The sequence below is a fragment of the Neobacillus citreus genome (genome assembly GCF_018343545.2).
GTDB lineage: Bacteria > Bacillota > Bacilli > Bacillales > Cytobacillaceae > Neobacillus > Neobacillus citreus.
In genome coordinates this window covers 1-50,806 of record NZ_JAGYPE020000045.1, presented here as the reverse complement: position 1 = coordinate 50,806, position 50,806 = coordinate 1, and the positions used below count along the sequence as shown (strand labels likewise).

The window sequence follows — 50,806 nt, the reverse complement described above, 5'->3', positions numbered from 1 at the left end:
ATAGAACCGCCGTATACCGAACGGTACGTACGGTGGTGTGAGAGGTCGGGGGTTAGTCACCCCCTCCTACTCGATTATTTGTCTAATAATCCCTCTTTTTCTAAAAATTCCTTCGCAACTTTTGCTGGGGATTGTTTTAGACTATCAACCTTATAATTTAGTTCCCTCATTTTATCCTCTGTGATCTTGCCGGCAAGGCTGTTAAGAACATTTTTCAGTTCAGGATGTTCTTTTAAAGTTTCCTCCTTGATGATTGGAACTGCATAGTAAGGCGGGAAAAAGTTCTTATCATCCTTTAACACATTTAGCTTAAAGGCTTCAATCAAGCCATCGGTAGAGAAAGCGTCAATAACGTCGCTTTTGTGATTGTCGAGCGCTGTATAACGCAGGCCGCCGTCAACGGCTTTAACGTCCTTAAATTGCATATTATACGTTTTGGAGAGACCGATTAATCCGTCTTCTCGATTTGGGAACTCAATTGTCGGTCCCATAATTAACTCGTTACTGACTTTGGCCAAGTCGGAGATGGTTTTCAGTCCGTATTGATCAGCGGTATCCTTACGAATAGCCAGTGCATAGGTGTTATTAAAACCAAGCGGCTTTAATAATCTAATCCCGTACTTTTTGTTAAATTCCTTTTGAACATAATCGTACACCTGTTCCGGATTATTCTGTGGGGGCTGTTTTAAAATATTGACAAGGCCAGTCCCTGTATATTCTATATATGCATCAATATCGCCGCTGTTAAGGGCGCTGAAGGTAACCTGAGAACCGCCAAGATTCAGCTTTCTTTCAACCTCTAAATCAGTTTTATTTTCAATTAAGTCGGCAAGCATATTACCAAGAATCAACTGCTCACTGAAATTCTTCGAACCAATGACAATTTTATCGCCAGCCTGGGCCTTTGAATAAACGGTAAAGACGCCGGCAATGACGAGAAGGACACTGGCAAAAGAAAGAATGATTTTTTTTGTTGTTTTTCCTGTTTTCGACGCAGACGATTGTTTTGTCTTATAAGATAGGGAGGTCTCAAGCTTTCCGACAATAAAGTCGATTAATAATGCAAGGATACATGCCGGAATCGCACCTGCCAAAATCATGGCATTGTCGACCGTTTGCACACCAGAGAAGACAAGATAACCAAGTCCGCCGGCTCCGACGAATGCGGCAATCGTCATTAACCCAACAGCCGTAACGGCTGAAATTCTGATACCCGCCATAATCATCGGGAAGGCCAGCGGCAGCTGCACCTTTCTCATTGTTTGACTCTTGGTCAGACCGATGCCTTTGGCGGCTTCCAGAATGTCTCGATCAATATTGGTTAATCCTGTATAGGTATTTTTCACAATTGGAAGCAGGGAGTACAATACCACCATTACAATGGCAGGGGTACTGCCGATGCCGATAAATGGAATTAGAAATCCGAGCAAGGCCAGACTTGGCACCGCCTGAATGACATTTGTAGTGCCTATGATTGGTTTAGAAAGCTTTGGCTCTCTGGAAATCAATATTCCAAGTGGAATTCCAATAACGGTAGCAATCAGAACAGACATGACACTTAAATATATATGCTGTCCTAAAAGTTCAAGGAGTTGGTTATAGTTGTTACTTGCATAGTTCCATAATTCACCCATTAAAAGGCCACCTCCATATCGATTAATTGGCTGCTTAGTGCAGATAAAATACTGCTTCTTGTAATAAGACCTGTTAACTGTCCCGTACTGTTTATAACAGGCACATAACCAATCTTATGTTCATTCATGGTTGCAAGAACGGAAATCAAATTGGCATCCTGTGATACTGACAGGACATTCTTCTCCATTACCCATTCAATTTCTGAGTTGCGGTTTAACAATTGAATTCCTTTCAAGGTCACCAATCCGATAAGACGATTATTCTTGTCAGTTACCAATAAACTGTCTACTTTGTTTTCCTTCATGATTTCAATTGCCTGCAGGACGTTCCGTTTGGCGGTAATTTTAACCGGATTTGGAATCATGATATCCTCTGCCATTAACAATTCAGGATTATTCCATACCCTGCGCTTGCCGATAAAATCGGAAACAAAATCATTAGCAGGATTTTTTAAGATGTTTTCTGGCGTGTCATACTGAAGAATATCTCCATCTTTTAAAATACAAATCTTGTCAGCTATTTTAATAGCCTCATCCATATCATGAGTGACAAAGATGATCGTTTTGTTTAATTCCTTTTGCATTTGGAACAGTTCATCCTGAAGTGATGATCGTGTAACGGGATCGAGTGCACTGAATGGTTCATCCATTAAGATAATGTCGGAGTTTGTGGAGAAGGCTCTTGCTACGCCAATTCGCTGCTGCTGACCGCCGCTTAATTCCTTTGGATAACGGTGCAGATACTCTTTAGGATCTAACCCTACTATTTCAAGTAACTCGTTCGTTTTCTTCTCAATAGCAGCAGGATCTTCACCCTTCAGTTTAGGAATCAACTCCAAGTTTTCCTTAATCGTCATATGTGGGAATAAACCCGTGTTTTGAATGACATAGCCAATATTTCGGCGAAGCTCAATCGGATTCACGGTAGAAATATCAGATCCATTTACCACAATCTTCCCAGAAGTTGGCTGTATCAGCTTATTAATCATTTTTAGCAAGGTTGTCTTCCCGCAGCCACTTGGACCGATAAAAACAACAAGCTGTCCTGCTTCAACTTTTAATGAAAAAGAATTTATAACTGTTTTGGATCGATATTTTTTAATAATATTCTTAAACTCTATCAATCTCATTCCCTCCTTTTTGGGATGTAACAACTTAATGTTAACACATAAGTTGTTGGTTGTCGAATCCTTTCAAAAATTGTCCAAAAGATATGCGGCTTCAAAATGGCGTGGTTATTGTTATTCTTTTTTAATTAATAGTGGTAAAATATAGAAAATAATGAAAACTTTTAAAACAGAGGAGAATGCCAATTGAGCTTTGTTCGTGAAAAATTCAGTGCGAAGTTTTTTCTTTTCCTCGTGACTAGCGTTCTGTTAATTCATATTCCGTTTATGGGGAATTATTTTCGGATGATAAATACATTAATTCATGAGTCCGGACATGCATTCGTGGCTTTACTGAGCGGTAATGTAGAAAGAATTTCGTTATTTATGAATTCTGAAGGTGCCACGTATAGTAATCAGTCCACTTGGATTGGCAGTTTTTTTACCAGTTTGGCGGGTTATACATTTGCATCATTTTCAGCCTTCCTTTTCTTTTTATTACTTGGAAGGAAAAAGCAGATACTATTGATCGATATCATATTGGGATTCATTTTTATTAATCTCCTTTTCTGGGTACGTAACCCATATGGAATCTTTTGGCTCAGTTCATTTGCTGCGGGGTTCCTGTTCCTGCTCATTAAAGGGAGCCAAGGATTTAGAGATCATTTATTGATGCTAATCGCCTCCATATTACTGGTGGATTCGGTTCAAAGTGCATATGAAATATTTTATATAAGTTTACTAAGCCCGCAATCTGCGGGAGATGCGGCGAATTTGGCGAATTTGACGATAATTATTCCCGCCCCATTTTGGGGAGCACTCTTTTTCTTTCAGGCACTCTGGTTTTGTTATTACGGTCAAAAAAGAGGATATTACAAAACGTAAGCTTATACTGGGGAATGGAGCTGGCTCTAATCGGGTCAGCTTTTCTAATGAATAAGAAGATAAAATAAAAACCAAAATATACCTTATGGAAAAAATATGGGATGGTGTATGGAATGGTCAAACTTTTTACTGATGTTGATTTAGATGGCCTTGGCAGCGGGGTGTTGGCAAAGCTCGCTTTTGGGGAACAGGCAAAAGTATCCTATTGCTCTTATCGTAATTTAAATCAGCGGGTCGAAGCTTTTATAACTAACCAAGAAAATAATAATGAAGAAACGTTCATTACCGATTTAGCTGTAAATGAAGAAACTGAGAAAAAATTAGCCGAAAGATTTCAGGCTGGAAAACATATTCAGGTGATTGATCATCATGTGACAGCGTTGCATTTTAATAACTACAAATGGGGTAGTGTCAAAACAGAATATGAATCTGGAAAAAAAACCTGTGCCACATCGCTGTTTTACGACTATCTAATTGAGAAGGGAAGACTGGATAAAAGCAAAGCGCTCGATGAATTTGTAGACTTAATCAGGCAGTACGATACCTGGGAATGGGATGAAAATAACAATATCAAGGCCAAACGCTTAAATGATTTGTTCCATATTATGAACCGGGAACAGTTTGAAGAGGAAATGATAAAAAGGTTAACGGAGAACAGGGAATCATTTGATTTTACCGAAACAGAAAACATAATTTTGGATATCGAGGAACAAAAAATTAACCGATATATCCATTCTAAAAGCAGGCAAATGGTCCAAACCTTTGTGGAAGATTATTGTGTCGGTATCGTCCCTGCTGAACAAAACATGTCAGAGCTGGGGAATGCATTAAACACGCAAAATCCACATTTGGATATGATCGTCCTTCTTAATTTGGGTGGGAAAAAGATGGGCTTTAGGACCATTCATGATGAAGTGAATGTCGCGGAGTTTGCTAAAAGGTATGGAGGAGGGGGACATCCGAAAGCTTCAGGGGCAGATTTGACCAGAGCGGCCTTTGAAACATTTGTTATTAATGTATTTGATATCTTACCGCTTAAACCCGATGCTGACCGCAATGAATTTAATCTGAAGGAGTCGGAAACAGGGAGCAGCTACCAGAATCATAAAGGGGAGATTTCTTATATATTCCCTTCTGGTGACGGGGAGTTTTATGTCTTTCATAACGGTGAAAAGGTCCCGCCGATGTTCTCGACCTTTATGGAAGCTGAGCGATTTGTTAAAAGAAGCTTTTCCTCATGGCTGCGGTATGACCGGGAGTACCTTGTAGAACTTTCCAAATACTTAAAGATATCAGAGAATGAATTAAAGGAAAACTATGCAGAAATTATCAGCAATCGGTTGGTGGATATCGTTGGAGGAAAATGAGAGCTGGACGTCCAGCTCTTTTTTCGCGTGGAGTAAATTATAGGAAAATCAGCGCAGGAGTATTTTATCATTATCTTGAAATTGTAATTTTATTGAAAATGAAAAGTAAATTTATAAACATGTTCCTGTAATGAAAAAATGGTAAGTTTATAAAAAGGTATTTTTTATACACCAAATGGATATTTAATTTTTTAAGCAAAAGTTAATTTTACAATATTAATATACCTTTTGATTGAATCCATATGATGAGGTGATATTATGGCTAAATCAAAAAGGAGTAAGTATTTTGATAATGCAAAGTTTATCTTAATGTTCTTGGTCGTTTTTGGGCATTTAATCAGCCCGTTAAAGGATCAAGATGGGTTTCTCTTCACGTTGTATACAGTTATTTACTTGTTTCATATGCCAGCGTTCATTTTAATCTCTGGTTATTTTTCTAAGGGATTCCAAAAGCCGGGCTACTTTAAAAAACTGACCATAAAGCTATTAATCCCTTATCTCTTTTTTCAGACCATCTATTCTGTGTACTACTATATGAATGGCAAAGAAGCTGCCTTTCATGTTGATTTTTTCCATCCCCACTGGTCGCTTTGGTTTTTATTAAGCTTATTATTTTGGAACATCTTGCTGATTCCTTTTTCCAGAATGAAATGGCTGGGCTTGGTCCTTGCTATTGTTCTCGGTGTGGCCATTGGTTATTTTAATGAAGCCGGCAGCTATTTAAGCTTGTCGAGAACATTTGTCTTTTTTCCATATTTCTTGCTCGGCTTTCTATTAAACGAGGGGCATTTAAAAAGGATTCTGAGAGGGAAGTATTCACTGCCGACGGCAATGGTCTTCCTCCTGGCTGCTGTCATTTTCTTTGGCCATTCCTTTCCTCAAGATGCTGTTTCCTGGCTTTTGGGTGACAGTTCCTATGCAGCAATGGGGGTAGAACACATTTCAGCCGGAGTATATCGGACTTTGCAATATCTCTTAACCTTTCTAATGGTGTTTAGCTTTTTAACATTTATTCCATCGGCACAGTTCAAATTTACTGAAATTGGAGAAAGAACGCTTTATATTTATTTGTTCCACGGTTTTCTCATTAAACCGGTCCAATCCGTTTTTCCGGACCAAGGGTTTAGTTCCATCTCGGGAGTCTATTTATTTCTTATTGGTTTTTCATTTATTGTCTGCTTGCTATTGGGCAGCTTTTTGGTTAAAAAATATACAAAACCGCTTGTTGAACCCAAGCTGCCGCTTACAAATGCTGGCGGCAAATAGGCTTCAAAGCTAAAAAGGCTATTCTCCATGAATGGCCTTTTTATATTGCGACTTTCAAGTTGAAATATGGTAATATAGTGCTAAGATCTTCCAAAAATATTTTGGAGGGTTCATTTTTTATGTGGGAGGAAGATAACATGAAAAACGCAACAAAATTTTGCAGGAAGTTTAATCCGAGTATGGGGGCTATCTACTATGAACCATAGTGGTCAGGCCAACAAGCAGTACTTCCAAAGACAGCTAGAGTATATTGAGGAAAATATCAAGGATTTAACTAATCTTTACATTTCCTCGACGCCTATTCAGGAAAGACTGAAACATTTTTTCAGCCTTTATGTTTTGGAGTTGGAGGAGATATTAAAACAAAACCAAAAAAATAGCTTTATAGCATCAATTCCAAAGGTTTATATTGGGACAAAGGTTACCGTTATGTATCTCGATGATCAGGAAACAGAGGAATATGTTATTTGCTTTCCGGAGGAGTCTGACCCTGACAAAGGCTTTATATCCTTTTTATCCCCAGTCGGCAGACAGCTTCTTTTAAAAAATATCGGGGAAGAATTATCCTTGAAAATTCCGACAGGAGAACTTGGTGTCAGCATTAAGGAAATCTCGTACTTTGGGGGTCTGCTGGAATTCGATACACAGCAAACAAAAGAGGCTTAAACATGCATGCTTTTGAAAACGTTTTATAAGAGAACGACCGAACGTTTGAGGACCGCGTTCGGTCAGTTTAATTGATAATCAAAAGCCAAATAGGGAACTAACAAAATTCTTCTTTTTTCTTTTTACCTTACTGTTTTCTAAAACTAACGGTTTTTCGGCAGGTGCCGGTCCTTTTAATTTGGTTACCTCGTTTTGAAGCTGTGCAACCTGTTTCTCCAAGCTACTCACAAGATTTTGCAGTTCTTCAATCTCCCTGCGATGCTGGAGGAGTTGATAGGAGGCAACAGAATCCGCCTTCGAATGTAAACCAAGCTCTAATTCCTTTACCTTGGCATACAGCTTTTCCAATGCCTCACCGTTTTCGACCGCTTTCACTGTCCCTTTGCGTGGACTTTTCTTTTCCTTTTCTTGGCTGATATCTTGCAATAAGGTTCCGTTCTGGAGCTGTTCGTGGATATTTTTAAACAGTTCAATATCCTCATCTTTAAAATGATAGTGGCCACGCTCATTTCGTTCCATTGGCAGTTCAAGCTGTTTTACCCAGCGCTGAATTGTGCTAATTGAAACACCCAATAATTTTGCAGCCTCTGCTGTATTCATGACAATCCCTCCATTTTTAAAAATGACCGAAAACCTTGATATCCAACGAAAAGAATCAGCGTTAATGAAGATTCCCGTATCTTAAATTTAACTCCAAAATTTCCACCACTTTTTTTCCTTTGCCGCGGCAACCTCTCGATAGTTTGCCAGCATTTGTTGAAACGCGGCTTCCCTTTGCTGGACTTCATGACGGTATTGCTCACGGTCATCCATAAGGAATTCACGTTCCTTTGCGATTTCGTCAGCCAAATTGGAAATTTCATTATTGGTTTGGTCGATGTAATTTGATAGCTTATCTGAGGTTTCGACAACCTGTTTTGTGAGGGAATAAACTTCATCAGCAGTTTCGATGGTGACATTCTTGATGTTGGATGATAAATATCTCAACTTATCTGAGGTTTCCTCCGAAGCTTTCGAAATGGTCTCGGAGAGTTCCTGAATTTGCTCTTTTGTGTTTTCTGAAGATTTATAAATGGAATCCTGCACGGATTTAACGGTTCTAAGCGTACCGTTTGAAATCTCCTTTTTTACCTCAGTTAATATTTCTTTTCGTACAACACTTCTAATTTCCTCTTTAACCTCATTTAAGAAGTTTTTCTTATAGGCATCCATCACCTCGAAAAATAAATCAGCATTCGATAAGCTGTTTTCGTTATCAGGGATAGAAGGCTGTTTGGTTAAATGGGTAACCATTTCGAATGTGACTGGCTCCGGGGGAGATATAAACTCAATATCAGCATCAGCGGCTGTTTCCTCGGGCTCCGTATCATGATTGGCGATGGATTGTTTTAGCAGCGCATCCCGAACTGCTTCTTTCCCGATCTTTTTAGCAAATAGTTCCTTTACTTCGGTTAATTGGTTAATCTCAACATCTGTATAAATTCTTGCCCCTTGTTTTGATCTGGAAATATGGAGTATTCCTGTTAATTCCTTCTCCCATTGCCGGATGATGCCAGGTGCAGTATTTATTTTTTTGGAAACTTCTTTAAGTGTATAAGACTTCATGAGAATCATTCCTTTCTATTTATCTCGGAAAGAATTTTATGAGTTCGATACTAAGATATTCACCATCAGATATGGTTTTTTCCTGCCGCTTGACAAAAGCTATCAAAACAAGACGAAAATCTTGAAATAGTAACATATTATTGCAAATTGAGCGGTTTGATGAGAAAAGGATGAAGGAAGAAATGTGTGGAATAATAGTGAATAAACATTTTTTGAAGAGGGATTGTATGAAAAAATTTCTGTTAGCAGTTTCCTATTTATTACTATTAGTTTTTCCTGACCGGGCAATGGCAGCAAAAAAAGTGCCAATCCTAATTTATCACTCCATTGAGGAATATAGCGGTCATGGGCAAAAGGAGCTTTATGTAAGACCAGAGAATTTTGAAAAACAAATGACATATTTGAGAGATCACGGTTTTACATTGCTGACCTTTGAAAGATGGGCTGATCAGGAGAAGGTTGACAAGCCAATCTTTATCACCTTTGATGACGGCTATAAAAATAATCTTAATGTTTATTACATTTTCCAAAAATTGGAAACAGAAAGATTTAACCCAACAGGTACATTCTTTATTATTTCTGATTTTATTGAGCGTCCCAATCGATTATCTCCATCGGATTTAAAGATGCTAGCCAGTTCAGGGCTCATTTCTATTCAATCACATACAGCAACACATCCTGAATTATCTAAAATAGCTGATTACGAGTATGAATTAAACCACTCAAAGAAAAAAATCGAAAAAATTACGGGTAAATCGGTTATTGCTCTCTCATATCCATTTGGAGATTTCGATGAAAAAGTAGTGGAGGAAACAAAGAAGTATTACACCTATGGACTAACCACTACTCCAGGGCCTTATACAAAAACCGGAATAAAAAATGAACTATATCTACTGCCAAGGACGTATATTAAATATTCAACCACGCTAGAAGAGTTTGCGAAAATCGTGGAGGCTAAATAAACGGTTAGTGATTTCCTAGTAATCGTTTTTTTTTACGCTTGAAAAGGGTTTGTAATTTTTCCGAAACTTCCATGTAAACTAACATCGCTATAATAAATTAAATAAGGTAATAGAGAAGGTGTGTTTATGGAAGAGACAATGGTCAAGTCCTATCTGCAGAAATCATTGGAAGAGTGGAAGCAAGATATTTTAGTGGTGCTAGAAGAAATTGAAAAGGAATATGAGGAAGTATCTCAGGAATTAAAAGTCTATACCTATAAATACGGAATAACCAAGCAAGTGATTCAATCCACAGTAAACGAGGAGTTAATTGATAAAATCCGTGAAATGTATCATAAGCCGTTTGAAGAAAGCTATAATCAACTAAAAGAATACATACGTGACCTAGAGGAGAAAAAACGTGTCTTTCAAATGTTTACTCAAAAAATTGACGAAGTCAATCGGAAGGAATCCACAAAGGTCACTACTTATTAATAAACCATAAAAGCAGCCAAAATAGGCTGCTTTTATTTATATAGAACGAAACCAAGACCCATGAAAAAGCTTCTCGCATATACTGGTTATCAAGACTTTGTGTTGAGGTGGAATTGACATGATTACCGGTAAAATTGGCAGCAAAACCTTTCGCATTCCTGATAACCTCGAAACCTATTTTCAAAGCTTCCGTGACCACGTAATTGGAATTGATCATGAATTTGACTCTCCATATGGCAAAAAGAAGATTATTTATGGTGACTGGACAGCAAGTGGACGTCTTTACCGGAAAATTGAGGAGAAAATTACAGAAGTTTTTGGTCCTTATATGGCCAATACCCATACAGAATCAAACATAACTAGTTTAATGATGACAGGGATGTATAAACAAGCAAAGAAAATCATCAAGGAGCATGTCCGTGCTGATAAATATGATGTGGTTCTCTTAGACGGTTTTGGGATGACCTCTGTGATTAATAAATTTCAAAGAATGCTGGGGCTGCGAATACATGAACAGTGGAAAAAACGCTTAAACCTGCCTGAAAAAGAGAGGCCGATTATTTTTCTAACCCATATGGAGCATCATTCGAATCAAACGTCTTGGCTTGAAACAATTGCGGATGTTGTCATGATACAGCCTGACAGAAATGGAAATGTTGATATTTCCCATTTAGAACAGCTTCTAAAGCGATATGAAGACCGTCCGTTAAAAATTGGTTCGTTTTCAGCCTGCTCCAATGTAACGGGTATTCAAACGCCGTTTCATCAATTAGCCAAAATCATGCACGAACATGGCGGCCTATGTTTTGTTGATTTTGCCGCATCTGCCCCTTATGTCTCTATTAACATGCATCCAACTGATCCAATGGAAAAATTAGATGCTGTTTTTTTCTCGCCACATAAGTTTTTAGGAGGGCCGGGAACAAGCGGTGTGATAATATTTGATTCAAGGTTATATATGAACAGGATTCCCGACCAACCTGGCGGAGGGACAGTTACATGGACTAACCCATGGGGAGGACATCACTATTATGATGACATTGAAACAAAGGAGGATGGAGGTACGCCCGGAATTCATCAGGGTATTCGAACGGCTTTATGCATAAATCTAAAAAAACAGATGGGGATTGAAAATATTTTAAAGAGAGAGAAAGAAATGCTGCAGCTGCTGCTGCCGCGGTTAGAGGAAATCCCTGGGCTCCATATTTTAGAAGGTCATGTGAAAGACCGGTTAGGAATCGTTTCCTTTTACGTCGAAAATGTTCATTATAATTTAATTGTCCGCCTCCTAAATGACCGTTTTGGGGTTCAGGTTCGCGGCGGCTGTTCCTGTGCAGGAACATATGGGCATTACTTGTTTAATATTGACAAAAAATCCTCACAGCAAATAACGGACAAAATAGACCAAGGAAATTTATCAACAAAGCCTGGCTGGGTGCGATTTTCATTGCATCCGATTATGTCTAATGAAGAAATTCTAACGTTTGTTGCGGCGATGCAGGAGATTGTTACCAATATAGAAATGTGGAAACAAGATTATTTATATGATGCAGCCAGTAATGATTATTTTTATATGGATTTTATTCGCGAAGATTTGTCGCCGCTTTTTGATATGGAATGATGATTATAAACAGGTAAAAAAAGCTCTCCCAATACCAGGAGAGCTTTTTTTACGGCTAGATTATTCAGCTTTTGCTGCTTGAATTTGCAGATTGATTTTTACTTTATCGCCAACAAGCACCCCGCCAGTTTCAAGTGCCGCATTCCAAACCAAACCATAATCAGAGCGGTTTAAAGTGCCTGCTGCACTGAAACCAACTTTTTCATTTCCCCAAGGATCTTTGCCTTGACCTTCAAAGGAAACAGCGAAAGTTTCTTGTTTTGTCACGCCACGAAGCGTTAAATCGCCTGTTACGTTGTACTCGCCATCATCAGTCTTTTCAATATTTGTTGCTTTGAAAGTCATAGCAGGATAATTGGCAGCATCGAAGAAATCCGCAGAAACTAAGTGGCCATCACGATCTTGATTGCGTGTATCCACACTTGAAGTTTCAACCGAGAACTCGATGTTTGCGGTTGTTAAATCTGCAGGATCTGCTTCGATATTGGCACTGAAGCTGTTGAATGTTCCTTTTACGTTTGCAATCATCATGTGACGAACAGAAAAATCTACACTGCTGTGTGCAGGGTCTAATGCCCATTTTGTTTTAGTCATGTTAAAATCTCTCCCTTTTTAGTTTGAAATAATTTATCTTGATTTTGAAATAACTTAATTCAAGATAAATTATATGATTAGGTCATGCTGATTGTCAATTGTTTTTTTATAAATTATTTATAGGATTTTTCAAATACTACAAAGGGATTTAAATGGAGTTTGATATTGAGGAAAAGAGCGTCATAAAATGAAAAAAACGCCAAAGCGGCGTTTTTAAAAAAATATACTTGAAAATAGACAAAAATACATGTTAAAATGGATTTTGGCAAGAAAATCTAATTGTAATTAGGATTAAAAATATCCTATTATAACATTACCACATTCGTTCGCTGTTGTCAACTAATGCAGCCAAAATTTATTTGGGGAGTGGTTGAATGAAGGATTTACAAGATAATGACTGGGAATTGGAGCAGGAAAGAGTTAATTCGGTAGTGCATGAAGTGGATAAAAAGATAGCCAAATTACAAAAAAATACCGGCAGGGTTAGCTCTGATGTTCTGGAAATCCGCAAGACTTTTTGGGAGGATGTTACAGTTAATCTGGATGAACCGGATGACGTCATCGAAACAGCGGCTAGTATTAAACAGCAGGCAGAACTTCTCTCAGAACGGGAACGGACACACAGTCAGCTGGACAGAACCCTCAAAACCTTGGATAAATTAAAATTTTCTCCTTACTTTGGTCGTATCGATTTTTGGGAGGATGGTGAAAAGTCGACCGATCAAGTATATTTGGGAATTGCTTCATTAATGGATGAGCAGGATGAAAACTTCTTAATTTATGACTGGCGTGCCCCTATTTCAAGTCTTTATTATGATTATTCACCCGGCCCGGCACATTATCAAACCCCAGAAGGGACCATCTACGGTGAAATGGAGTTAAAAAGACAATTTATCATCCGGTTTTCGGAAATTAAAGGAATGTTCGATACAGGTGTCACCATTGGTGATGAAATGCTGCAGGAGGTTCTGGGGAACAATGCCAGTACACAAATGAAAAGCATTGTCGCAACGATTCAGCGCGAGCAAAATGCGATTATCCGCAATGAACGAAGCAAATTGCTGATTGTCCAAGGTGTGGCAGGGAGCGGCAAGACCTCAGCGGCGATGCAGCGGGTGGCTTATCTTTTGTATCGATATCGTGGTACGTTGAAATCGGAAAATATTTTGTTGTTTTCTCCAAATCCTTTATTCAACAGCTATGTCGCAACAGTATTGCCTGAGCTGGGAGAAGAGAATATGCAGCAATCTACCTTCCAGGAATACTTAAATCAAAGATTGGGACGGGAATTTGACGTTGAGGATCCTTTTAACCAGATTGAATACCTGCTGAGTGCAAAGGATAATGAACATTATCAATCAAGGTTGAATGGTATTCGCTTTAAGGCTAGTCTCGAGTTTAAGCGATTAATAGATGAATATGCAACGAGGTTATCAAATCAAGGTTTAATTTTTAAGGATATAAGCTTTAGAGGAAATGTTTTAATCTCGAAAAAAGAAATTCACGATTATTTTTATACCTTAAATACCAATTTTTCAATTCCAAACAGGATGCAGCTTCTCATGGGATGGCTTAAAAAGGAATTAAAGAAATGGGTCAAACGGGAACAGTCTCGAAGCTGGGTTGAGGAAGAGATTCAATATTTGGAGAAAGAGGATTATTTAGAGGTTTATAAAAAACTCCAGGAAAAGAAACGGTTTATGGAGAATTCCTTTGATGATTTCGAACAGGAACAGAAGCTGTTAGCAGAAATGGTTGTGAAAGAAAAATTCAAGCCAATATTTGCGGCCGTTAAAAATCTAAAATTTATCAATCTGCCGTTAATTTATCTTGGGTTATTTAACAAGGAAAATAATCCTGAGGAACTGCCGTTAATGTGGGATACAATCTGCTCTCAAACAAAGGCACAATTAAGCAGTATGGTAATTCCTTATGAAGATGCCACGCCATATGTGTACTTGCAGGATTTAATTGAGGGGAGAAAGTCAAATTCCTCCATTCGTCATATATTTATTGACGAGGCCCAGGATTACACTCCTTTTCAGTTCGCTTTTATAAAAATGTTGTTTCCTTACAGTAAGGTGACCTTACTTGGAGACTTTAACCAAGCTATTTTCTCAGGGGCGACGGGAATGCAATCAGTTTTCGCTGATTTCCAGTCAGAAGAGGGAGAGGTTGAAACATTTGTTTTAACGAAAACATATCGTTCGACTAAGGAGATTGTTGAATTCACAAGGGAGTTTATTGAGAATGGCGACAAAATTGAGCCTTTTAACCGGAGCGGTATCAAGCCTTCGCTGAATGTAGTTGAAAGTAATTTGCTCAATAAACAGGTTTTGGAGAAAATTAAAGAACTTCAAACAAGGCATCGAACAATTGCGGTTATTTGCAGAACTGGCGAGGAAAGCAAACGGGTAAATGATGCTTTAAAAGAAGATGTTCCCCTTCATTTTATTGAAAAAGGAACAACTTCCTATGAAAGCGGGGTGTCGGTGATTCCCTCATATCTATCTAAAGGAATTGAATTTGATGCAGTCATCCTTTATGATAGTTCCCAATATCAAAAAGAAAACGACCGGAAGTTATTCTATACAGTCTGTACCAGGGCGATGCACGAATTGCATTTATTTGCAACAGATGGAATAAGTCCCCTTATGGTTGATGTTCCAAAAAACACATATGTAATAAATGGCTAAAAAACAAAAAGGCAGCGAATTTGCTGCCTTTTCAAACTTTATTTTTTCCATTGCTTTTGAACCTGTTCAAAAGCAAGGCGGAGTATTTCTTCATCAGATGTATTTTGGTCGGCAATGACATTTGTCCAATAGTTTCTTCCTTCGAAAGAAATATTTACCTCGATTTGTACCATATTAAATCACCTTTCTTTACAAAAATATTTGAGTAGAAAATCCAATTTTTCACAACGGTTTAAGCTTATTCGGAGAACTGATTTTTATGACATAATTTTAAAATATTAAATAACTGATTATTTGATAAAATATCCTAAGTATGAATAAAAAAGGAGAAAAACGATGTCGATACATTTTGAAGAGATTAGGAAAGAAACACTCTATATTGCGCTTGAGATTGTGAATTCGAATCCCGAATACAATGTTTTGGAAAATGACTTGGCGGCAAGGGAGCTTGCCGATTTGGAAAAGGAATTTTTAAACCCTAAAACGATCAGTGTTTTTATCAAACTTGATGATACTTATATTGGTGTTGTGGATTACGTGTTGGAAAATCCCAACGATCATTTTCCTTGGCTTGGACTGCTGATGATTCATGCTGACTATCAAGGATATGGTTTTGGTGCAGAAGCTTATGCACACATTGAAAATGAGATGGACAAGCGGGGTTTGGACAGAGTCCGAATTGGTGTTATAAAAGAAAATGCAAAAGCAAGACATTTTTGGGAATTATTAGGGTTTAAATATTATAACACGGTTGGCTGGGAAAACGGAAGAGTTATTTTTTGTTATGAAAAACTTATTGGATAAAAAGCCTCCGGTTTGGAAGCTTTTTATACTTCAACGCTCAGGAACTCCTCGGCGAACTGCTGGACAAGATTTTTGTCTAGATTATTTTTCTTTAATGTTGATTCTGCTAGAACTAAATGGGCTTGTATGGAAACATTTCTTTTTAAATCGCGGATTGATACATCCCCATTTAATAATTGAATAGCTTTCTCACGGATGTCTTGATTCTTAGATGAATTGTAAAGAAGATAGGCAATACAAGTGATTTTGTCCATAACCAACACTCCTAACCAATCAAGAATCGAACATTTGTTTACTAATTCGACCTCGATTTTTATTTTCCTGCTATTTTTTCAGAAAATTATTGAAAATCCTGCCATGGATTAGGCTAACTTAACAAAAACGAAGGCTTAATTATCGATTTTGTTGAATATTGCTTATTTGTGAGGTTTTTAATATAATATGGAAGGGATAAACACTAACGGTAACAACAGGGGAAATTACCTTTCGTCCCAACTTGGGATGGGAGGTTTTTTATTTAAATGGTCACTCCTGCCTCTGGTTGTTCAATAACTTATACATATAAATTAGGAGGAAATTCAAGTGAAACAGGTCTTAATTAAAGATTTGTACAGAAATACTGAAAGCTTCATTGACAAAAAAGTTGAATTATCTGGCTGGATCCGGACGATTCGCGATTCTAAAACCTTTGGATTTATTGAATTAAATGATGGAAGCTTTTTTAAGAGTGTTCAGATTGTTTTCGATGACAAGCTAGAGAACTATAAGGATATTGCCAAGCTGCCAATTAGTTCATCTGTTAAAGTAGAGGGAGACTTTATCCATACCCCTCAGGCGAAGCAGCCGTTTGAAATCAAAGCAACAGTTATTGCGATTGAAGGGACTTCAAACGTAGATTATCCGCTGCAGAAGAAAAGACACACATTTGAATATTTAAGAACGATTGCTCATTTAAGACCAAGAACCAATACTTTCTCAGCTGTTTTTCGTGTGAGATCAATAGCTGCGTATGCCATGCATAAATTTTTTAACGAAAAAGGCTTCGTTTATGTTCACTCGCCGATTATAACAGGGAGTGATACTGAAGGTGCGGGTGAAATGTTTAGAGTAACCTCGCTGGATTTAAATAAGCTGCCTAAAAATGAAGAGGGCAAAACAGACGATACAAAGGATTTCTTTGGAAAAGAAACTAATTTAACAGTAAGCGGCCAGCTTTCTGCCGAGTCCTTTGCTCTTGCATTCCGCAATGTCTATACATTTGGTCCAACATTTAGAGCGGAAAATTCCAACACGGCAAGACATGCGGCTGAATTCTGGATGATTGAACCTGAAGTGGCGTTTGCGGAGCTTCCGGATATTATGGACCTAGCTGAAGAAATGGTGAAATATGTAATCGGATATGTGTTAGAACAAGCTCCGGAGGAAATGGACTTCTTTAACAGTTTTGTGGAGAAGGGATTATTGGATCGCTTAAACAATGCATATACAGCCGACTTTGGCCGAGTCACTTACACAGAGGCTATAGAACTTTTGAAAAAATCAGGTGAGAATTTTGCTTATCCAGTTGAATGGGGCCTTGACCTGCAAACTGAACATGAGCGCTATTTATGCGAAAAGGTATACCAAAAGCCGGTGTTTGTCACAGACTATCCAAAAGAAATCAAAGCCTTTTATATGCGCTTAAATGAAGACGACAAAACGGTGGCAGCGACTGACCTTCTTGTACCGGGAATCGGGGAATTGATTGGCGGCAGCCAGCGTGAAGAACGTGAAGAGGTTCTTGCTGCGAAAATCAAAGAACTTGGCATGAACGAAGAAGACTATTGGTGGTACTTGGAATTAAGAAAATACGGCGGCACCAAGCATTCCGGCTATGGCCTTGGTTTCGAACGACTGATCATGTACCTAACCGGAATGACCAATATCAGAGACGTGATTCCATTCCCAAGAACCCCAGGAAATGCAGATTTTTAATTTAATTAACAAAATGAGAAGACCAACCGAGTGGTTGGTCTTCTCATTTTGTCTGTATCTATAGTTCTTCTAATTCTTCCTCGAAATAAAATAAACTCGGCTGTTCTTTGACGATATAGGAATATCGCTTCATATTTTTTATATATTGCCACTTTAAAATCGTAACTGTCTCTCCGGTTGTTTTAATGTTCACCATTTGTCCATTTTGGTATCGATTATTGGTGTTTTTCAAATTAAACACTCCTTCTGTTATCTAATTAAGTATACCACATATTAACAAAACTGTTTGGTTGTTCAGGAGGTGTTTTTTTGTTGTATTGAATCTAATGTATTTTTTAATATTAGTTTTAACAAATTTAATTTTTTAAATAAATTAAATTAAAAATATTAATTTATACTTTAAATTTTTATGAAAGTAATGTATGATATGGGTAATAAAGGAAAGGGGAATAAAATGGCTTACCCGTTAATTACCAATTGTCCTGTTTGCAACAAACAATTAAACATTACCAAACTGCAGTGTAAACATTGCCACACGACGGTGGAAAATGAATTCGAATTATCAAAGCTTGCCTCACTTGGACAGGAACAGCTTCATTTTATTGAAATTTTCCTGAAGTGCCGCGGAAGTATTAAAGAAGTCGAAAAAGAACTTGGAATTTCTTATCCAACAGTAAGAGGAAAATTAGACGACATCATTTCGGCCATGGGCTACTCGGCAAACCGAAAGGCGGAGGTTGATAAGAAGAGGGTCGTATCCATGCTGGAAAAAGGGGAAATCACTGCCGAAGAGGCTATTGCCTTATTAAAAGAGGGGGATATGTAAATGAAAGATGAAATCTCTAGAGTGTTAACTTTGGTCGAGGAAGGCAAGCTTGATAAGGAAAAAGCGACTGAACTGATTAACGTCCTTCAAGGGAAGGAACCAACTGTTGAATTAAAGAAAGAAGCCTCATCATATGGCAGCAAAATGCTTAAAATCCGTGTTAATTCCCATGAAGGTGATAATGTTAATGTCAATCTTCCCATTAATCTTGTGAAAGCAGTGTTGAAGGTGGGCACCAGCATTGCCGAAAGAATTCCGCAAGCGGAAAAGTATGTGAAAGATATCAATGTAGATTTGTTAATAGAAGCGATTGAAAACGAACTAGATGGCCAAATTGTGGATGTTACTTCCGCAAATGGCGATAAAGTGTTTGTGGTGATTGAATAAGCATGTTAAAAGTGGGCTTAAAGATAAAACAGAGAAACTTCAATGTACCCGTTCCTTATGTTGTCTTAAATCTTCTAAGTTCGGTAATAACGTCAAGACGATTTATTGGCTTTATCAATAAATCGATTGAAAAAGGAGGGGAAAAGTTCGTCCTTCCACAAATAGAAAAAAGCGATTTAAAGCCTTTATTGGATGGTCTGACCAAGCATAAAGGCCTGTTGTTAGTGGAAACGAAATTAAAAGATGGGACAGAAGTTACCATTAAATTATAAAAAAATGGCTCCCAGGGAGCCATTTTTATTTTAATTATTTAAATCACACTTCTCCAAAGGAATTACCTTTGTTTTCTTTGTGAATTTATAGCCTAACCAAAGGATAAGGAATAATGGCAGACCGATATAGGATACTAATACACCGTTCCAATCAATATGGTCGCCCATAAATGCTGAATAGTTTTGCCCAATTACGACAACGGCGCAAACAACAAAAGCAAAGATTGGGCCAAATGGGAACAACTTTGATTTATATGGCAATAAGTTTAAGTCTTTGCCTTGTGCCACATAAGCTCTGCGGAAGCGATAATGACAAATCGCAATTCCTAACCACGCGATAAAGCCGGACATACCTGAAGCATTTAAAAGCCATACATAAACTGTACCATCGCCAAAAAGGGATGCCAGAAAAGCAAGTGTTCCGACTAATGCTGTTACAATTAAAGCATTAACTGGCACACCATTTTTGTTCAATTTACCAAGAAATTTTGGTGCTTTTCCTTGACGTGCCAAATCCCAAAGCATCCGAGTCGATGCATACATTCCTGAATTACCTGCTGATAAAACAGCTGTTAAAATGACTGCATTCATGACAGAAGCAGCAAATGCGATTCCGGCTTTTTGGAAAACAAGCGTAAATGGACTTACTGCAACATCTCCATTAGCAAGGTTTTCATTTGTATAGGGAATAATAAGACCGATAACAAGAATAGCCAACACATAGAATAAAAGAATTCGCCAAAAAACTTGCTTTACTGCACGTGGGATTGATTTTTCTGGGTTATCTGTTTCACCTGCTGCAACACCTAAAAGTTCAGTTCCTTGGAAGGAAAATCCAGCTGCCATAAAGATTCCAAGCATGGCCATGAATCCGCCATGGAATGGTGCATCTCCAACTGTAAAGTTTTTAAAGCCAATTGCTTCATTTCCCATAATTCCAAAAATCATTAACGTACCAGCGATGATAAAAATCACAACAGTAACAACTTTAATTAATGAGAACCAATATTCCGCCTCGCCAAATCCCTTAACAGAAAGATAATTTAACAAGAACATGATAACTAAAAAGATGCTGCTCCACAATAGTGAAGGAGAATCTGGAAACCAAAATTTCATAATCATTGTTACTGCAGAAAGTTCTGCTGCAATCGTAATAGCCCAGTTGTACCAATAGTTCCAGCCTAGGGCAAAACCAAGGGATGGATCCACGAATTTCGTAGCATAGGTACTAAAGCTTCCTGCTACCGGCATGTAGGCACCCATTTCAGCTAAACTTTGCATTAAGAAATAAACCATAATGCCAATAACAAGATATGAAAGAATCGCTCCACCAGGTCCCGCACTATGGATAGCTCCGCCGCTGGCAAGAAATAATCCGGTCCCGATAGTTCCGCCAAGAGAAATCATTGTAAGATGGCGGGACTTTAAGCTCCGTCTTAATTCATTTTTATCATTTTTTGGACCCGTGGGCCTAGTGTATATTTCGTCTTTTCTTACCTGCGCTGTTTGCATGTTTATGACTCCTTTAAATTTTTTTATTGGAAGGAGTTTGGAATAAAAAATGCCCTCGAAGCAGATTCGACGGCATTTGTATATACCCCGCATCATACCTTCCGAAAGATAGCTCAACACGTAAAGCTGGTAAGGCTAAACGTGACAGTTCTGTTCCTGTTCGGAGACAGCCCCAGCATGTTTCTCCAGAGAGAAAAACACACTTCGGCAGCTTTTCCTTTCAAACGGAGTCAAAAACATCTCTGCGTCTCGTCCATTTTACTAATAAAAACCGCGACCTCTACCTCATCGGTTTTGATGAGGATTTAATATTAAGAATGATATATTACTAGAGTATATACGTTTTAATAAATTTGTCAATATTATATATTGGAAACGAGGGATTAGGGGTTTTTGTAAGATGAATATTAATGTAATATGCTTTTATAATTATTCAACTTAATTTTCGGGTGCTATTTCCAGATAATTAATTGTTTTTTAAATATATTAATTAGTTTACATCCTAGCTATGAATCGTTATCATTTTTTTAAATAAATAGTGGAAAGACAGGAGAAATATTCATGCAGATGGTTGGAATTATTATCGGCTCTTTTATAATTGTAGCTGCATTCAATCTTTTCCTCATCCCTCACGAGGTTTTAAGTAGCGGGATGAGCGGTATTTCGATGATAATAGGAATGATTACCCCCATAAACACAGGAGTGGCTAATCTTTTGTTGAACCTTCCCCTTTTAATCATTGGCTATAAAATGCTGGGAAAAAGATTTATCTTTAATTCAATCTTTTCAGTGTTCGTTATTTCTTTAGGACTTTATTTAGTGCCAGTATTTCCTGTCGCGAAAGATACCATCCTCTCATCAATATTTGGCGGAGCTTTGACCGGCCTAGGGGTTGGAATCGTATTTCGAAGCTCGGGTTCAACGGGTGGATTTGATATCATCGGAATGATTGTTTCCCGAAAGAAAGACTTCCCAATCGGAGTGCTCCTCTCCGGAATGAACGCGGTTGTCATTGTAATTAGCGGATTTTTATTCAATTGGGATGCGGCCCTCAATACGTTGGTTTCGATTTTTGTTACAGGAAAAGTAGTTGACGCTATTTATACGGACCATGTCAAATTAACTTTAATGATAATAACAGAAAAGGGCGAAGAAATGAGAAATCATTTGGTGGCCAACTTATACCGTGGACTCACTATTATGGATGGGGTTGGAGGATATACAAATGGCAGCCGAAAGATTTTAATCTCGGTCATTTCAAGATATGAGTTAAACGAGGTAAAATCTCTTATTTCTGAAGTCGATCCGACAGCTTTTGTGAATATTACAGAAACGATAGAAGTAATGGGGTTGTTTCATCGGCCTAGCCCGCATTAATGTTTTTAAAAAAATAGGCCGTCTCAATACTATGGGAGTTTAGTTCCCTTTATGAGACGGCCTCTATTTTGTATTTTTAATTGTTTATATATTTTTCAAAAACAAAGCCAAAATCTTTGACACAATATTGTTTTTTACTTTCCTCGAGCCACTGGAATGCTGCCTGATTCAACATTTTAAATTGAACAACCAAATTGCTGTCAGGAGTGGAGACGCGCCCTAATGTTGTGGAAGCGACATCGAGACTTTGCTTGGCAAACTGAAGGGAAATTTCATTTTCATGGGTAATCTCGGAAATTTTAATAAGTGCCTTGTATAAATCTTTCACTTCCTCGATATGCTTTTTATGAATGTCAATGGAGAAAGGCTGAGAGCCGATTTTGAATTTGATTTCTACGTCTAGGTCGACTGTACCGGCAGTTTCCAACATAACACCTGATATTTTATTTGTGGCATAGCTGTACCGATGAAGCATCCGCTTTTTGCTTGTAGCACTAGTACCATCAAGATGGATGAGAGCGTTGTTTGTAAAGCAATACTCATCAGATTTTGATTTAATTAAGAAATAAATCTTTTCATTATCCTCATGCATCACGTAATCATCGGCATCCACTTTATCATAATCGGAAGGCTTAATCACCGACCCTACATCACTTAATCCCAACAAATCTGAAGCCACTTTTCCAAACATTGTGTCAACCTCTCTCTACTTATAATATTTGCCATTCTTATGTACGAATAGGAGGCACAGAGGTTTCGTTATTTGAATGAAAATTTTAAATTTATTTCCAACATTTTTAGAATATGTATTTTATTTTAAGGGAAATTCAGTATTAACAAATTATTCAGACATCTGTTATACTTTAGAGTATTGAACTATTCAAAGCTGACAAGAGTTAAAGGGGAATACAATGCGTCCTATCATTTTAGGCATCTTTGCCGCTTTCTTTTTTGCATTTACATTTATTTTAAACAGGGCAATGGACCTTGCTGGCGGAAGCTGGGTTTGGAGTGCATCACTAAGATATTTCTTTATGATTCCATTTCTATTGCTTATTGTAATGGGGAGGAAAAATTTTAAGCCGCTCTTGAAAGAGCTGAAAACGTCACCAGGAAGATGGATTTTGTGGAGTAGTATTGGTTTCGGTTTGTTTTATGCACCGCTTTGTTTTTCTGCTTCCTATGCCCCGGGTTGGCTAATTGCTGCAACCTGGCAAATAACCATTATTTCAGGCTCTCTTTTAGCTCCGCTTTTTTATGAAAAGGTTATGACCATTAACGGCCCTATTATAGTGAGAGGGAAAATTCCGTTTAAAGGGCTGGCAATGTCATTAATCATTCTGTTGGGAATCGTTTTAATGCAGCTTGAGCAGGCCGATACCCTTTCAGTGACGGCCATCGTATTAGGAGTAATGCCTGTTGTAATTGCTTCGTTTGCTTACCCGCTTGGAAATCGTAAAATGATGGATATTTGCGGTGGAAGACTTGATGTTTTCCAGCGTGTTCTTGGAATGACTTTGGCAAGCATGCCTTTTTGGCTGATTCTGTCCATATATGGCCTAGTTACTGTGGGACCACCAAGTATAGAGCAAACATTTCAATCCGGGTTAGTGGCTATTTCCTCCGGGGTAATAGCAACCATCCTGTTTTTTCAGGCTACTGATTTGGTAAGAGGAAATATGCAAAAGCTAGCCGCTATAGAAGCAACACAGGCAATGGAGGTTTTATTTGCTCTAATTGGGGAAGTATGGCTCCTAAATACCCCTTTGCCAAATGCCGTTTCTTGGCTGGGAATGCTGCTTGTAATGGGTGGTATGGTTCTCCACAGCTATGCAACTCATAAAAAGGCACCGCTCAGTGCCAGCAAGGAAAGTGCTTAGCATTTAAAAAAGAGGCTATAGAGACAGCCTCTTTTTCGTTATCCATTTAAGTATGGCTCGAGTTTGTCTATTAATCCTTGCATTAAAGCTGCATTTTCCTTATACATGTCTTTAGATTTTTCGCAATCTGTTGATAATGAGAAAATTTCCAAATCCGCCTGAGCCTTTTTTAGACTGGCCATTAAAAGAGGCCTCTGAGTTGGGGCTGGTACTTTAAGTTTATCATCATAAAGATCAACCGTTATCTCTCCAAAGGAATCGATTTGCCCGAGAAAAACATTGTCAAGGGTAACTTCAAGCTTTTCTAATTCTGTGTACAACCAGGCTCTGTTTTTTCCCGAGGCACGCAAACCTTCTTCGATGATATTGCCATCCATAATAATCGTATTTGGTTCCTTCTCATTTGCCATTTTCATTTGTAAATCTTTAGGGGTTAATGGCCGATTTTCCCTTTTTAATAGAGCTGTTAGTTTTCCACGAGGCTCTAGGATTGCAAACTCCACATCTGCCACTTTAAAAATATTTTTTTCTCGAAGAAGAGTGGAAATCTCATCGATGGTAAACCTTTCCTTTTTCAAATTATCCTCAAGTATTTTTCCATCTTTAATAATTACTGTTCCTTTGCCTTCCGCAAAATCACGAAAATATTTACTCTTTAAGGATAAGTAGTCCACTAAAATTGCCACAATTCCAAATAAAATAATGGCCGCGGCCCCGTGCAAATAATTCTTTTCCAGCCCCGTAATGGCTTCGCCCGCGATACTTCCAATGGTGATTCCAGAAACATATTCAAAAAAGGTAAGCTGGGATATTTGCTTCTTTCCAACCAATTTTGTGGTTAGGAATAAGAGTCCAATAAAAAGAAAAGAGCGGAGGATAATTTCAACAAATCCGTTCACTTTAGTTCACCCCAAATCATGAGCCCCTATATTGCGGTTCTAGTCTTTCAAGTTCTAAAACACGATATTGAAGATCTTTTTTTATTTTTCCTATCGTAAACATTGATTCATGAAATGCTTCTTTCGCGCTTTGATCCAAAGAATTTAAAGCCAAGGATGATAGCTGCGATTCAATCCCTTTTAGAGAGGCAAGACATTGTTTAACATTTGATGCAACTGTCATAAATCGCTCCTCCTAGTTAAAACACAAAATGGGGTTGGCGAAATCGCCAACCGCTCTTTTACTGATTGTATTGCGGTTCTTCGGTCACAATTTCCTGAAGGCGCGGTTCTACACTGTCAATAATGGTCTGCGTTTGCTGGGCTGCCTGCTGATAAATTTGCTTAGCACTTTGGTTTTGAGTCTGCAAAGCAAAGGTTTCAAAACTAGCCTGAGCCGACTTTAAACCTGCCAAAGTCTGCTTTACTTGTGTACCTACAGTCATTCCATTTCCCTTCTTTCTTGAAGAAATAATTCTTACTCTGATAGTTTGCGTATGATAATTCGACTTATGTATAGCCAATATGTTGAAAATCTGGGAATGGTCATTTATAAATTTAAATTTTGGTGCATATAGATGGAATGAAAAAAGGACTATTTTTGGGGGTGGAGGAATTGTCGAAAATAGGAAAGGATGATTTTACAGCGGGGTTTGTCCCACATCATAACCATGGTTCTGTTGATTATACCGGGATGAGTGCCGGGCATGTACACCAGTGCCTGGATGTAACTTCGCCGCCGATTCCAACTCAGGACGGAGGGCATATTCATTATACGGAGGGATATGTATTATTTGAAGATGGGCATACCCATCATTACCGTGCCTACTCAGGTCCAGCGATACCGGTTGGAAACGGAATGCATGTTCATTATTACGATTTCCATACGAGTGAAGATAATGGCCATACACATCATGTCAAAGGTGTCGACCACCCAGCACCGGGAACAAAATAAATCTAAAAGGGCCTGTCCTACATAAAAGGGCGGCTCTTTTTTTGGTTTTGAATATTCAAAAGTTGTTATTTTTTGTAAATATAAGGTAAAATTGGTTAGAGGGGGGTTAAATGTGTTATTGAAAAGAAATAGTTCAACAGATGAAAACTCAGTTAAATTAGCAGCTTATACAATTATTTTGTACATAAGCAGTTTGTTTGTACCATTTGTTGTTGTGGCGTCCTATCAGAGCCTTGTATATTATTCACGTTCCCAATGGCTTTTTGCAACACCTTTTTCTGCTTATATCACCTTTATGGCAGGAATGCTTTACGCAGCATTGGTATTAACAGTTTACCTCATTTTTAGACAACGGTGGGAAGGACCGAAATTTAAATGGATGACAGTTTTCCTTCTTATAATTTCCATTCCTGCATTTATCTTAAGTTTAACTACTTATTACTACATAGATGAAAAAGGAATCCATAATAATTCTTTAACAAGTTTAACGGAAAAAGAGTATGGGTGGGAGGATATTGCAAAAGTAAAGATTGTCTATAGAAACCACCAAGGGACGACTCAATATTACCAATATCAATTCGAAAAAAAAGATGGCAGCGTGATTACTATTCCATATGATGTTAAATTTAGGGAAAACATAAGAAGAATAGAAGATAAAATTAATAAATATAACATCCTCGTTACGGATAATTTTAAGAATCCGATTGTCGATTAGAAAAATTAAGGGTCTGACTCACTCTCGTTAGGGGCAGCCCTTTTTTAATAATTTTTTCCAAATGTTCACAGAACTGCCACAAGAAATGCGTTTACGATCATTTTTGGGTGCTATAATAAAAGTGTAAAGAAAATACACAAACCTAACAACTTAGGAGGCTCAACCATACGTGTTCGTTCCGTTTGTGAACGAAGTAGTAAGGTAAAACTATTCCAGCAAAAACGGAATAAAGAGTCATCGGTCCAATACCGAAAATGATGTTTGTTTTAAAAGGGATTTGAATACCATTTAACATGTGAATTAATTCCTTCAACGGAACAAACACAAAATCGGCTAATTTTTCATAGTTTCCAGTTAGATATAAAAAAGCTAATTGGAAATGAAAATTAAAAAAGTAATTGGCTGATTTCATGGTTGGGTCTCCTAAGTTGTTAATTAAAAAAGGAGCTGCTTTAAAAATAAAGCAGCTCTTTTTTTTATTTGTGAATAAAGATGCATAGTATTATACATAGGCGCCATTATTCGGTATTCTATTTATAGGAATTAAAATGAAAGGGGCAGGATAATGACAGGAATTCAAGATCTTAACCTAAAGGAGCAGCAGGAAACACTTGCTGCAGAACTAGAAAAAATCCACCACCGAAAATTGACAAAAAAGAAAATTCTCCAAAGGATTTTATTAATCACCCTTGGTGCCACCCTAATGGGGGTCGGACTAGAGATCTTTCTCGTTCCGAATAATGTTATTGATGGCGGAATTACCGGAATTTCCATTATGCTATCATATCTAACAGGCTGGAATTTGGGAATATTCCTTTTTATTCTAAATATCCCTTTTTTCTTTATCGGCTATAAACAAATCGGAAAAACGTTTGCTCTCTCTACACTATATGGTATTATCATTCTTTCCATCGCTACTACATTACTCCATCCAGTTCCAGCCTTTACACAAGATATTCTCCTTGCGACCATATTTGGGGGAGTTGTCCTCGGAATAGGGGTCGGTATAGTTATTCGTTATGGAGGATCTTTAGATGGTACAGAGATATTAGCCATTCTTTTTAATAATAAACTCCCGTTTTCGGTCGGGGAGATTATTATGTTCTTTAACCTCTTTATTCTTGGAAGTGCAGGCTTTGTTTTTACATGGGATCGCGCTATGTATTCTTTAATAGCCTATTTTGTTGCCTACAAAACGATTGATATTACGATTACCGGCCTTGATGAATCCAAATCAGTTTGGATTATCAGTGACAATGCCAGACAAATAGGCGATGCCATTCTGCATCGACTTGGACGTGGTGTCACATATCTAAATGGAGAAGGGGCTTTTTCCGGAGATGACAAAAAAGTGATTTTTTGCGTCATCAATCGTCTTGAGGAAGCGAAATTGAAGGAAATCGTCACCGATTATGATGATAATGCCTTTTTAGCTGTTGCAGATATTGCCGAAGTAAGGGGCGGAAGATTCAAAAAAAGAGATATCCATTAATAAGAAAAATGATGGAAATTCTAGTTTATTGCCGAAAAAGGTAATTTGTCGTTTCTGGTCTCAATACCAAGAAAGCGACGCGAACAAATTGTAAATTCTGAAAATTAATTGTCGATTTATGATAAAAATGAATCTAAAGTAACTGCATGTTTTGTCGCACTATGCGCTTACCTAGGAAATAAAGAGTGCAAAAAAAGCAATATTTTCAAAAAAGATGGCAGATAACTCTGCCATCTTTACTTGCTTATAGTAATAGTTCATAAACTTCGTTCAGTTGGTAAGCTCTCTTCTCATCTTGTTCCTCACGGGCATATTTAATTTCATCAGGCAGGATTTTATTTAAAAAGTCCATTTCTTTACTGCTCAAATCCCGGACAAAATCCCCTTCAGAATGATAATGCCCTTTTACGAGCTTTTGATATACTTGTTTGCCATCTGTATGGTTATCAGTATAATTAGATAAAATTTCGCGAAGATATCCTAAGGTTTTATCCATGATTTCACCCATCCTTTCACGCCCTTATTTTTCATCGAAAGGCTAATAATATTCACTATAACGGGGTCTGGAAATTATTTTTGGTGAAATCAAGAAAAAAAAGCAAGTACATGTCGTACTTGCATTAAAAGAATAATGGAAAACCGATGCCGAACCCAACAAATGGGAAGAAGATTGGCGGTCTAAAAAACGGAGGTCCAAAGAAAGGGAAGCCATAGCCTTCACCTGAGTCTGAAGAGTTAGATAATTCCTCAATCTCAAGTCCATCTTTTCTTACCTTGCTAACTTTTCCAATTGACCATTCGCCCTTTTTATTTTTAAAACGAATCATTTGACCTTCCAACCGACGCGCTTGTTCATAACTCAATTGCACTCGATAATTCCTCCAATCACCTGTACTTGCTATAAAATATGAGGGAAGTCCTATTTCTGTAAGGGCAAACAACCAAATCTTGTCCCATTTTTAATAAAAAGAAAACAAGCCCTTCATTCAATTTTGAATTTAAGGGCTGTTTTCTTTATTACTTCGTACAAGTAATAATTCGGTGGCTCAAGATATCATGGTACTTAACGAGAATGTTTCCGTGCTGATTTAGAATACCAAAAAGCTCGGGCTCAAAATTTGCGGAGAAATTAAATTCCTGTCCTGTATTGCCATTAACGAAATCAAGGGGATGCACACTTAGCTTAGTATCGTGAAAGCCGGTTTCTTTTAAAAGCTTTCTCCAATCCTCCTCTAGGAGCAGGGAATCGACTGCGTAAAACTCTTTAATTTCTATTTCTTCCTGGGCAGTAAGCTTTTTGTTTATGGTCATCTCATTAGCCAGAAAACGGCCGCCTTTTTTTAATACCCTAAACAGCTCCTTTAAGGCCTTTGGTTTATTAACAAAGGCTAAAACAGACTCTGAAAGGACAAAATCAAAGGTTTCATCTTTAAATGGAATTTGTTCTATAGAACCTTGAACTAATTGAATGGGAAGCTGTCTGTTTTGGAAACGGTTCTGAGCTTTTTCAATCATAATAGGGTTAAGTTCCAATCCAAATACGTTAGCCTTGTATTGCTCATACAAATAGGCAGATGTCTGTCCAGTTCCGCATCCTGCATCTAATATATAAGAATTCTGTGTAATTTTTTCTTGCAAAAGCATATTTTTTGTTAATCCAAATCCTCCGGGATGGGCACCACCAATGCCAAACTTGGCAAGGAAATCAATGTACGTTAGGCCTCCCATAGACACACCACCCTATTTCTTTTTTGCATCTTATGAAAAAGGGCTATAATAGGTTCTCTTTTCACAGGTTATTTATAAAATATAAACATGAGCCAGGGTAAGGAATGGAGTGAAGGGATATGGGAATACGCAGCACATTATTATGGATTTGGAAATTATTTGATCCACTTTTTTATCTTTTCTCCCGATTACATTATATAGGGGATGTGAATAATAAACCTTCTGTATTCAGGGTTAGGTTAACTAAATATAAGGGAAAAAAATATATTCTCTCTGACGGGACAAAAATTGATAAAAATGATCTGCTGTTAAAAATTCATTTACATAATGTCCGTATAATTGCGGAAATAGGCAAGATTAAAAACGATTTAAAAAGAGCAAAACTTACGTATAGGCTTGTTTTACATTCCATGCCGGCACTAGCAAGTTATCTCAAGGAACATCCCGATGAGAAAAAAATAATAGGAATAATTGGCATTACATCTCTCGACCGCGGTGTTAAAGCTCTAGGATTTGAATGTTTTAGACCGAAAAGCCGCATTTACCGCTTTTTTAAGAAGCTTGGACAGTTGCCCATTTATGTTCTCTCCAATTCCTCTTTAAGAAATTTTCAAAAGTATCATCTAACGTATTTATTTTTGTCCAAGGAAACGCTTTATTCGAGATATAGTCAGGATTCTTCCGAGAAATAACAAATTATCTATGGATTCCTTCTCATACTCCTTTAAAAACTGTACAAATTAAGCAAATGGGAGGGTGTAAGACATTCTTCACATTTAGCGTTAAGGGGTGCATAGCATGAGAAATCTAAGCAGAATGCCGTTTTTAAATATGTTTAGGCCGAAAAGAAGGAGTAATGGAGCCATGTGGGCATCTCTTTTAGGACTCGGTGTAAGTGCAGTTGTTTATGGGGTAACTAGAGGAAAACGAAACAATCTCGGGCTTCCTTTCAAAGCTGCGGTAAAAAACATGGCACCAAATATGAATTTCACAGGAATGAATAATGCAGTTAAAAACATGGCACCAAATATGAATCTCGAAGGTATGAATAATGCCGTGAAAAATCTGGTGCCAAATATGAACCTCGATAGGATGGATAATGCAGCTTTAACTGAGTTCTCTGAAGAGTTATTAAAGAGTGCCTTAAATAATGAACGGCACTAATATGCAAACGAAGAGGCTGTCTAAAATGTCAGCCTCTTTTTAATAGCGGGGATTTGGAATTTTTCTTGGTATGTAATTGCTTGTTTCGGAAGTGAAAACCTTTATAATCAGCAAACCGCCAAGTGTTCTAGCTCGGATTAAAACAGGCTGGCTGTATTTGTTTTTAAAAACAAAATCAGGTCCATACCAACTGACCGTAGCATCTCTGCCTGGAGGGATATATGGAACTTTACGACTGTGGGAAAATCGCTCAACAATCTCAAGTCCAGCGTTATCGACGGCATTAAAAAGGGTCGAGGAAACTTGGCAAATTCCGCCACCAATATCTTCTGAATATTCGCCTCTTACAATTACCTTTGCCGTTAAGTAGCCCTTGGCTTTTGTCCGTTTTCCGACCACCTTGTTAAACGAAAACGTCTCACCTGGAAAGACAACATAATTATTAATAGCATCGGCTGCTAATTTAATATTTGTGGTTCGGTTTTTATTAAACGAATTAAATGAAGTCACGTAACGGCCAATTCTTACAGTACTAATCTCATTTAGAAGCTCACTGTCTACCTTTGGATAAACGGTGAGCATCGGAATTTCCATGCTGTTCGGAGTATTGTTATAAAAATAAGAATAAAACCGCTCCGTGAAGGCTTGGCGATGGATTTGAAAGCCTGCCTTTTCAGGTATGATATTTCCATTATGGTCAAAGCTTGCATTTTCAGGCTGGACGGAAACTTTTTTATCCAATTGATCTAAAAATTGGTTATATTTTTTAGTATTAATGATTGGTAAATCTGTATAGGGTGAGAAAAAGTCCACTCTGCTAATCTTTGTTATGGTGCTGCCGTCTTTAGTTATTGTCAAGTAATCAAGCTGAGAGACCGGTTGAACAGCCAGCCAAAAGCCGAGAACCCACGATAATACCATATTACAAAACCTCCTCATTATAATATGGGTTGAAATTTTATCTTTCATGTAGCTAAAAAAGGAATTCTTTACAGGCATATTAAAAAAAATGGGAAATAAGGGTTTACAAAATTAATAAAATGTAATATTATCATTATTGATAATGATAATAAAATTTAGGAGTAATTATTTATGAAGGATTCCAAAGTTGATGTTATATTACACCCGGTCAGAATGAGAATCATTCAACAATTAATTAACCAAGAGCTGACGGCGCAGCAATTAAAAGAATTGCTTCCAGACATTCCTCAAGCATCTCTTTATCGAAATATCAAAAAATTGGCGGATGCTGAGGTGATTCAAGTTGTTGCAGAAGTGCCGATCCGCGGGACGGTTGAGAAGGTTTATTCCATTCATCAAACAGGAATGGCAGTTAGTCCAGAAGAAATGAATAACATGTCTAAGGACGAACATATGGGCTTCTTTATCAAATTTTTGGCCAATTTGATGGGGGAATTTGAGCGCTATTTAAACCAGGAAAACATTGATTTAGTTGCTGATGGAGTAAGCTTTCGGCAAGGGACTTTTTATTTAAATGATGAAGAATTTAGGGAATTTATCAAGCAACTTACAGCTGTATATGCGAACATATCACAAAATAAGCCTGAGAAAGGAAGAAGAAGTAGGATAATATCGAATATTTTCATACCTGGGGAGAAAATGGAGTAATGGGGACTAGGTCACTAGTCTCTTTTTTATAGAAAAAATGAAAAAATTGTAGAAATATGCTATATTAGCATTAGATAACAAAAGAATAGGAGAATGCTAGCAAACTGCTAACATAAGAAACGGGAGTGTCTGTTTTGGAGCAAAATGACAGAATTCAATTGAATGTAAGAATTTCGAAGGACACCGCGGCGAAACTTGATGAGATTGTCGAGTATTACCAGCAAGGATTAAAGCTTGGTAGAATCTATAAGGGTGATGTTCTGACAGATATTATTGAAAAATCGTATGAAGTGATGAACAAACAGAAAAAAATGCAAAAAAGATTTTAATATGGAGGGGCTGTCAAATGGGACAGCCTCTTTCCATTTTCAGTGCGAAAATTGTAAAAATTTATTAGAATATTTAGAAAAGAATTTGAATTATTACTTTACCAATAGTATAATTATAGTTATTACATACCAACCGGTTAGTATAAGAATCGCGAACAATTTTTATGCGGGCATCTAAGATGATAATGTAAGCGTGTTCAAACTAACTATATCTAAATTTGAGAAAAGTGAGGTTTGATAGTTTATGAGATTTTTAGGTAAAACAGCCATTGTAACCGGCGGAGGAAGCGGGATTGGGCGCGCAGTGGCCATCCGATTTGCACAGGAAGGGGCAGCGGTAGCAGTAGCGGACGTTGATTCCCTTGGTGGTGAGGAAACGGTCAGCATCATAGAAAACGCAGGAGGAAAAGCAATCTTCGTAAAGACAGACGTTGCAGACTCCAACCAAATAAAAGAATTGATTAGTACAACAACGAATACGTTCGGCTCTTTAAATATCATGTTCAACAACGCTGGAATTGGCAATTCCGAGGTGAAAAGCACGGATTTATCAGAAGATGAATGGGACAAAGTCGTTGATATTAATTTAAAAGGAGTTTTCCTTGGCATTAAGTACGCGGTTCCTGAGCTAATTAAAGCAGGCGGAGGGGCAATTGTTAACACGGCAAGTCTATTGGGATTAAAAGGGCAAAAGTACATGTCAGCCTATAATGCATCTAAAGGCGGAGTGGTGATTTTGACGAAAAACGCCGCACTTGAATATGGAAAAAAGAATATCCGTGTAAATGCGATTGCACCTGGTGTCATTGATACTAAAATCATTGAAAACTGGAGACAAAGCGAGTGGAAATGGCCGATCATTTCAAAGGCAAATGCCCTTGGCCGAATTGGCAATCCTGAAGAGGTAGCAAATGCTGTTTTATTTTTAGCATCAGATGAAGCCTCTTTTATAACAGGTGCAACACTTTCAGTTGATGGCGGAGGTCTGACGTTCTAATTGGAAACGAGGAACTGCTGCAGCTAGACAAGAGCGAAAGAGAACTGTGATCTATAAATATCAATCGGAGGTATATCGATGAGTTATCAAAAAGCATGGCTAGCAAATTATCCTGAGTCTATTGCAAAGACGATTGAAATTCCTAATATACCGTTAGGTCAGATTTTAAAAGAAACTACTGAAAAGTTTCCGGAAAATAATGCTCTATCATTCTATGGAAAAAAAATAAGCTATAAAGAGCTATCCTCCCTAGCGTTTGCATTTACTTCGGCCATCCAGCAAAACCAAGTCCAAAAAGGCGATCGGGTTGCCATCATGCTGCCAAACTGTCCGCAATATGTGGTTGCCTATTATGGCATCCTAAACGCCGGCGGCATTATCACACAGGTCAACCCGATGTCTGTTGAAAGAGAACTCATTCATATTCTAAACGATTCCGGTGCGGAAACGATGGTTGTACTTGACGCCCTCTACCCTAGGGTGAAAAGCGTGCAGGCGCAAACTCCATTAAAAAATATTATTGTTGTCAGCCTGCAGCCTTCAGGACAGGATTTTGCTCCGGACCGCAGCTTTGAAAGCTTCCTTAAGGAGGGCAATGGAACTGTGGTTCCGGTAGAATTTGAACCTGAACACGATGTTGCTGTTCTTCAGTATACAGGCGGAACAACAGGCCGTTCCAAAGGCGCCATGCTGACACACCGCAATATTTTGGCTAACGTACTTCAATGCCAGGAATTTTTCAAACATGAAATGGAATTTGGCAAAGAGAAGTGCTTAACGGTCATCCCTCTTTTTCATGTGTTTGGGATGACTTCATGTATGAATCTTTCAATCTATACAGGCGCTGAGTCCATAATGCTTCCCCGTTTTGACCTAGAGGAGGTGTTGAATACAATCAAAACAGAACAGCCAACGACCTTCCCTGGTGTTCCAACCATGTACGTTGCTCTAACTAACCATCCGAAGGCAGAAGAGTATGGCTTAAATTGTATTCGGACATGTAATAGCGGAAGCGCGCCAATGCCGGTTGAATTACTTCGTGAGTTTGAAGGTAAAACAGGAGCGCAAATTTTGGAAGGTTACGGATTATCGGAAGCATCACCGACAACACACTGCAACCCGCCATTTGCTGCGAGAAAAACGGGCAGCGTCGGTATTGGAGTACCTTCAACAGAATATAAAATTGTCGACTTATCAACAGGAACGGAAGAAGTGCCGACAGGCGAGCTAGGAGAAGTAATTATTAAAGGGCCGCAGGTTATGAAAGGGTACTGGAACATGCCGGAGGAAACGGCCAATACCTTAAAGGATGGCTGGTTGTATACAGGCGATATTGCCAAAGTGGATGAAGATGGCTATTTATATATTGTTGACCGGAAAAAAGACATGATCATCGCAGGAGGATTCAATATTTATCCTCGTGATATCGAAGAGGTTTTGTATGAGCATCCTTCTGTCCAAGAGGCTGTTGTCATCGGGGTGCCGGACCCTTACAGAGGAGAAACAGTAAAGGCGTATGTCGTCTTAAAAGCTGGAAAAACGGCAACAGAGGATGAGATTATTCAATATTGCAGAGAAAATCTTGCAGCCTATAAGGCGCCTCGCAATGTGGAATTCCGTGAACAGCTGCCAAAAACCGGAGTTGGGAAAATCCTTCGCCGCAGCTTGAGAGAAGAAGCTTTAAAACAGTAGGGGGCACTTATGAAAATTTTTAAAAAGTTCACGCAATCAATATTATAGAAGAGATAAAGTTTATGGTATAATCTCGAATAGATATTTACATGATTGTGAGGATATTAAGGTGAAGGAAAAAATAACGGAACAAAGCATCCGCTTATTTGAAGAAAAAGGATTTAGTGAAACGTCCATTCAAGACATCGTCGATACACTAGGGGTGACAAAAGGGACCTTTTACTATTATTTTTCAAGTAAAGAAGAACTGCTTATGGATATCCATCTTGGATATATTAGCGAAATATTGAGCCGCCAAGAGCAAATCTTAGGGGATGATTCAAAAAGCTTTAAGCAAAAATTATTTGACATTATTTTAATGTTAATTTCCGATATTAAGATTCGCGGCCGTGCTGCAAAAATCTTTTTTAGAGAAATGAAAAATTTAAGTCCGGAACATGCTGCATTAATTGTGCCGAAACGGGATCAATTCCGTTTAAATACTGAGGAGCTGATTCAAGCTGGAATGAAAAATGGCGAATTTCGGCCAGATTTAAATGCATCCATTGTATCTTTTGCGATTCTTGGGATCGTCAACTGGAGTTATCAATGGTTTAACCCAAAGGGAGCTTATACGGACCAAGAGGTAAGCGAGATATTTGTCGATATGATTTTAAAGGGAATTCAATTACGCGGATAGAAATAAAAAGAGGGATATTAATGCCGATTATATCCCTCTTTTTAAGCCAAGAACATACCAACCGGTTAGTATTGGTGAATAACTCCAAAATTAATAGGTATAAATCAAAAGAATGGTGCATTTCATTTAGTTGGAAAGCTTGTTTTTCAAAACGAATGTAGAGACGGAGGTATAAAAGAAGAATATGCACGAAATACAGATAACTGTTCGTTTCGGCGAAACAGATGCATTAGGCCATATCAATAATACAAGTTATTTCATTTACCTTGAAGAAGCAAGGATTCGCTTTTTTGAAGCAATTGGCTACCAGGTTGATGCACGGGATTGGAATTTTATCCTTGCTTCTACGAAATGTGATTTTATTAGCCAAGGGTATTTCAATCAACAATTAATAATTAAAACAAGCGTCTCCAAAATTGGGTCAAAAAGCTTTCACTTGGACCATGAAATCATTTGTTCGCATACAAAGAAACTGATTGCCCAAGGGAATGCGGTGATGGTCTGCTTTGATTTTGAAAAACAACAAAGTGAGCTACTGCCGGAAGTTTTATTAGATAAACTGAAAAGTCATCTGGTGTATTCATAGGGTTATCCACAATAATAAAAGTCTGAATTTTTTGAATTGAAAGGAGGATGAAAACATGCCTTATCAAGTGAATAAGGATACGATTCCTGTTCGTATAGGAGAGGAGTTAAATCTAGCTATTTTAGAAACGTTTTTGCGTGAGAATATTAAGTCATCGCCGAGTGCCCCGCTGGAAATTTTACAGTTTTCTGCAGGAGCCTCGAATTTAACCTATCAAATAAGGATGGGAGACTGGGAGGCAGTGTTAAGACGTCCTCCTCTTGGTCCAGTGGCACCAAAAGCACATGATATGGAACGGGAATTTAAGATTCTGACAGAATTAAATCCCATCTTCCCGGCCGCACCTAAGCCATTTCTGTTCTCCGATAATCATGAGATTGTCGGCAGCCCATTTTTTATCATGGAGCGAAAGCATGGTTTTGTCTTGGACACTTCATTTCCTGCTGGAGTACATGTGACACCTGAGCTTTGTCAACAGATTTCTGAACTAATGGTTGAAAACCTGGTGAAACTGCATGCTCTTCCCTACAAGGAAACAGGACTTATGCAAATAAGCAAGCCTGATGGCTTTATGGAGCGGCAGGTTCACGGCTGGATTGGCCGTTATGAACGGGCCAAAACGGATGAAATTTCCGAGGTGGAATCCCTGAAGAAGTGGCTTGTGAGCAATATTCCTAACCATTCTGAGGCAGCTGTGATTCATTATGATTACAAGCTGAATAATGCGATGTTAAATGATGATTTTACCGAGATGGTCGGTTTGTTTGATTGGGAAATGACTACCGTAGGTGACCCCCTTGCTGATTTGGGGGCTGCGATGAGTTACTGGAGTCTCCCTGAGGACCCGCAAAACATGAAAAAAGGGATGGGCAGAGATCCGGTTACCGCTGTCCACGAAGGTTTTTTCACAAGGAAGGAATTTATTGAGTGCTATGCCAGAAAAAGCGGCAGGGATGTCTCTAACTTGCATTTCTATTTGACGTTTGCTTATTTCAAACTCGCTGTCATCTGCCAGCAAATCTATTATCGGTATAAGAAGGGGCAAACAAGCGATACAAGATTTGCAACCCTAAACAATTATGTTAAGGGATTAATCCAGCATGCGACATTTACAGCCAATGAAAAGCTTTAGCAGGGGGATGGAATGAAATGGCCAAAATTCACCTTCTTGTGAAGAAGGAAGATATCAGTGAGGAGAAAATTTTAGAAGGAAATAAAGTGGCAGTTGTTTTAGACATTCTTTTAGCCACGACAACCATTGTATCAGCTTTAAAGGACGGAGCAAAGGAAGTTATACCTGTTCTTAACAGTTCCGAAGCTAGTGATTTAGCTGAAAATTTCATGCACGGTACCTGCCTTCTTGCTGGTGAACTGGATGCGAAACCAATTGACGGCTTTTTATATCCCAGTCCAACCTTAATCAGGGAGAACGTCAAAGGAAAGACGCTCATTTTATCTACCACAAATGGAACAGTTGCTTTAAGAAAGGCTGCTTCCGCCAAGAAGGTTTATGTAGCCTCGATTTTAAATAATCCTGCGGTTGCCGAAACGCTGGCGAATGTTGAGGAAGAGCAAACCGTTCTTATCATTTGTTCCGGAAATTCCGGAGAGCTCAGCTTAGAAGACTTTTATGGTTCAGGGCATCTAATTGATTGTTTGGTAAAAGCAGGCCAACACGAGCTAACAGACGCAGCAAAGGCTGCCATGTATTTTTACCGCGGTCAGGAACATGCTGGGTATGAAATATTCGTAAACTCCTATGTTGGCAGGCTATTAGAAAAATATGATCAACATCCAGATTTGAAACTCGCGGTTTCTAAAGGGATTACATCTATCGTACCGATTTTGAAAAATGGAAAAGTAGTAATCGAGACAGCTTGCACTGTCTAGAAAATTTAAGGAGATCAGGGGGGATAACGGATGAGGTTTTTAGATACCGTTGCGTTAGTGACCGGGGCCGGAAGCGGAATAGGAAAAGCCGCTGCCATTAGGCTTGCAAGTGAAGGGGCAAAGGTCATTTTGGTGGGCAGGACAAAAAGAAAATTGGAAGAAACGGCTGAAGAAATAAATCGCCAAAGTAAAATTCCAAGGGCTGAAATTTTTCCAGCGGATTGTACGGATGCCGAAGATGTCGAGGAGCTGGCAGAATATGTCCAGCAGCATTATGGTGATCTCCACATTCTTGTTAATAATGCAGGAGGGTCACGACACAACAAAATATTAGACATGTCGGAAGCAGATTGGGACTATGTTCAAAATGTGAATTTAAAGAGCGTATTCCTTGTCTCAAAAGCAATGGGGAAAATCATGATTGAGGGCGCACAGCGTTCCGAGCACAATCGTGCGATTGTCAATATTGCCTCATTATCGGGACACCAGGCTGGGGCGGAAATTCCTCACTATAGTGCAGCTAAAGCGGCAGTGATTAATTTTACAAGATCATTGGCGTTGGACTTTTCTAAATACGGAATCCGTGTGAACTCCGTTTCGCCAGGGTTTGTCGAGACCCCGTTAACCGAACGAGGCCTGCAAAATGAACGTTTTGTCCGTGCCATTGAAAAAAATACGGCAATGTCGAGAGTGGGAACTCCTGAGGAAATTGCAAGCGTCATAGCGTTTGCAGCATCCAGCGATGCCTCCTATATGACCGGTTCTGATTTACTAGTGGATGGCGGCTGGCTGATTAAATAATTTTAAAAACCATAAAATTTTTAAATGGAAAGGGAGATCATAATGGCGCAAGAACATTTATTAGTAGAAAAATTAGGACCTGTTTTATCACTGACCTTGAACCGCCCGGAAAGTCTCAATGCCTTTAGCCCGGAAATGATTTTAGGATTGAAGGATGCTCTCAGAAACGCGCAAAATGATGACGATATCCAAGCCATCGTGCTATCTGGATCCGGCCGTTCCTTCTGTGCCGGCGGTGACGTGAAAGGGATGGGACAGGGAAGGTCAGGCGTTCAAGTTTATGAACATATTGGCAAACTGAATGAGCTTATTTTATTAATGAAGGATGTTGAAAAGCCGATAATTGCCGCGGTTCACGGCTTTGCTGCGGGTGCAGGCTTTAATTTGGTTCTAGCCTGTGACTTAATAGTCGCAGCCGAGGACAGTAAATATGCGCTAAGCTTTTCCCAGGTTGGGCTGATTTCTGATGGAGGAGGTTCTTATTTCCTTCCTAGATTGGTTGGTCCGCATTTAGCCAAGCAATTCTTCTTTACAGCAGAGCCTATTCCGGCCGAACGTCTTTATCAATTAGGTGTCATCAATTATCTTGTTCCGGCTGAGAAGCTTCAAGAAGAAACAACTAAATTAGCTTTAAAATTAGCGAATGGTCCAGGATTGTCATATGGAAAACAGAAGAAACTGGTTGATAAATCGTTTACTTCATCGCTGGAAGAGATTCTTGAGCTAGAGCGTTTAACCCAAATGATTATGGTTGAATCAGAGGACCATAAAGAAGGAACTACAGCCTTTAAAGAAAAGAGAAAACCGGTATTTAGAGGCAAATAGGAGTTTATGAAGGAGGCCCCCTGAGTCCACTCAAGGCCTCTTTTTCTATGAGAATATTAACAGAATATGAACAATGTATTAATTAATAGGGAAGAATAATACTGAAGGTTTGCTATGTTTGCAAATTTGTTTACACTAATAGTATCAAGTTTCTAACTCTGGGAGTTGAGCATTAGTGAAAATATTAGTGATCGAGGATAATAAAAGTGTTTGTTCAATGATTGAAATGTTTTTTGCAAAAGAGGGGATTGAAGGAGTATTTGTCAATGACGGATTCGAGGGCTACAACCAATTCAAGAATGGCACATGGGATGCTTTGATTGTTGATTGGATGCTGCCCGGCATGGATGGGGTCACCATATGCCGAAAAATCAGAGAAGAAAAAAATACTGTCCCCATCATTATGCTAACAGCAAAGGACAGCGAGTCAGACCAGGTTCTTGGCCTTGAAATGGGAGCGGATGACTATGTAACGAAGCCGTTCAGCCCGCTGACCCTGATGGCCCGGATTAAGGCAGTAACCCGACGTGTTCAGGTCCAGGCACCAAAAGATAACGAAGGGGCATTGGAAACAGACCATTTTAAAATCAACAAAACAACTAGAGAAGTAATGGTTGACGGGACTCCGATAACCAATTTGACCCCCAAGGAGTTTGATTTGCTTTTCTATATGGCGGAGCATCCTCGCCAGGTTTTCTCACGGGAGCAGCTGCTTGAAAGGGTCTGGGGCTATCAGTTTTATGGAGATGAACGAACCGTTGATGTGCATATCAAAAGGTTGCGGAAAAAGGTGGAGACTTCGGAGCAGCCATTCTTCCATACTGTTTGGGGAGTAGGGTATAAGTTCGATGACGCGCTTAAAACAGACTAAGTTCCGTTACTTTTATCAACAGTTTAGCAGCCATATCAGCATTATTATTGTAGCGTTTTTACTATTAAGTTTATTATTTGCCCATTATCTTGAAAACCTTGTTTATAGGAACAAGGCGGATGAACTAATTTCCTATGGCAAAGCTATTTTGTCGGATATTAAAGAAAATCCGTATGCAACCGAAATCGTGCTTAATAAATATAGTTCTGTTTTACCAGCTCGTAAAATAAGCTTTAGTTTATTTGATCGGGATGGCAAATTGTATTTAGTTTCTAATCGAGGGCCAGAAATTAAATACCTGCCCCGGGAGGATTGGGAAAGCTTAAAAAAGGGTAAGACGATTATTGTTCAAAGCGATTATAAAAGATTTGACCAGGATGGCGTAACATTTGTCGTTTTACCCTATTTGGAAAATGGAAAATTCTATGGGGGAATTCTGCTCACCTCACCGATTAGCGGTTCCCTCGAAATGATTCAAGAAATTAATCAGATTTTATTGTATACTATTTTGATTGCTTTTGGTGTTTCTTTCCTTCAGAGCTGGTACTTATCAAGAATTCATGTGAAAAGGATTAGAAGGCTTCGGGAGGCAACCTCTCAAGTATCTAAAGGGGATTATAATGTTCATGTTCAATCCTCAAATTATGATGAAATCGGAGAATTAGCAAATGATTTTAATCACATGGTTGATAAAATCAATACCTCTATGGCCGAGATTGAAAGCTTGGAAAACCGCCGTCGTCAATTTATGGCCGATGTTTCTCATGAAATGAGGACACCGCTTACGACCATAAGCGGAGTGATTGAAGGGCTAAAAAACAATATGATTTCTGAAGAAGATAAAGAAAGAGGCATAAACCTAGTCAGCCAAGAGGCAAAAAGACTGATTCGTCTCGTTAATGAAAATCTTGATTTTGAAAAAATCCGTTCCAACCAGATACAGTTAATGAAGGAAGAAATTGAGCTTTTGGATGTTCTTGAGATAATACAGGAGCAATTAAGTCTTCAGGCGGAAGAAAAAAACAATCAAATCATTGTTGAGGCAGCACCGGAAGTTTACGTAAAAGCCGATTACGACCGGCTTATTCAAATCTTAATTAATATAACGAAAAATAGCATTCAATTTACAAGAGAGGGAACCATCTGGCTTCGCGGAAGGGAAGAGCCGGACAGTGTCATCATTGAAGTGGAGGATACCGGAATTGGGATTGATCCTGCTGAAGTAGAAAAAATCTGGCGCCGCTTTTACAAAGCTGATATTTCCAGAACCAGTAACCCTTATGGTGAGTTTGGTCTAGGACTTTCTATTGTGAAACAGCTAGTGCTTCTCCATAGTGGGGATATAAATGTTGTGAGTGAAAAAGGGAAAGGGACAAAATTTATTATTCGTTTTCCAAAATAAACGTCGCGGGAAAATTGCTCCCGCGGCTTTTTTCATAATAATTTCTAAAAGCCGTTAAAGTTTGTTAATAATTTCTTAAAATTTGTCAGGTATAGTAAAGACAAGATAAGAAGTTAACATACTTAAAGGAGAAGATTAGGATGGAATTCAGAGATCCGAATGAAATCAATCAAACTCAAAACGATTCGTATGAAGTGACAAGAATCCAGCCCGGAACAGAGCAGATGAGGACCGATCCTCCTGTTAAAAGTAAACCCAAAAAAGGGTTTGTAAAAGGATTTGTTTCGACGGTAGCGGCAGGAGTGGTCGGATCTGCATTGACATTAGCAGTCCTGCCGCATACTGATTATTTCCAGAACTATTATCCTGCAGCGGCAAATCAAGACACAAGCAGTTCACAGGCAGCCAAGAGTACGGCTTCAACGGTTAGACCGGTATCAACAAAGTCCACTTCAGATTCTGCTTCTATTGCTGATACAGTGGAGCAGGTTTCAAAGGCGATTGTCGGTATTGTCAATTACCAGCAGCAAAATGATCCTTTTTTCCGTAGTTCAAATTCATCCCAAAGTGTAGAATCTGGATCGGGCTCTGGAGTTCTTTTTCAAAAAAAGGGTGATTTTGCCTACATCGTTACCAATAACCATGTAGTAGAGGGTGCTTCGAAGCTGGAGGTTTCCATATACAATGGTGAAAAAACGACAGCAGAAGTTGTCGGCACAGATGCCTTGACTGACCTTGCAGTTTTAAAAATTGATGCTAAAAATGTTTCGACAACAGTTCAATTTGGCGATTCATCAACCCTTCGTCCCGGCGATCAGGTTTACGCAATCGGAAATCCATTGGGGCTAGAGCTTTCTAGGACAGTAACCCAGGGAATTGTCAGTGCCACGAATAGAAGCATTCCAGTTTCGACATCAGCAGGGAACTGGGAAACCAATGTCATCCAGACAGATGCAGCGATTAATCCAGGAAACAGCGGAGGAGCGCTAATCAATTCTCAGGGGCTTGTCGTTGGCATTAATAGCATGAAAATTTCCGAAAATGGTGTGGAAGGTCTGGGATTTGCCATCCCAAGCAATGATGTTATTCCAATCGTTAATCAACTAATCCAAAACGGAAAAATTGTGCGTCCCTATTTAGGGGTTGGACTGGCAGACTTAAATCAAGTTTCGCAAATGTATTGGCAAAGCCTTCCTGAAAATATCACCAAAGGGGTTTTGGTCATGAATATTGACCCGAATTCCGCCGCCGCCAAAGCAGGCTTCGAGCCAAAGGATGTGATTGTTTCTATGAACGGAACAGCAATTGCTAATTCATCGGATTTAAGAAAATATCTATACTCTAAGGTTAAAGTTGGCGATGAGATTAAATTTGAAATATATCGTGATGGAAAACAAAAAACGTTAACTGCCAAGTTGACGAATAATAATAGCGAATAGATTTAGAAAAGATAAAACCATTAACTTCAAATTTGAGGTGATATGGTGAACCGAATTGGAAAATATGCAACAAGCGATTTTGTGGATGATATTGAGCTGCTGACTATGCTTTTTGAACTCCCTGAGAAGGATAAAATGCTAATGTGGTCTGAAGGCTATATTGACCTTGTGATTGAAAAATTACCTGTATATGCCCGTGACATTTTGGAGAAAAGGATCGAAAAGTGGGAGGATACCAAAGCTTATTTTGAAATTCAGCTGAATGAAATTAAACAGGACCAAGAGTTTTTAGCAAAATTAAAGGGCGAACGGAAGGAGTTCGCTCTTTTTGTCATGAAACGGTATCCAGAGTTTCAATCACTGCTGTTTTTGTTATATGATGGAAACCTTAAAGAAAGGGATTTAAGGAAGTTTGTTTATCGGCGAAGAGTTAGTTCTGGTAAAAAGTATCTCCATTAAAAAGCTTTCAATTGTTGCAGCTGTCAACACCCATGCCTATAGGAATATGATATAGGGCAGCAACTTTGGAGGTGGCGTTATGGCAGTTGTAAAAGCCAGGAAATCAGACATCGATTTATTGGCACGATTACTAAGAGCAGAAGGTGAAGCAGAAGGGGAGATGGGAATGCTCCTAATTGGAAATGTGGGCATAAATCGGATTCGCGCCAATTGCTCAGATTTTAAAGGGATTCGAACTATTCAGCAAATGATTTATCAGCCTCACGCATTTGAAGCAACAACCCATGGCTATTTTTATCAATCCCCAAGGGAGTCTGAAAGAAGACTTGCCCGAAAGGTGGTAAACGGAGAAAGATTTTGGCCGGCAAAATTTTCACTTTGGTATTTCAAGCCGCAAGGTAATTGCCCGCCAACATGGTATGATCAGCCGTTTGTTTCAAGATATAAGGCCCATTGTTTTTATCAGCCATCCGCGGAAGAATGTGAAAGTGTATATACAACGTTTTAAATGTAAGAGCCATTAGGAATAGCGGCTCTTGTTTTTTTGTATACGGAATCCCTATGAATGAAGTCCATTTTTATTACATATAAGTGGTAATAAAGAACTTGGACAAGGGATGACGAGATGCTGAAAAAATGGGTCATAATTGGCTTTGGAACGTCGATGATTGGAATTGGCATTAACGGGTTTATCCTCCCCTTTCACCTAATAAATGGCGGATTTTTTGGGATTAGTCTGTTGGCCAATTATCTTTGGGACTTAAACCCGGGAATTATATTTATTCTATTGAATATCCCGGTTTACTTGTTTGCGATTAAATATGAACCAAATCTTTTTATAGATGGCTTAATAGGTGCTATTGTTTCAGGGGTAATGATTCAATTTTGGCTGCCGCTCGGCGGTGTTTTTCATATGCCTATCTTAAGCAGTATCATAATTGGTGCCATTATAATCGGGATCGGTGTTGGCGTGATGTTAAGAAATCATATCAGTCCCGGCGGAATCGACTTGCTAGCACTGATTATTTCCAAATGGTCCAAAGTGAATGTGGGGTTGGTTGCCTTAACCATCGATGGAATGATCATAATTTTAGGTCTGCTGCTGCTAAAAGATCCAAAATTCTTGTATTCATTAGTCATAGTTACGATTATCGGATTGTTGATCAGCATTATTACCTCGATTGGCAGGATAGAAATTTCAAAAAATTAATAAGCAAAGAGAACATATTCACCGTTTATTCACTCCTTTTTCAGAATTGATTGCTATGATAATACTAAAAGGAAATTTCTTGAAATGGAGTGTTTAAGGTGAATATTTTACTGGCTGAAGATGATGTCCGGCTAGGGAAAATAATGACACACTTGTTAAAAAAAGAATTTCATCTTGTCGATTGGGTGACCAGTGGCAAAGAGGCATATGACAATGCCCGCATCTATAACTATGATGTTATTATTCTGGACTGGATGCTGCCCGGGGAAAGTGGGCTTTCAGTCTGCAAACGGCTGCGCGAGAAGGAGATCCAAAGTGGCATTTTATTTGTTACGGCTAAAGATGCCAATGAAGACATCATCACAGGTTTAGATTCAGGCGCGGACGATTACATTGTAAAACCATTTGAGTTTAATGAGCTTTCCGCACGGATTCGGGCAATTTGCCGCCGGAAGGAGAAACCTGTTGAAGAATTAATCACGATCAAAGATTTCTCCTTGAATCTGAATACCCATGAATGTAAAAGAAATGGGTATATAATCGATTTAACGAAAAAGGAATATCAACTATTGGAATTGTTAATGCGAAACGCAAATCAAGTTTTGACAAGAGAAATTCTGTTCGAAAAGCTTTGGGGCTATGATTCAGAAGTTTCGGATAATGCGCTTGATGCTTTAGTGAAATTGGTGCGCAAAAAGGTTGATGTCCCTGATAAGCCTTCTTTGATTCAAAATGTCCGTGGAATTGGCTATAAAGTGAGAAATTCTAATGTTTAATCAAGTGAAAAGACGTTTAACAGTTGTTTATACCTTATCGCTGGTCAGTTTGCTTGTTTTGTTTATCGGAATCCTGTACTTCCTTATTTCGCATGAAATCAGTGCAAAGGAAGAGGAACAGCTAATCGGGTATTTTGTTAAAGAAAAGTCTGATTTCCTCGAGGACCTTTATGAGAGGGAACACCATGGAATTGAGTATGATCCGAACAAGTCGATATTTTATTATATATTTAATCAACAGAAAGAGTTTGTGTATGGTGAGGAAAACGTTCAGGGATTTTACCGATGGGTGGAAAATGTACCGATTACAAGTGCTGCCAAGACGGAGAGGATACAGTGGGGAGAAAAACATTTACTTGTGATGATCCTGCCGCTTGAGTCTAGTGGCTTTGCCGTCCTAGGAATGAATATTACAGCAGAAAAACACTTGATTCAAAAAATCACCTGGACGTTGATAACTTTAACGGTATTTTTTAGTTTGATTTTTGCCTATTTAGGTTATTATTTTGCGGGACAAGCAATGAAGCCTATTAAAACAGCTTATCACAAACAGGAAAAATTTGTTTCCGATGCCTCGCATGAACTTAGGACACCATTAAGTATTTTTTACAGTTCGATTGACCTGTTAAATCGCGAAGAGAGTCAGAATATGAGTCCACTTGGAAAGGAAATCCTTCAGGATTTACAAACTGAAGCACAATTAATGAATAGACTAGTCAATGATTTACTCCAATTGGCCAGAAGTGATAAGAAACAATTAACTATGGAGATGAAAGAGGTTAATTTATCTGAATTGTTAACATCCATATACAAGCGGTTCTTACGGAAGAAACCAGCCACTATCATATTTGCACAAAAAATTGAGCCTGAGATTTTTTTGGTTTGCGATGAAACAAGGATACAGGAATTGGTTTATATATTGTTAGATAATGCATTCAAGTATACAAATGAAGGAGAAGTTAAGCTTACATTAAGATTAAACTCTTCTGAAAAAATTATTACTGTTGAAGATTCAGGGTGCGGCATTGCGCAAGAAAATCTTCCTTTTATATTTGACCGTTTTTACCGGACAGATGCCTCAAGAGCAAAAGGAGGCTCCGGTTTAGGTCTATCAATTGCCAAGTCGATTGTGGAGGCCCACGGTGGAAAAATATCCGTGCAAAGCATGCTGGGTAAAGGCAGTGTTTTTACGGTCACAATAAAAGACAAAAATTAAAACGGCAGGATTGGCTGCCGTTTTAATTTTTCAGTTTGCCTTGCTTAGCCTCAGACCCATGCATGATGGTTTCGATATATTTTAGAATTGATAGAACAAAAATGAGGGAAATACTGCCGGCGTATAAAACCAATGCCCACCGCTCTGTTGAATCTGTTCCAATCAATAGCCCGTGCAGAACCATTAGCACCCATGCCGGAAAAACTGCAAGATGGAGTTTTTTCCAATTTTTTATCCCTAATTTTTTTATGAAAAAATCTGAAGAAATCATCACAATGAAAAATAGATAAAATGATAATGTGCCAAGAGCAGAATATATAGGTTGATTGTTTGCAAGTAAAGGGACAAAAAGTTCTGGAATGGAATACGGAACATATTGATCGCGCCAAATTAACATGAGATGAAAAATAATCGTCAACAAACCATACCAGCCGCTGATTTGATGCAGGGAAAGAAGATAGGCTTTCTTTTTCTTCATCACCGTAAAGGAACTGACCAACCCGATTGCAAGGGAAATGGTCATGAAAAAATAGGCCAAAAAACCAGAGCTGCGAATCAATGTCCAAATCGAAATATAGTGGTTTATCAAGTTATCACCTTCCTTTAAAGGTAGTAATTGTTTCATCTTCATGAACGAGAAGCACTGAATAGTGGGGGTTAATCCCCGCTAATGCCTCCATTAATGTGCTATCTTTTTCCATAAAGCAAAGCTTAGCCATTACCTCTGCATCCTGGCAGTTTTCTGTAATGACAGTTGCTTGAAGGATTTCTGATTCAACTGGCAGACCTGTTTTCCCGTTTAATAGGTGGTGTTTTATCCCCTTCTCCTGTACCCAACTGCGATAGACGATATTAGAGGTAGCAATGCTTCCGTTTTTTAATGAAATGTTAGCCATTTCTTGCTTTTCTTCAAAAGGGTGGGCTACACCGATTTTCCATTCCTTCTTTCCATCGGACCAGCATGTAATATCGCCGCCGCCGTCAACAATCCCTGACTTGGCCCCACCGATATTTTTTAGCCATCGTGCTGCAGCTTCAACGGCATAGCCTTTACCTATACCGCCTAAATCTATTTGATTTTCACTGCGTTTTTTTATCGTAAAGGTCTCAAAGTTGAAATCATATGGCGTGTGTTCATCAGTACAAATGACTGGCACTTCGTTCCCAACTTTCAAACTAGACTGGAATGGAAAGGAGTTTGTATAGCCGTGGTATTGCATCTGGGCAAGTAAATAGGGTGAGAAGTATCCTTTCGTCTTCTCGCGATATTGTTCTGCCTGATAGAGTACGTCAAAGAGCGGAGGGGAGACCTTAGCGGTTTCTCCCGGCGCCAACCTATTCAATAATCCAAGTTCATTGTTGGGATTAAAACGAGACCATTCCTTTTCAACATACCGAATCCATCCGGTCATAATCTCCTTCCAATTTGAAATGTGAGTATTGGAGACGGCAATATAAAATGACGTGTTCATTGCCTCTAGGACCAAAAAATCAAAATCATCATGATCTTCGGGTTTGGCGGTCACTTTGTCTTACACCTCCCGAGACAGATTCTCCGTTTATGACAAAGTTAGACCAATCAAGTTTGGCATATTCCCTTTCTTCCTTGCTCATTGATTTTGTTACAGAAAGGTCATTCACAATAGACCCCTTATTTCCCGGATTTGTCCCAATTTGTGTGATGACAAAAGCTGTAAGAGCGGTTCCAGTTACGCCTAGCAGCCATTTTGATTTCGTTGATTTTGCCATTTTCCTCACCTTTCCTTTATAGTGGTTTTAAAGTGAATGCTGAATTTGTTTCATCCCACGAGACGCGAAAGCCCAGCCCGTTTGCTGCTACTGAGATTGGTAGGAACACGGAATTTTCCATGTAGACAGCTTTTGTCGGCATCGGAGTTTTCAGTTGATTTTCATAGATTGCATTCGAGCCTGCTCGAACAATTAATTCCTTATTACCCTTTGTGAGGATACAAATTCTACTCTTAGGGTAAAAAACTGCTTCTGCTCCCACAGCATCAGCAAATGCCTTTGCTGAAATAAGCAGCTGCCCATTCTGCGGAATGACATAAAGGCGAGATTCTTGGTTACCATTGTTGACTGCCATTTCGGACGGAGTATCTACTGGTAAATCGTTATTGGCATTAGTTCGCGGTTCCCGTGTCCAAATATTCCAAAATTCTTGTGATTGGGCTTGCGGGATGGGACTTTGGACTTGATTTTCCCACCCCTCGAAGTCGTCATCATGATCTTCCATTTCATAGTCCTCATCATCATCTTCATCGTAAGACTGAAAATACTCACGCTTCTCGTGATCGTCATCATCCGCTATAACAGCAGTTGTTCCAATTGAGAAAATCACAAATAAGCTGGCAAGTATGGTAAATAATTTTTTCTGTTTCATCATCCATCGGACACCTCCATTTATCTTATTAACTGAAGTTTAGCCCCCTTGTCTGAAAGGAAACTGAAAAGACTATGCTAAAATTAAAAAAGTTCAGTTTATATGAAAGGGATATGATCATGAAACCAGTTAGAGATCGAATAAAGGAGAATTTAGCTGTTTTATTCGTCGGCTTTAATCCCGGGGTCCGCTCAAGTGAAACAGGCCATCATTTTGCAGGGCCAAGCAACCGTTTTTGGAAGATCCTTCATGAAGCAGGCTTGACACCAAGAAAATTGGACCCATCGGAAGGTGATTTATTGCTGGAATTAGGAATGGGGATTACAAATATAGTGGAAAGGCCGACAAAAGCGGCTGCTGAAATCACGAAGGAAGAATTCAAAGAAGGAAGGGAAATTTTAAAACAAAAGATTGAAAAACTGAAGCCTCAAATTGTTTGTTATGTTGGAAAAGGCGTATATCTGGAATACTGCGGTCGTAAAACAGCGCCATGGGGGATACAGGAGGAGGCAATTGTGCCGGGGACGGTAGACTTTGTTGCCCCGAACACAAGCGGATTGGTCAGAATGAAGTTCGATGAGATGGCGGAGATTTATCGGGAGCTTGCCAGGTTAGTCGCAAAATAAAACGACGGCTCAAGGAGTCCGTCGATTCTTATCATTGGTATTTCTTTTGATAGTGCGTTAAGGCGATAAGCGGGAAGA

General features: G+C 38.7%; 60 protein-coding genes and 1 riboswitch. Of the genes, 39 read left to right on the top strand and 21 right to left on the bottom strand.

Annotated elements, in window-relative coordinates; translation table 11 throughout:
• Nucleotides 1–74 precede the first annotated feature (74 nt).
• Nucleotides 75–1,634 (bottom strand): ABC transporter permease/substrate-binding protein, encoded by a 1,560-nt coding sequence (locus tag KHB02_RS20785; RefSeq protein WP_213145214.1) that lies wholly within the window; start codon nt 1,632–1,634, stop codon nt 75–77.
• Nucleotides 1,634–2,758, bottom strand: coding sequence for an ABC transporter ATP-binding protein (locus KHB02_RS20780; protein WP_213145215.1), 1,125 nt, complete (start codon nt 2,756–2,758; stop codon nt 1,634–1,636). The genes KHB02_RS20785 and KHB02_RS20780 overlap by 1 nt, the downstream gene beginning before the upstream one ends.
• Nucleotides 2,759–2,947: 189 nt before the next feature.
• Between KHB02_RS20780 and KHB02_RS20775 the strand changes: the two genes are divergently transcribed.
• The 4 genes from KHB02_RS20775 (at nt 2,948) to KHB02_RS20760 (ending at nt 6,924) form a co-directional block, all read left to right on the top strand.
• Nucleotides 2,948–3,625, top strand: a complete 678-nt coding sequence (locus KHB02_RS20775) for a M50 family metallopeptidase (protein WP_213145216.1) — start codon at nt 2,948–2,950, stop codon at nt 3,623–3,625.
• A gap of 113 nt (nt 3,626–3,738) precedes the next feature.
• A complete protein-coding gene (locus KHB02_RS20770) occupies nt 3,739–4,992 on the top strand; it encodes a DHH family phosphoesterase (protein ID WP_213145217.1) in 1,254 nt (417 codons plus the stop codon).
• Between the two features lie 258 nt (nt 4,993–5,250).
• Nucleotides 5,251–6,258, top strand: a complete 1,008-nt coding sequence (locus KHB02_RS20765) for an acyltransferase family protein (RefSeq protein ID WP_213145218.1) — start codon at nt 5,251–5,253, stop codon at nt 6,256–6,258.
• A 195-nt stretch (nt 6,259–6,453) separates the two neighbouring features.
• Nucleotides 6,454–6,924 (top strand): GreA/GreB family elongation factor, encoded by a 471-nt coding sequence (locus KHB02_RS20760; protein WP_213145219.1) that lies wholly within the window; start codon nt 6,454–6,456, stop codon nt 6,922–6,924.
• Nucleotides 6,925–7,002: 78 nt separating this feature from the next.
• On the opposite strand, the gene KHB02_RS20755 is transcribed toward KHB02_RS20760, so the two are convergent.
• Both KHB02_RS20755 and KHB02_RS20750 read right to left on the bottom strand, forming a co-directional pair.
• Nucleotides 7,003–7,524 (bottom strand): MerR family transcriptional regulator, encoded by a 522-nt coding sequence (locus tag KHB02_RS20755; protein ID WP_213145220.1) that lies wholly within the window; start codon nt 7,522–7,524, stop codon nt 7,003–7,005.
• An 87-nt stretch (nt 7,525–7,611) separates the two neighbouring features.
• The gene (locus KHB02_RS20750; protein WP_213145221.1) at nt 7,612–8,529 is read right to left on the bottom strand and encodes a MerR family transcriptional regulator; all 918 of its coding nucleotides are present in this window, start codon (nt 8,527–8,529) and stop codon (nt 7,612–7,614) included.
• A 227-nt stretch (nt 8,530–8,756) separates the two neighbouring features.
• Between KHB02_RS20750 and KHB02_RS20745 the strand changes: the two genes are divergently transcribed.
• From KHB02_RS20745 to KHB02_RS20735, 3 genes are all read left to right on the top strand, one after another.
• Complete coding sequence (locus KHB02_RS20745; protein WP_213145222.1) at nt 8,757–9,491, top strand: polysaccharide deacetylase family protein; 735 nt, start codon at nt 8,757–8,759, stop codon at nt 9,489–9,491.
• 126 nt (nt 9,492–9,617) lie between these two features.
• Nucleotides 9,618–9,965, top strand: coding sequence for a hypothetical protein (locus KHB02_RS20740; RefSeq protein WP_213120585.1), 348 nt, complete (start codon nt 9,618–9,620; stop codon nt 9,963–9,965).
• 118 nt (nt 9,966–10,083) lie between these two features.
• Nucleotides 10,084–11,586, top strand: coding sequence for an aminotransferase class V-fold PLP-dependent enzyme (locus tag KHB02_RS20735; RefSeq protein ID WP_213145223.1), 1,503 nt, complete (start codon nt 10,084–10,086; stop codon nt 11,584–11,586).
• Nucleotides 11,587–11,646: 60 nt separating this feature from the next.
• Here KHB02_RS20735 and KHB02_RS20730 read toward each other — a convergent pair whose 3' ends face one another.
• Nucleotides 11,647–12,180: a YceI family protein gene (locus tag KHB02_RS20730; protein WP_213120587.1), complete on the bottom strand. Its 534-nt coding sequence runs from the start codon at nt 12,178–12,180 to the stop codon at nt 11,647–11,649.
• 374 nt (nt 12,181–12,554) lie between these two features.
• Between KHB02_RS20730 and helD the strand changes: the two genes are divergently transcribed.
• Complete coding sequence (gene helD / locus KHB02_RS20725) at nt 12,555–14,876, top strand: RNA polymerase recycling motor HelD (RefSeq protein WP_213145224.1); 2,322 nt, start codon at nt 12,555–12,557, stop codon at nt 14,874–14,876.
• A gap of 38 nt (nt 14,877–14,914) precedes the next feature.
• Here helD and KHB02_RS20720 read toward each other — a convergent pair whose 3' ends face one another.
• On the bottom strand, nt 14,915–15,049 hold the full coding sequence (locus KHB02_RS20720) for a BA3454 family stress response protein (RefSeq protein WP_213145225.1): 135 nt from the start codon (nt 15,047–15,049) through the stop codon (nt 14,915–14,917).
• Nucleotides 15,050–15,212: 163 nt separating this feature from the next.
• Between KHB02_RS20720 and KHB02_RS20715 the strand changes: the two genes are divergently transcribed.
• The gene (locus tag KHB02_RS20715; RefSeq protein ID WP_213145226.1) at nt 15,213–15,680 is read left to right on the top strand and encodes a GNAT family N-acetyltransferase; all 468 of its coding nucleotides are present in this window, start codon (nt 15,213–15,215) and stop codon (nt 15,678–15,680) included.
• A 23-nt stretch (nt 15,681–15,703) separates the two neighbouring features.
• Here KHB02_RS20715 and KHB02_RS20710 read toward each other — a convergent pair whose 3' ends face one another.
• Nucleotides 15,704–15,934 (bottom strand): hypothetical protein, encoded by a 231-nt coding sequence (locus KHB02_RS20710; RefSeq protein ID WP_213120591.1) that lies wholly within the window; start codon nt 15,932–15,934, stop codon nt 15,704–15,706.
• Nucleotides 15,935–16,262: 328 nt separating this feature from the next.
• On the opposite strand from KHB02_RS20710, the gene asnS reads away from it, so the two are divergent.
• A complete protein-coding gene (gene asnS, locus KHB02_RS20705; RefSeq protein WP_213145227.1) occupies nt 16,263–17,654 on the top strand; it encodes an asparagine--tRNA ligase in 1,392 nt (463 codons plus the stop codon).
• A gap of 58 nt (nt 17,655–17,712) precedes the next feature.
• Here asnS and KHB02_RS20700 read toward each other — a convergent pair whose 3' ends face one another.
• A complete protein-coding gene (locus KHB02_RS20700) occupies nt 17,713–17,886 on the bottom strand; it encodes a hypothetical protein (protein ID WP_213145338.1) in 174 nt (57 codons plus the stop codon).
• Between the two features lie 222 nt (nt 17,887–18,108).
• Here KHB02_RS20700 and KHB02_RS20695 point away from each other — a divergent pair, with 222 nt between their 5' ends.
• The 3 genes from KHB02_RS20695 to KHB02_RS20685 are packed head-to-tail and all read left to right on the top strand — an operon-like array spanning nt 18,109 to nt 19,139.
• Nucleotides 18,109–18,480 (top strand): DUF2089 domain-containing protein, encoded by a 372-nt coding sequence (locus tag KHB02_RS20695; RefSeq protein ID WP_213145228.1) that lies wholly within the window; start codon nt 18,109–18,111, stop codon nt 18,478–18,480.
• Nucleotides 18,481–18,867, top strand: coding sequence for an SHOCT-like domain-containing protein (locus tag KHB02_RS20690; RefSeq protein WP_213145229.1), 387 nt, complete (start codon nt 18,481–18,483; stop codon nt 18,865–18,867).
• Nucleotides 18,868–18,869: 2 nt separating this feature from the next.
• Entirely contained in the window at nt 18,870–19,139 is a 270-nt protein-coding gene (locus tag KHB02_RS20685; protein WP_213145230.1) for a hypothetical protein, read from the top strand.
• Nucleotides 19,140–19,169: 30 nt separating this feature from the next.
• On the opposite strand, the gene KHB02_RS20680 is transcribed toward KHB02_RS20685, so the two are convergent.
• Nucleotides 19,170–20,651, bottom strand: a complete 1,482-nt coding sequence (locus KHB02_RS20680; RefSeq protein WP_213145231.1) for an amino acid permease — start codon at nt 20,649–20,651, stop codon at nt 19,170–19,172.
• Nucleotides 20,652–20,752: 101 nt separating this feature from the next.
• A riboswitch (Lysine riboswitch) is annotated at nt 20,753–20,942 on the bottom strand.
• A gap of 270 nt (nt 20,943–21,212) precedes the next feature.
• Here KHB02_RS20680 and KHB02_RS20675 point away from each other — a divergent pair.
• Nucleotides 21,213–22,028 (top strand): YitT family protein, encoded by an 816-nt coding sequence (locus KHB02_RS20675; RefSeq protein ID WP_213145232.1) that lies wholly within the window; start codon nt 21,213–21,215, stop codon nt 22,026–22,028.
• Between the two features lie 76 nt (nt 22,029–22,104).
• Here KHB02_RS20675 and KHB02_RS20670 read toward each other — a convergent pair whose 3' ends face one another.
• A complete protein-coding gene (locus KHB02_RS20670; protein WP_213145233.1) occupies nt 22,105–22,719 on the bottom strand; it encodes a PH domain-containing protein in 615 nt (204 codons plus the stop codon).
• Between the two features lie 220 nt (nt 22,720–22,939).
• Between KHB02_RS20670 and KHB02_RS20665 the strand changes: the two genes are divergently transcribed.
• Nucleotides 22,940–23,908: a DMT family transporter gene (locus tag KHB02_RS20665; RefSeq protein ID WP_213145234.1), complete on the top strand. Its 969-nt coding sequence runs from the start codon at nt 22,940–22,942 to the stop codon at nt 23,906–23,908.
• A 38-nt stretch (nt 23,909–23,946) separates the two neighbouring features.
• On the opposite strand, the gene KHB02_RS20660 is transcribed toward KHB02_RS20665, so the two are convergent.
• Genes KHB02_RS20660 through KHB02_RS20650 form a run of 3 tightly spaced genes read right to left on the bottom strand, consistent with a single transcriptional unit; the run spans nt 23,947 to nt 25,292 of the window.
• On the bottom strand, nt 23,947–24,807 hold the full coding sequence (locus tag KHB02_RS20660) for a DUF421 domain-containing protein (RefSeq protein WP_213145235.1): 861 nt from the start codon (nt 24,805–24,807) through the stop codon (nt 23,947–23,949).
• A 16-nt stretch (nt 24,808–24,823) separates the two neighbouring features.
• Entirely contained in the window at nt 24,824–25,030 is a 207-nt protein-coding gene (locus KHB02_RS20655; RefSeq protein ID WP_213145236.1) for a DUF1657 domain-containing protein, read from the bottom strand.
• Nucleotides 25,031–25,088: 58 nt separating this feature from the next.
• Complete coding sequence (locus KHB02_RS20650; RefSeq protein WP_213145237.1) at nt 25,089–25,292, bottom strand: DUF1657 domain-containing protein; 204 nt, start codon at nt 25,290–25,292, stop codon at nt 25,089–25,091.
• 170 nt (nt 25,293–25,462) lie between these two features.
• Between KHB02_RS20650 and KHB02_RS20645 the strand changes: the two genes are divergently transcribed.
• From KHB02_RS20645 to KHB02_RS20635, 3 genes are all read left to right on the top strand, one after another.
• The gene (locus KHB02_RS20645) at nt 25,463–25,801 is read left to right on the top strand and encodes a YmaF family protein (RefSeq protein ID WP_213145331.1); all 339 of its coding nucleotides are present in this window, start codon (nt 25,463–25,465) and stop codon (nt 25,799–25,801) included.
• A 112-nt stretch (nt 25,802–25,913) separates the two neighbouring features.
• Nucleotides 25,914–26,516: a hypothetical protein gene (locus KHB02_RS20640; RefSeq protein WP_213145238.1), complete on the top strand. Its 603-nt coding sequence runs from the start codon at nt 25,914–25,916 to the stop codon at nt 26,514–26,516.
• Nucleotides 26,517–27,081: 565 nt separating this feature from the next.
• Nucleotides 27,082–28,008, top strand: a complete 927-nt coding sequence (locus KHB02_RS20635) for a YitT family protein (protein ID WP_213145240.1) — start codon at nt 27,082–27,084, stop codon at nt 28,006–28,008.
• A gap of 244 nt (nt 28,009–28,252) precedes the next feature.
• Here the strand turns inward: KHB02_RS20635 and KHB02_RS20630 are convergent, their stop codons facing one another.
• From KHB02_RS20630 to KHB02_RS20620, 3 genes are all read right to left on the bottom strand, one after another.
• Nucleotides 28,253–28,504 carry a sigma-G-dependent sporulation-specific acid-soluble spore protein CsgA gene (locus KHB02_RS20630; RefSeq protein ID WP_213120607.1) on the bottom strand — a complete coding sequence of 84 codons (252 nt, stop codon included), beginning with the start codon at nt 28,502–28,504 and terminating at the stop codon, nt 28,253–28,255.
• A gap of 124 nt (nt 28,505–28,628) precedes the next feature.
• Nucleotides 28,629–28,877, bottom strand: a complete 249-nt coding sequence (locus KHB02_RS20625) for a hypothetical protein (RefSeq protein ID WP_213145241.1) — start codon at nt 28,875–28,877, stop codon at nt 28,629–28,631.
• 148 nt (nt 28,878–29,025) lie between these two features.
• Nucleotides 29,026–29,736, bottom strand: coding sequence for a class I SAM-dependent methyltransferase (locus KHB02_RS20620; RefSeq protein WP_213145242.1), 711 nt, complete (start codon nt 29,734–29,736; stop codon nt 29,026–29,028).
• A 119-nt stretch (nt 29,737–29,855) separates the two neighbouring features.
• Here KHB02_RS20620 and KHB02_RS20615 point away from each other — a divergent pair, with 119 nt between their 5' ends.
• Entirely contained in the window at nt 29,856–30,428 is a 573-nt protein-coding gene (locus KHB02_RS20615; protein ID WP_213145243.1) for a YkoP family protein, read from the top strand.
• A gap of 106 nt (nt 30,429–30,534) precedes the next feature.
• Entirely contained in the window at nt 30,535–30,900 is a 366-nt protein-coding gene (locus tag KHB02_RS20610; RefSeq protein WP_213145244.1) for a hypothetical protein, read from the top strand.
• A 39-nt stretch (nt 30,901–30,939) separates the two neighbouring features.
• On the opposite strand, the gene KHB02_RS20605 is transcribed toward KHB02_RS20610, so the two are convergent.
• Nucleotides 30,940–31,821, bottom strand: a complete 882-nt coding sequence (locus tag KHB02_RS20605; protein ID WP_213145245.1) for a VanW family protein — start codon at nt 31,819–31,821, stop codon at nt 30,940–30,942.
• A gap of 171 nt (nt 31,822–31,992) precedes the next feature.
• On the opposite strand from KHB02_RS20605, the gene KHB02_RS20600 reads away from it, so the two are divergent.
• From KHB02_RS20600 to KHB02_RS20515, 18 genes are all read left to right on the top strand, one after another.
• Nucleotides 31,993–32,529, top strand: coding sequence for a helix-turn-helix domain-containing protein (locus KHB02_RS20600; RefSeq protein WP_213145246.1), 537 nt, complete (start codon nt 31,993–31,995; stop codon nt 32,527–32,529).
• A 134-nt stretch (nt 32,530–32,663) separates the two neighbouring features.
• Nucleotides 32,664–32,858 (top strand): hypothetical protein, encoded by a 195-nt coding sequence (locus KHB02_RS20595; protein ID WP_213120614.1) that lies wholly within the window; start codon nt 32,664–32,666, stop codon nt 32,856–32,858.
• Nucleotides 32,859–33,102: 244 nt separating this feature from the next.
• Nucleotides 33,103–33,855, top strand: coding sequence for an SDR family NAD(P)-dependent oxidoreductase (locus KHB02_RS20590; protein WP_213145247.1), 753 nt, complete (start codon nt 33,103–33,105; stop codon nt 33,853–33,855).
• A 78-nt stretch (nt 33,856–33,933) separates the two neighbouring features.
• A complete protein-coding gene (locus tag KHB02_RS20585; protein ID WP_213145248.1) occupies nt 33,934–35,547 on the top strand; it encodes a long-chain-fatty-acid--CoA ligase in 1,614 nt (537 codons plus the stop codon).
• 109 nt (nt 35,548–35,656) lie between these two features.
• Nucleotides 35,657–36,226: a TetR/AcrR family transcriptional regulator gene (locus tag KHB02_RS20580; protein ID WP_213145249.1), complete on the top strand. Its 570-nt coding sequence runs from the start codon at nt 35,657–35,659 to the stop codon at nt 36,224–36,226.
• Between the two features lie 184 nt (nt 36,227–36,410).
• Nucleotides 36,411–36,812: an acyl-CoA thioesterase gene (locus KHB02_RS20575; protein ID WP_213145250.1), complete on the top strand. Its 402-nt coding sequence runs from the start codon at nt 36,411–36,413 to the stop codon at nt 36,810–36,812.
• 55 nt (nt 36,813–36,867) lie between these two features.
• On the top strand, nt 36,868–37,944 hold the full coding sequence (locus tag KHB02_RS20570; RefSeq protein WP_213145251.1) for a phosphotransferase family protein: 1,077 nt from the start codon (nt 36,868–36,870) through the stop codon (nt 37,942–37,944).
• Nucleotides 37,945–37,961: 17 nt separating this feature from the next.
• On the top strand, nt 37,962–38,702 hold the full coding sequence (locus tag KHB02_RS20565) for a 2-phosphosulfolactate phosphatase (protein WP_213145252.1): 741 nt from the start codon (nt 37,962–37,964) through the stop codon (nt 38,700–38,702).
• A 30-nt stretch (nt 38,703–38,732) separates the two neighbouring features.
• Complete coding sequence (locus KHB02_RS20560) at nt 38,733–39,503, top strand: SDR family NAD(P)-dependent oxidoreductase (protein WP_213145253.1); 771 nt, start codon at nt 38,733–38,735, stop codon at nt 39,501–39,503.
• A gap of 42 nt (nt 39,504–39,545) precedes the next feature.
• Nucleotides 39,546–40,328 (top strand): enoyl-CoA hydratase/isomerase family protein, encoded by a 783-nt coding sequence (locus KHB02_RS20555; RefSeq protein ID WP_213145254.1) that lies wholly within the window; start codon nt 39,546–39,548, stop codon nt 40,326–40,328.
• A 175-nt stretch (nt 40,329–40,503) separates the two neighbouring features.
• Entirely contained in the window at nt 40,504–41,199 is a 696-nt protein-coding gene (locus tag KHB02_RS20550) for a winged helix-turn-helix domain-containing protein (protein WP_213145255.1), read from the top strand.
• On the top strand, nt 41,177–42,601 hold the full coding sequence (locus KHB02_RS20545) for a sensor histidine kinase (RefSeq protein WP_213145256.1): 1,425 nt from the start codon (nt 41,177–41,179) through the stop codon (nt 42,599–42,601). Before KHB02_RS20550 ends, KHB02_RS20545 begins: the two co-directional genes overlap by 23 nt.
• A 140-nt stretch (nt 42,602–42,741) precedes the next feature.
• Complete coding sequence (locus KHB02_RS20540) at nt 42,742–44,040, top strand: S1C family serine protease (RefSeq protein WP_213145257.1); 1,299 nt, start codon at nt 42,742–42,744, stop codon at nt 44,038–44,040.
• 42 nt (nt 44,041–44,082) lie between these two features.
• A complete protein-coding gene (locus tag KHB02_RS20535) occupies nt 44,083–44,499 on the top strand; it encodes a hypothetical protein (protein ID WP_241113994.1) in 417 nt (138 codons plus the stop codon).
• A 79-nt stretch (nt 44,500–44,578) separates the two neighbouring features.
• Entirely contained in the window at nt 44,579–45,007 is a 429-nt protein-coding gene (locus KHB02_RS20530; protein ID WP_213145258.1) for a cell wall hydrolase, read from the top strand.
• Nucleotides 45,008–45,124: 117 nt separating this feature from the next.
• On the top strand, nt 45,125–45,709 hold the full coding sequence (locus tag KHB02_RS20525) for a YitT family protein (protein WP_213145259.1): 585 nt from the start codon (nt 45,125–45,127) through the stop codon (nt 45,707–45,709).
• Between the two features lie 98 nt (nt 45,710–45,807).
• The gene (locus KHB02_RS20520) at nt 45,808–46,485 is read left to right on the top strand and encodes a response regulator transcription factor (RefSeq protein WP_213145260.1); all 678 of its coding nucleotides are present in this window, start codon (nt 45,808–45,810) and stop codon (nt 46,483–46,485) included.
• Entirely contained in the window at nt 46,478–47,701 is a 1,224-nt protein-coding gene (locus KHB02_RS20515) for a sensor histidine kinase (protein WP_213145261.1), read from the top strand. The genes KHB02_RS20520 and KHB02_RS20515 overlap by 8 nt, the downstream gene beginning before the upstream one ends.
• Before the next feature lie 22 nt (nt 47,702–47,723).
• On the opposite strand, the gene KHB02_RS20510 is transcribed toward KHB02_RS20515, so the two are convergent.
• Genes KHB02_RS20510 through KHB02_RS20495 form a run of 4 tightly spaced genes read right to left on the bottom strand, consistent with a single transcriptional unit; the run spans nt 47,724 to nt 50,105 of the window.
• Nucleotides 47,724–48,290: a ferric reductase-like transmembrane domain-containing protein gene (locus KHB02_RS20510; RefSeq protein ID WP_241113993.1), complete on the bottom strand. Its 567-nt coding sequence runs from the start codon at nt 48,288–48,290 to the stop codon at nt 47,724–47,726.
• A gap of 4 nt (nt 48,291–48,294) precedes the next feature.
• A complete protein-coding gene (locus tag KHB02_RS20505; RefSeq protein ID WP_241113992.1) occupies nt 48,295–49,227 on the bottom strand; it encodes an FAD:protein FMN transferase in 933 nt (310 codons plus the stop codon).
• Nucleotides 49,202–49,450, bottom strand: coding sequence for a hypothetical protein (locus KHB02_RS20500; protein WP_213145262.1), 249 nt, complete (start codon nt 49,448–49,450; stop codon nt 49,202–49,204). Before KHB02_RS20500 ends, KHB02_RS20505 begins: the two co-directional genes overlap by 26 nt.
• 16 nt (nt 49,451–49,466) lie before the next feature.
• Nucleotides 49,467–50,105 (bottom strand): copper amine oxidase N-terminal domain-containing protein, encoded by a 639-nt coding sequence (locus KHB02_RS20495; RefSeq protein WP_213145263.1) that lies wholly within the window; start codon nt 50,103–50,105, stop codon nt 49,467–49,469.
• 116 nt (nt 50,106–50,221) lie between these two features.
• Here KHB02_RS20495 and mug point away from each other — a divergent pair, with 116 nt between their 5' ends.
• Nucleotides 50,222–50,728 (top strand): G/U mismatch-specific DNA glycosylase, encoded by a 507-nt coding sequence (gene mug / locus KHB02_RS20490; RefSeq protein WP_213145264.1) that lies wholly within the window; start codon nt 50,222–50,224, stop codon nt 50,726–50,728.
• The last annotated feature ends 78 nt before the right edge of the window (nt 50,729–50,806 follow it).

Excerpts from the sequence above, each read along its gene's own strand:
- KHB02_RS20560 (WP_213145253.1), top strand. The coding sequence starts at position 38,733 with ATGAGGTTTTTAGATACCGTTGCGTTAGTGACCGGGGCCGGAAGCGGA.
- KHB02_RS20585 (WP_213145248.1), top strand. The coding sequence starts at position 33,934 with ATGAGTTATCAAAAAGCATGGCTAGCAAATTATCCTGAGTCTATTGCA.
- KHB02_RS20590 (WP_213145247.1), top strand. The coding sequence starts at position 33,103 with ATGAGATTTTTAGGTAAAACAGCCATTGTAACCGGCGGAGGAAGCGGG.
- KHB02_RS20530 (WP_213145258.1), top strand. The coding sequence starts at position 44,579 with ATGGCAGTTGTAAAAGCCAGGAAATCAGACATCGATTTATTGGCACGA.
- mug (WP_213145264.1), top strand. The coding sequence starts at position 50,222 with ATGAAACCAGTTAGAGATCGAATAAAGGAGAATTTAGCTGTTTTATTC.
- KHB02_RS20565 (WP_213145252.1), top strand. The coding sequence starts at position 37,962 with ATGGCCAAAATTCACCTTCTTGTGAAGAAGGAAGATATCAGTGAGGAG.
- KHB02_RS20545 (WP_213145256.1), top strand. The coding sequence starts at position 41,177 with ATGACGCGCTTAAAACAGACTAAGTTCCGTTACTTTTATCAACAGTTT.
- KHB02_RS20785 (WP_213145214.1), bottom strand. The coding sequence starts at position 1,634 with ATGGGTGAATTATGGAACTATGCAAGTAACAACTATAACCAACTCCTT.
- KHB02_RS20720 (WP_213145225.1), bottom strand. The coding sequence starts at position 15,049 with ATGGTACAAATCGAGGTAAATATTTCTTTCGAAGGAAGAAACTATTGG.
- KHB02_RS20715 (WP_213145226.1), top strand. The coding sequence starts at position 15,213 with ATGTCGATACATTTTGAAGAGATTAGGAAAGAAACACTCTATATTGCG.
- KHB02_RS20675 (WP_213145232.1), top strand. The coding sequence starts at position 21,213 with ATGCAGATGGTTGGAATTATTATCGGCTCTTTTATAATTGTAGCTGCA.
- KHB02_RS20570 (WP_213145251.1), top strand. The coding sequence starts at position 36,868 with ATGCCTTATCAAGTGAATAAGGATACGATTCCTGTTCGTATAGGAGAG.
- KHB02_RS20630 (WP_213120607.1), bottom strand. The coding sequence starts at position 28,504 with ATGGATAAAACCTTAGGATATCTTCGCGAAATTTTATCTAATTATACT.
- KHB02_RS20620 (WP_213145242.1), bottom strand. The coding sequence starts at position 29,736 with ATGGGAGGCCTAACGTACATTGATTTCCTTGCCAAGTTTGGCATTGGT.
- KHB02_RS20525 (WP_213145259.1), top strand. The coding sequence starts at position 45,125 with ATGCTGAAAAAATGGGTCATAATTGGCTTTGGAACGTCGATGATTGGA.
- KHB02_RS20495 (WP_213145263.1), bottom strand. The coding sequence starts at position 50,105 with ATGATGAAACAGAAAAAATTATTTACCATACTTGCCAGCTTATTTGTG.
- KHB02_RS20760 (WP_213145219.1), top strand. The coding sequence starts at position 6,454 with ATGAACCATAGTGGTCAGGCCAACAAGCAGTACTTCCAAAGACAGCTA.
- KHB02_RS20670 (WP_213145233.1), bottom strand. The coding sequence starts at position 22,719 with ATGTTTGGAAAAGTGGCTTCAGATTTGTTGGGATTAAGTGATGTAGGG.
- KHB02_RS20515 (WP_213145261.1), top strand. The coding sequence starts at position 46,478 with ATGTTTAATCAAGTGAAAAGACGTTTAACAGTTGTTTATACCTTATCG.
- KHB02_RS20690 (WP_213145229.1), top strand. The coding sequence starts at position 18,481 with ATGAAAGATGAAATCTCTAGAGTGTTAACTTTGGTCGAGGAAGGCAAG.
- KHB02_RS20735 (WP_213145223.1), top strand. The coding sequence starts at position 10,084 with ATGATTACCGGTAAAATTGGCAGCAAAACCTTTCGCATTCCTGATAAC.
- KHB02_RS20535 (WP_241113994.1), top strand. The coding sequence starts at position 44,083 with ATGGTGAACCGAATTGGAAAATATGCAACAAGCGATTTTGTGGATGAT.
- KHB02_RS20755 (WP_213145220.1), bottom strand. The coding sequence starts at position 7,524 with ATGAATACAGCAGAGGCTGCAAAATTATTGGGTGTTTCAATTAGCACA.
- KHB02_RS20500 (WP_213145262.1), bottom strand. The coding sequence starts at position 49,450 with ATGGCAAAATCAACGAAATCAAAATGGCTGCTAGGCGTAACTGGAACC.
- KHB02_RS20750 (WP_213145221.1), bottom strand. The coding sequence starts at position 8,529 with ATGAAGTCTTATACACTTAAAGAAGTTTCCAAAAAAATAAATACTGCA.
- KHB02_RS20745 (WP_213145222.1), top strand. The coding sequence starts at position 8,757 with ATGAAAAAATTTCTGTTAGCAGTTTCCTATTTATTACTATTAGTTTTT.
- KHB02_RS20665 (WP_213145234.1), top strand. The coding sequence starts at position 22,940 with ATGCGTCCTATCATTTTAGGCATCTTTGCCGCTTTCTTTTTTGCATTT.
- KHB02_RS20685 (WP_213145230.1), top strand. The coding sequence starts at position 18,870 with ATGTTAAAAGTGGGCTTAAAGATAAAACAGAGAAACTTCAATGTACCC.
- KHB02_RS20540 (WP_213145257.1), top strand. The coding sequence starts at position 42,742 with ATGGAATTCAGAGATCCGAATGAAATCAATCAAACTCAAAACGATTCG.
- KHB02_RS20650 (WP_213145237.1), bottom strand. The coding sequence starts at position 25,292 with ATGACTGTAGGTACACAAGTAAAGCAGACTTTGGCAGGTTTAAAGTCG.
- KHB02_RS20770 (WP_213145217.1), top strand. The coding sequence starts at position 3,739 with ATGGTCAAACTTTTTACTGATGTTGATTTAGATGGCCTTGGCAGCGGG.
- KHB02_RS20730 (WP_213120587.1), bottom strand. The coding sequence starts at position 12,180 with ATGACTAAAACAAAATGGGCATTAGACCCTGCACACAGCAGTGTAGAT.
- KHB02_RS20610 (WP_213145244.1), top strand. The coding sequence starts at position 30,535 with ATGAGAAATCTAAGCAGAATGCCGTTTTTAAATATGTTTAGGCCGAAA.
- KHB02_RS20555 (WP_213145254.1), top strand. The coding sequence starts at position 39,546 with ATGGCGCAAGAACATTTATTAGTAGAAAAATTAGGACCTGTTTTATCA.
- KHB02_RS20575 (WP_213145250.1), top strand. The coding sequence starts at position 36,411 with ATGCACGAAATACAGATAACTGTTCGTTTCGGCGAAACAGATGCATTA.
- KHB02_RS20710 (WP_213120591.1), bottom strand. The coding sequence starts at position 15,934 with ATGGACAAAATCACTTGTATTGCCTATCTTCTTTACAATTCATCTAAG.
- KHB02_RS20695 (WP_213145228.1), top strand. The coding sequence starts at position 18,109 with ATGGCTTACCCGTTAATTACCAATTGTCCTGTTTGCAACAAACAATTA.
- KHB02_RS20605 (WP_213145245.1), bottom strand. The coding sequence starts at position 31,821 with ATGGTATTATCGTGGGTTCTCGGCTTTTGGCTGGCTGTTCAACCGGTC.
- helD (WP_213145224.1), top strand. The coding sequence starts at position 12,555 with ATGAAGGATTTACAAGATAATGACTGGGAATTGGAGCAGGAAAGAGTT.
- KHB02_RS20680 (WP_213145231.1), bottom strand. The coding sequence starts at position 20,651 with ATGCAAACAGCGCAGGTAAGAAAAGACGAAATATACACTAGGCCCACG.
- KHB02_RS20765 (WP_213145218.1), top strand. The coding sequence starts at position 5,251 with ATGGCTAAATCAAAAAGGAGTAAGTATTTTGATAATGCAAAGTTTATC.
- KHB02_RS20635 (WP_213145240.1), top strand. The coding sequence starts at position 27,082 with ATGACAGGAATTCAAGATCTTAACCTAAAGGAGCAGCAGGAAACACTT.
- KHB02_RS20600 (WP_213145246.1), top strand. The coding sequence starts at position 31,993 with ATGAAGGATTCCAAAGTTGATGTTATATTACACCCGGTCAGAATGAGA.
- KHB02_RS20615 (WP_213145243.1), top strand. The coding sequence starts at position 29,856 with ATGGGAATACGCAGCACATTATTATGGATTTGGAAATTATTTGATCCA.
- KHB02_RS20740 (WP_213120585.1), top strand. The coding sequence starts at position 9,618 with ATGGAAGAGACAATGGTCAAGTCCTATCTGCAGAAATCATTGGAAGAG.
- KHB02_RS20655 (WP_213145236.1), bottom strand. The coding sequence starts at position 25,030 with ATGACAGTTGCATCAAATGTTAAACAATGTCTTGCCTCTCTAAAAGGG.